This window comes from Agrobacterium sp. GW821-FHT02D03, from assembly GCF_059421725.1.
This window is the reverse complement of sequence record NZ_JBWKVN010000003.1, coordinates 115,343-170,603: the sequence shown is the minus strand read 5'-3', so window position 1 is coordinate 170,603 and position 55,261 is coordinate 115,343. Positions and strand designations below refer to the sequence as shown.

Genomic DNA, 55,261 nt, shown 5'->3' with positions numbered 1-55,261 from the left:
GTCGGCCAGCAGCACGTCATCACTGTCCGGCACGGATCGGCAAGATCGCACCAGAAACTACGCGAGCAACTCGAGCAGGCGCCGCAGCTCCTCTCGCACGGTCCGGACTATGTTCTCCACGGCATTCTGGATTTCATAGTAGACGGCTATCTTCCACTGGTCGAAACGATCGAAGATCGTGTCTTGGAGATCGAAAAGCACGTTCTGATTTCTTTCCTCGAGCCTGAGCAGATCCGCAGGATCTTCCGGATGCGCAGGCAGGTCATCAAGTTTCAGAGGGTCATTGGTCCAATGGCGGAAGTTGCCAGCAAACTTGCCCATCTTGAACTGCCGTGCGTCGACAACAATGCAAGGCCGTTCTTCAGGGACGTCCATGATCATGTGCGCCGGGTGGAAAACATGGTGATCGGGCTGCGCGATATCGTGACGTCCGTCTTCGAAGCCGCAAATCTTCTCGAGCAACAGCGACAAGGCGCGATCACCCGGCAGCTTGCCGCATGGGCGGCAATCCTAGCGGTGCCAACTGCAATCGCCGGTATCTACGGTATGAACTTCGAAAACATGCCTGAACTCAAGACCGAGTATGGATACTACGTCGTACTCGCGACCATTTTGGTTTTATGCGCCATTCTTTACTACCGTTTCAAAAAAGCAGGCTGGGTGTAGACAGCTCTTGATGAGAGTCGAACTGGCGACCTGCAATTTTTGAGGCTTAGGCGGCCCAGGGATTTATAACTCTCAATCCGGCTGCTTCAAATGGGTTTGTATCTCGCGTCGCAACCGCGAGATGGTTTTCTGCAGCCGTAGCAGCAATGTATCCATCAGCCTTCCCGATCGCCTTTCCAGATGTTCGACTGCTGGCCATCAGGTCCGCGTAGAATCGGGAGGTAACTACATTAAAGGGCAGAATGCGCCCGTCGAAAATTGGTAGAACTTCACCTTCAAGACGATCGTGGAGAATTGTCTGACGCTTCCCCGATGGCATTGAGGCAATCCCGAAACGAAGTTCCGCAATCGAAATAGCAGAAATGAATAGCGTTTCGATGGCCTGTGCATCCAACCAAGTCAGCACAGCAATATCAGGAGCTGGCTTCCAAGGCTCAGATATTACATTAGTGTCCAGCAAGATCATTCGAAAGTCATCGGTACCGCCGGAGTCCTGTCGCGCTGTTGTTGCAGGGCTTCGACATCATTGTTTGACATTTCGGCGTCACGGCCAATGGCAGCGAGAAGCGAGCCGAGTTTCACGCGTCCAGAAGGACGAACGGCGGCTTCGAGAATGTCACGAATTTCGGCCTCGGTACTACGACCGTGGTAAGCTGCTCTTGCGCGTAGTGCCCGATGAGTTTCATCAGAAAGGTTTCGTATGGTCACCGCCGGCATTCGTCCGATCCTATTTATATTTCGTCGTGATATCACTAACACAGAAATGATAGCATTTTCAAGTTGTACGACGAGAAGGAACTCGTAATCGTGCGCGTCTTTCGCCTTGATTGGAATCAAACCGCAAACCATTGGCTCAATGAGGCTTTCGCGGGGCAGAATTTGAATGGCGATCGCGCCAGGCGTTGATGCTCCCCACCAGACCGAAAAGTTCGAAGTTCCAGCATGTGATCATCGCTCAGTAATCCTCGAGACCAAAGTCCGGTTCTTGATACATCACCCCGAAAGGAGCACGTAATCCGTCGCACGACAGCGCGTGTGTGAGCCCGGACAACTCTGCCCGAATTTTAAAAGTTGATTAACTTCATCCCATTAGCACGCCGACCCCGGGCTTGGGGCCATTGTTTGCTAAGGGTGACCTGAATGAGCATAGATACATCTGCAACTGCCTTCCGGCGAAAGATCTCCAGCTTTTGTGAAGTGAAGTTGACATCGCTTTTGAGTACAGCTGAGCTTCGCGCGTTCTCTGCGTATATGTTGCGTCTGATTGACGATCGCACGCCCCCGCCAATGATGGGTAGACATGTGGATTGGATAGAGGTCACGCGTGAGTGCGGCCTGAGCCAAACCTCTGCAAAACTTCGACGCGTCGCTCAATACGGGTTCGATGCCATCTCGCGATGGCTGGATGAGAGCACAGCAGACCGTTCGACTGATCGAGCCACGCCCAGAGCAAAACCTGTCAGGCAGCGTAGCAATAGTACAACGGCCAGAAAGGAATCCGAAATATCTGACAGTACCAGAGCAAAGCCTGGCCCTAAGCCGAAACCAATTGAGGAGTTTCCAAAACCACTCTTCGACGTCTACGACGATCCCGTTTCCTTTCAGGCAGCGCTTCAATTTCATATCGATCGCTTTGGTGAAACGTACTACCATCTGCATCGAGCAATATTTCGCGAAGGTGATGCTATTGAAGCAGCGGATCTTGCAAGCTGGTTGAAGGGCACGAAAGTGCCACGCAGCGTGGCGAATCTGGAAATACTTGGCCGCATTGAACGACGATACCGGTTGCCGCAAGGCTATTTCAAGGAAAAGCTCCCGCACCAGGCTCGCGCTGGCGTCGGGTTCGACGTTGGCGATGAAATCTCTCTAGCCGAGCGTCGCCGTCTTGCCTGGCACCTACCCGACGATTTCAATTCGCTCCCCAAAGAGAAGCGTGCGGAAATCCTGGAATGGGTACGGCGTGTCATCATAACGGGTGCCACTGACTATCGACGATTCCAGTCGCAGGCAACGAAGCAGCGCTACGCCATCCGCTTTCCCGGTGTCACATATGGTGGATTGACCAATCAAGTTGGGTCAAACAGGAAGGCAAGGTTTGAACAGCAAAACCGAGAGACAGAAGACCCCGATATCCTGTCGGGCGTGATCGATGCCCCTCCTCAACTGTCGAGCGAAATGTCGAACTTGATGGCATTCAAGACCGCCACGTTGACGGCGGTGGGCTTCAAGAGAAACGGCGTGTGGGGCGAAGAGACGGCATCGCAGAAGCTCGAGCATCTTGGATTGATGTTCGGCGCGCTGGCAGCTTCACCTGAGAGCGAGGTCTCGGGCAGAGGTGTGCCACTGCGCGCCTTGACGTTCGGCCTCCTCGTTTTCCCGAGCGTGTGGGACTGGTATCTCCAGTGGCGGGAACGGCGGCGTGGCTTCTATACAGCTTGGGAAGCCGATATGCTCAGTATTGCCTTGTCCCTGACACGGGAAGAGACCGGATGGATCAGGCAGCATCCGGAACTCACCAAACGTGTCGTTCCAATTGATGGTCTGGTCACAGAAGAGGAGATCGCGTTCGCCAGGCGCGACTGGCATGCCTGCTGCGATGCGTTTCATGCACATGCCAGGAACCGTATCAGAGAAATTCAGCGCGTGATGCGCGTCCATCGCGATCCATTCGAGCCGATCATGTGCGTGCTGGAGGCGCCAAGGCCGCTTGCGGAATATCGAAAGATCACCGACGAAATCCTGCTGAGAATGCCGGACAAAGATCGATATCCGAGGGCGGCTGCAGAGTCAGTCCGCTCATTCCTCATGCTGCGATTGGGTCTCCATCTAGGACTACGACAAAAGAACCTGCGGCAACTCATGTTCTGCCCACGCGGTCACTTCCCCACCTCAGAAAGACGATTGGAGGAGATGCGCCGCGGTGAAATTCGATGGAATGATAGAGAGAATGGCTGGGAAGTGTTGATTCCGTCTATCGCGTTTAAGAACGCCAACTCGTCCTTCTTCGGATCAAAGCCCTTCCGGCTCATTTTGCCTGATCTGCTCGATCTCTACCACTACATCAACGCCTACATCGAGCGGCACCGCAAGGTTCTTCTCGGTCCGGCTGCTGATCCAGGAACCTTCTTCATCAAAACCGTCAAACTATCGAGTTCGGACGCGTCCTATAATCAGACGACGTTTTACGAAGCCTGGCGCCTGATCATTCAACGCTATGGCATCTACAACCCCTATACCGGTCGCGGCGCTATAAGAGGGCTACTGCCGCATGGACCCCACAATGTCCGGGACGTGCTGGCAACCCATATCCTCAAGCTGACAGGCTCTTACGAACAGGCGAGTTACGCGATCCAGGATACGCCGGAGATGGTGCAACAGCATTATGGCCGCTTCCTTCCGCAAGACAAAGCAGCATTAGCGGCCAAGATACTGAACCAAGTTTGGGAAGCGGCCTGATCCCAAGGCGATAGAGCAAACTCCGTGGGTTCCATACCTCGAGCTAGTCGTCGCTGCTCGCCCAGTCTTCGTGGCCGTGGCGGATGCGGATCACAAAGACTACATCGTCCTCGCCTACCATGTAGACAATGAGATGTGCCTTGAACGGGTGGATACGCACGGGCGGTTGGATTTCGTGGCGCTCTCGCGCCATCCCGGGGTGGCGGGCAATTAGATCGAGCGTCTCGAACAGCTCATCGTGGTAACGCCGCGCATGAGGTGTACCGAAGTTGCGCACCCCATACTCAGCGATTCCGATGATGTCTTCTTCCGCCTCAGCAGAAAGAACATAGCGCATGAGGTTTAGTCGCTGACTTCAGCGCGGGCAGCCGCGACCTTGAATAACTCATCACTGGTCCGGTTGCCAGTTCCACTCGCGATGCCTTCGTCTACGTGGCGCTGCATAGCCGCCACCTTTTCCGCGCGCATTTGATCCCTACGAATAAGATCGCGAACATAGTCGCTGGCGTTCGAATAGCGCCCGGTCTTAGCCTGAGTTTCAACCCACTCCTTCATAGGATTGGGGAGAGAGACGTTCATAGTTGCCATAGGGACCTCCAAGAGGTTCAATATGTAAGATTATGGCAAACTTTGTCAATGCGCCCTTCAACTACTTGTTTCGGCCCAACGCTATCAGAAACTCACGGAAAAGATCCTGTAGCGTTTTGAGCTCTTGATGAGAATCGAACCGTCACTCGACAAGTTGTGGGAGCACTGACTCACTAAGTATTTGATTTGTCGCCCGTTGCTATTCCCCCATCAACCCACCGCGGCGGTGCGCCAATATGGGCCTTGAGTGCTTCCGTAAACGCCCTGACCTTGGCGGACGGCACCTGGAGAGCACGAAGGAGATAGATGCCTGAGGATCGCTCGTTCCATCGCTCGCCGCGGAGCTTCAGCCGGATGAGATCACCTGCCTGCGTGGAGGGTCCCGAAACCCAGCTTGGCAAAAAGGCCACTCCCATTCCGGAGATCGCAGCGCTGTTTAACGCTTCGAAATCATCGGACCGGAAAGCCACCTGTTTGCAGGCTTCGCCGGCGGGGCTTCCGAAAATATCAGACCATCCGAGCAGATCATTGCCATGAAGCTTGTCGAGAAGGCGATGATGGCGGAGCGCAGTCTCGTCTTCCGGCTCGCCATGCTGTTCGACATAGCCACGGCTGGCCACGAGGATGCGGTCAAGCGGAGCAAGCTTCGTGGCAATCAGGGAGCTGTCCGCAAGCTCCCCCATCCTCACAACGAGGTCGAGCCGTTCGGCGACGGGATCAGCCAGCCGCTCGGTAAGATCCAGCTCGACATGTAGGCCCGGGTGTTGCTGCGCTAGCGATGCGAGAACAGGAATGACATAGCGTTTCCCGAAGGTTGGGAAACAAGCGATGCGGAGCGTGCCGCTGACCGCACTGTCGAAGGCGGCAACCTCGGCATGGGTATCGGCCAGGTCATCGAGCAGGCGCTGGGCGCGTTCAAAGAGGTGACGGCCCGCGTCCGTCAATGACAACGCTCGTGTCGAGCGAACAAGGAGACTGACGCCCAGGTCCTGCTCGAGCGCATCGATCTGACGAACGACAGCCGAGGGCGTGACAGCCCTACGCCGAGACGCAGCGGAAAAGCTTCCAGTCCGGACAACGTCGACGTAAACAGCGAGATGTTCAGCGAACCGTGGATCTCTCATCTTCGCCTACAGCGCAAAACCGTTTCGACCATACAGTTCGTTATCATCTGCGGGCATCCGGAGCATCTTCCTTCTCGTCAACGGGCGGTCGCCCAACAAACAGAAGGAACACTCCAATGGTCAAGGTCCTAGATACAATTCTCTCCCAGTCCGCCTATTCCGCAGAGATCGACGTTCCGTTCGAAAAGGTCGACATTGCCGACTGGCTGTTCACCCTGCCGGAAGCCGAATATCTGCGCTGCTGCCCGCCTGATCACATTGCAGCCGGCGTTACATGGACCGACGACGGTCGTCGCATGTCGATCAATGTTGAGCAGATCGGCTCGGGCCTCGTCGTGCAGCACTATGTGGCCGAGGTCGCCGAGCCTGCCTACTGCCGCATGAACTCGATCTCCGATGTCTTCACAGCCAACGGCCGAACCCAGGTGAATGTCGTCTGGGAACTGATTGCCGAGAAGATCGACGATAGCAGGACCCGCTATACCAACAAGGTTACCGCCCATCCGACGGATGTGTTCATGGCTTTCCTCAGCGAGCACAGCATCAAGTTCGAAGATGCTGCGGCAGCCCGGCAGGCCGCAGGCGGCGACCACAACAGTCGTGAAACACCACTCTTTGCTGCAAGCATCGCCCGCCGGGCCCTTTCCAAGTAAGGAGATATCCAAATGAAGGCGATCATCTTCGATGACTTCGGAGGCGCGGATGTTCTGCGCCTCGCCGATGCACCCATGCCCGAATTGCGCCCAGACGATCTTCTGATCAAGGTCATGGCGGCAGGTGTCAACCGCGCCGACCTTCTTCAACGCGAAGGTGTCTATGGCGCTCAGACTTACGGGGACAGTGACATACTCGGCCTCGAGGTCGCTGGTGAAGTGACAGCCGTCGGAAACGACGTAACCGGCTTTGCCGCCGGCGACCGTGTCATGGGGATTGTCGGCGGCGGGGCCTATGCCCAGTATGCGCGGCTCGACAGCGGGATGGCGGCTGCCATTCCGGCCGGCTTGTCCTTCATCGAGGCTGCCGCAGTCATGGAAAGCTTCGTCACGGGTTGGGAGGCGCTTGCCCATCTCGGACACGTCGCAAAAGGCGAGACCGTTCTCGTTCATGCTGCAGCAGGCGGCATCGGATCGGCGGCCGTCCAGCTTGCGAAAGCGGCAGGAGCAACCGTGCTGGCCACCGCTTCGGCAGGCAACATCGAAAACGTGCTTTCGCTGGGCGCCGATGCTGTTTTCGATTACAGGCGAATGGATTTCGAGGCGCAGGTTGTTGATGCGACGGCGTCTCGCGGGGTCGATCTGATCATCGATTTTGTCGGCGGGTCCTACCTCGCCCGCAACATTCGCAGCCTTGCTCCCGGCGGGCGGCTCGTCCAAGTGGGCTTGCTAGGGCGCGATGACAACGCCATCATTCCACTCGGCGTCGTGCTTCACAACCATCTGCGGCTGATCGGAACGGTCATGAAGTCACGGTCGAGGGCGGAAAAGAGAGCAATGGTCCAGCGCTTCACGGAACAGGTTCTGCCGATGATGGGACAAGTGCTTAAGCCGGTCATCGGAGCGGGATATCCGCTCGCGGCTACATCGGAGGCCCATCGCCGAATGGAGGCTGGCGGGATGTTTGGGAAGATCGTTCTGACAGATTTTCATGGGTGATGCCGGATAGGCGGTGAGCTCTTGGACTAAGTGAAACTCGCGAACTGCACCGCGATAGGCCAAAAGATTGACCGCCGGTTGGATTTGCCAAGCAGACTCTTGCAGGAGGAAGATGCCGGCCTGGCGGACAGGGCCGCGGTGAACGACCCTACCTTTGGAGCGCTGAATTTATAGCGTCCAGCCCCCGTCGATTGTCAGGCTCGATCCGGTCATGAAGGACGTGTCGGGCCCCGTAAGATAGGACACCATTCCCGCAATTTCCTTGGGGTCGGCAACGCGCTTCACGGGGCTGCGGGCAGACAACATCTCAATGGCGCCGGCGTTCATGTCAGTGTCCGTTGGACCAGGTTGGATGTTGTTGACGGTGATGTGCCGCGGAGCCAGATCAAGGGCCAAGCCTTTCACCATCGCTGCGACCGCGGCCTTGGAGAACTGGTAGACGCTTGCTCCCGCCATTCCAGTTGGGGCGCAGGTACAATATATGCCGGCGTTGATGGGGGGGAGCCCGAGCTTGCTGACTATGACGGAGCCCGGCCGCCGAAACTCCGTTTCTGGTCTGAGATTCCGAATTTCGAACCGACCCGACGATGGGGGATTGACTTTGACCCTAATCGTAGATAAATTATCTCCACGATTAGGAGATGCACTATGAAACTGAGCGAAGGCGTAGAGCAGGCGATTCACTGCACCGCATTCCTGGCGGGATTGTCCGAAGACGGCGTCCTTTCGGCGGCAGCAATGGCCGAACTCCACGGCGTTTCGACGAGCTACCTCTTGAAGCATCTGCAGGCGCTGTCTGGCGCCGGGATCGTCGCGACGACGCCGGGACCGAAGGGCGGCTACCGGCTGGCCAAGGCGCCGAAGGACATCAGCCTTCTCGACATCGTCCTTGCGGTCGAAGGACCGGCACCCGCCTTCCGCTGTGCTGAGATCCGCCAGCGGGGGCCGAACCCTCTGCCGCAGCGCTACTTCACCAAGCCCTGCCAGATCAACGCCGCGATGCTGAAGGCCGAGAAGGCTTATCGCGCAGAACTCGCCAAGGTGTCCGTCGCGGACCTTCTGGCGAATCTAGGCGCAGACGACGACGGCGGTATCGCCGCACGAGGATGCGCCTTCCTCGAACTCCACGAACGCAAGACGGGCAATCGCGCCTCGTCATAGGAGAAAGCACCATGACCAAGATCAAGAAGGTCGTCGTCATCGGCGGCACGGGCCTGATCGGCTCGAAAGCAGTGAAGCTGCTGCACGATGCCGGCCACGAGGCCGTCGTCGCAAGCTCCCGCAACGGGATCAATGCCTATACGGGCGAAGGACTGGCCGAAGCCCTTGCGGGCGCCGACGCCGTCATCGACGTGTCGAACATGATGTCCTTCGACAGGGACGTGATCACCGATTTTTTCGCCACATCGAGCCGCAACCTGATGGGCGCCGAACGGGCCCCGGGCGTGCGCCATCACGTCGTCCTGTCGATCGTCAATGCCGATCAGCTCGCGGCCAATCCTTACATGGCAGGTAAGCTGGCGCAGGAGGAGGCCGTCGCTACCTCGGGCCAGGCCTTCACGATCGTTCGGGCGACACAATTCCATGAATTCACGGAGACGCTGGTGGACGCCTACTCGGCCGACGGCGCGGTGACAGTGCCGGATATCGACTTCCAACCGATTGCGGCCGACGACGTCGCCGCTGCTTTGGTGGAAGCCGCGCTCAGCGAGCCGAAGAACGGCACCGTCGACCTCGCCGGACCTGAACGGGCACCCTTCAGATCCTTCGTCAGCACGTATCTCGATGCCAAAGGCGATAACCGCCCCGTGAACGCCGACGCCGCCGTCGACTACTTCGGCGCGCCGGTCATGGCAGGCTCGCTGGTTCCCGGCGGAGACTCCATCAAGGGCCGGATCACGATCGCCGAGTGGCTCAGAGTTTAAGCAAGAGAGAAAGACCATGAAAATCATCCTCTATGCGGCTACGGCACTCGCGGCCTCCCTGGCCACCGCTTCCGCTCATGACGTCGCAAAATCGGGGCTCGTGTACGATACGAGGGACTCCAAGGTGACGCTTGTCTATGAGCATCCGCTTCCCAGCGTTCCCGGCAAGAGCGTGAAGGGCGTCCTCGTCGAGTACGGCCCCGGCGGCTACAGCTCTGCCCATACGCATGCAAAATCCGCCTTGATCTACGCGACGGTTCTCGAAGGCGCGATCCCAAGCGCCGTGAACGGTGGCGAGACGAAGATCTTCATCGCCGGTCAGAACTTCACCGAGCTGCCGGGCGACCGCCACGACGTCAGCGCCAACGCCAGCAAGACCGAGCCGGCGAAGCTGCTCGCCGTCTTCGTCGTCGACACCGATGACACCGCCCTGACTACGCCGCGCAAGCCGTAGCGCTACCTACCAGACCTACCCCCTCACCTACTGCACAGGCAACGACGGTTTCTCCGGCGAACGGAGAACCGTGTCCACGAGAAAGGAAACAATATGTCCCGCATGAACTGGTCCGAAGTCGCCCCCGACGGTGCAAAGGCGCTCTTCGGCGTCCATCACTACGTCACTAAGAAAACAAACCTGCCTGAAGAGCTGGTTCATCTCGTCTTCCTGCGCGTGTCACAGATCAACGGCTGTGCCCACTGCATCGACATGCACAGCCGCGATTTGCGCAAGACGATGTCAGTGGACAAGATCGCCCTCCTGCCGGTCTGGGACGAGGTGCCTCACCTGTTCAGCGAGCAGGAACGGGCCGCTCTCGCCTGGGCCGAGGAGGTGACCAACGTCAGCCAGACCCACGCGTCTGACGAGGCTTATGCCGCAGCCGCCGGCGCATTCGAACCAAAGGACCTTGTCGACCTGACGATTACGATCGCCGCGATGAACGCCTTCAACCGTCTCGGAGCGCCGTTCCGTCTTCCGGTGGCGGCCAAGGCCTGATCAGCGTCAGGTCATCGCGCGAGTAACACCCTGCCGGTCCGTTCAGGTCGACAGGGTGTTCCGAATGACAATGGCAATCGCAGCATCCGTATCGCCATATCCCAGAGATGGAAGGCATTATCCGCATCGATCACGTCAGTAGGTTTCTGAAGGTGAGCCGCTGTTTTACCATTGCCTGATACCGACTGACCAAAGGCCTCGCGTGGCGACATCGCAAAGCGCTAGTCTGCCGATATGCCTCAGCCTCGACGATCACCTACTGACAAGCCGGTTAAATGCTCAGAAAGCAGCCAGAGCCGTTCAGCAGCCTGTGGATCCATGGCCCACGGGGCCACACCTCTGGTCCCATCCGTCTCTGTCTGCGGCAGGGCGACTTCGCAATCTTCGCAGTAGACGCCGCCAATGCCGTCGAGTTCGGGCCGCGTTGCTGCCCAGACGCTCGTTGCCGCTCCTTGTTCCGGCGTCTTGAGATCGCGCGATGGATCGACCCGGCGATTGCCATTCTCGTCATAGACATCGAAAGAATTGATCTCGGCTTCGTTGAGATGGCGGGCGAGATCGGTCAGGATAACGCCCGGATGCAATGAAAATGCCCGTACGCCAAGCGCTGCTCCACGTCGATCAAGCGCTAGGGCGAACAGCGCGTTTGCGGTCTTGGCCTGGCCATAGGCCTGCCACTTGTCATAGGGGCGCGTCCTGAAATCAATGTCGTCGAAATCGACCGGACCGATTTGATGGCCGCGCGACGACACAGAGACCACCCGCGCGTTGCCAGCCTTGACCAGCGCCGGCCACAGGCCTGCAACCAACCGGAAATGGCCGAGATGATTGGTGGCGAATTGGCTCTCGTGCCCAGCCTGATCCCGGGCAAGCGGCGTCGCCATGATGCCAGCGCTGTTGACCAGGATTGAGATCGGCATGCCCGCCGCAACGATCTTGCCAGCGAAGGCGGCAACCGATGCGGGATCCGCAAGATCCATCGCTTCGATAACAACATTGTCGATACCGGCAAGTGTGCGCTCGGCCTTTTCGCGATTTCGGGCCGGTACGATGACAGTAGCGCCGGCACCAACGAGCGCCCGCGTCGTCTCGACGCCGAGACCGGAATAGCCGCCGGTGACAATCGCCGTCTTGCCGGAAAGGTCGATACCCTCGGTGACCTCGCGCGCCGTGCTGGATGCGCTGAAACGAGATCCAATGGGTTTCTGTTCGGACATGTCGTTACTCCTTCATTTATGGCTCTGGTGTGCGTCCCATATATCGGATAGACTTTCGGAGCCCCCAGCCTGCAGGATCCAGATTTCTGTCGTGATCGTACAAAATATCCAGGATCCCCTGTCCGACGTACTCAACGCGATGGATGCGCGGGCACTGTTCTCTGTGCGATTTGCCGCCGGAGGCTCGTGGTCTGTTGCTTTTCCACCACCGGGCTATCTGAAATTCAATGCGGTCCGCGAAGGCGGTGCCTGGCTGATCTCGGAGGGAGAGGCGCCGTTGCGCATTGAAGCCGGCGATTGTCTGGTGGTCAGCGGCAAGGCGTTTACGCTTTGCAGCGATACCAACGTGAAGCCGACAGCGGCAGCAGAGGTGTTCGCCGGGGGCAATCTCGATGTCTCGGTGGGCAATGGCCGGGATTTCGTGCTCCTCGGCGGGAGCGTCAACCTCGACACCATCGACGGATCACTCCTCACCGACGCCCTGCCGCCTTTCGTAGTGATCGACCGAGAAGAGGCCGGACCGATTGGCTGGCTGCTCGAACAGTTGGACCTGGAGTGGAACAGCGCAGCACCTGGCGCTCGCATCGCTTGCAACGACCTGCTGCGGCTGGTGTTTATCCATGTCCTGCGCGCCTATATGGCGCGCCAGACATCACAGCATCCCGGCTGGCTCGCCGGCCTTGCGGATGCCCGTCTGGCGCCGGCAATGCGGGCAATCCACGCCGATCCGTCGCGCCGCTGGACGGTAGAGGCACTGGCGTCTCTTGCCGGCCAGTCCCGCTCCGGATTTGCCGAGAAATTTCGCGCCACCGTCGGAGCATCGCCGATCGACTATCTCGCGAACTGGAGGATGCGGCTTGCAGCCGCCAGGCTGCGGCGTGGCAACGAGCCACTGCCACGGATTGCTCAGTCGCTCGGCTACGCTTCTGACAGCGCTTTTGCTGCCAGCTTCCGCCGCGCCCTCGGCCAATCACCCGCGCGTTACCGTAGTCTGTATCGCGACGCAATGCACGGTGGGGCGATCAACTCTTGACTGCCGCCTTGCCACTTGGCTCAACGAGTGCGCCGGAAGATGCTGAATTTCAGCAAGTCATCTTTGTTTGCGACCGCTTTCAATTTGGATACACTCCGCATCATACGCCTTGATAAGAATCGAACCGCTGGACCTCGAACTAATCCAGCTAAGCCCCTAGTTTAAGTCAAACTATCCGACATAAGCATCTAGTGATGGCATCCAGTCTGCAACGGTTTCCCCACCAGACGCGGCAGGCATACTAAAACATCTGAACGCTTGGCTCATCGAAGGCTGCTGCCGGGTGAGGCTCCCCGCAACCATTTCGGTAGTTGCCGGAAGCCAGTGGCGTTTCACTTCGTGATCTTGCGATCAAGGAAGCTTCGAATGAGCGGCGCCATCTCATCCAGCTTGTCTTCGAGTGCAAAATGTCCCGTGTCGATGAGATGGAATTCTGCCTCGGGAAGATCGCGCAGATAGGGATGTGCGCCTTCTTCCGGGAAGATCTGGTCGTTTTTGCCCCAGACGACCAGCGTCGGCGGCTTGCGGTCGCGGAAGAAGGCCTGGATCTGCGGGTAAAGAGACAGGTTGGTACGGTAGTCGTAGAACAGGTCGAGCTGGATATCCTTGTTGCCAGGCCGATCGAGCAAAGCCTGATCATGAACCCAGTTATCGGGGCTGATGCGGGACAGGTCATTGACGCCATCGGTATACTGGAACTTAGTGGTCTCCGGCGCGACGAGAACGGAGAGCGCTTCCCTGTCCTCCTTCGCGCCCGACGTCCAGTAGGCGCGGATCGGATTCCAGAAATCGCGGATGCCTTCGTCATAGGCGTTGCCATTCTGGACGATCAGGCCGCTGACGCGGTCCGGGTGCTTGAGCGCCAGCCGGTAGCCGACAGGTGCGCCATAATCCATGACATACATCGAATATTTGGCAGCGCCGAGCTTGCTCAGCAGTATATCGACGACATCGGCATAGTGGCCGAAGGAATATTCGAATTTTGTGTGCTCGGGCGCATCGCTCTGGCCGAAGCCCGGATAGTCGGGAGCGATGACGCGGTAGCGGTCTGCGAGCAGCGGGATCAAGTTGCGAAACATGTGCGACGATGTTGGAAAGCCGTGGAGCAGCACGACGACGGGGCCATCGACCGGGCCGGCTTCGCGATAGAAAACGTTGACGCCGTCTATCTTCATGGAGCGATAATGGGTCGTTGCAGGCGTTTGCTGCGTGATCGCAGCTATTTCGGCGAAGGCTATCGTGGCTGAAGCGGAAGCAAAGATGCTGGCGGATGCGAGAAGCAGTGCGGCGAGAGTCCGAGACATTGTGGTTCTCCTCAGTAGTGATTGCGGGCAGCTTGTTGCCTGCAACCACTATCGCTCTTTCCGCCTGGAGGGAGAATGCTCGTACTCGACAAGGGATTATTTCATCAGATGATATGAATGCGACAGAATGAGCATGCCAAAAGCAAACTGATCGCCGACTATTTCACCCTGGAAAGCCAAACATCAATTCAAAAGCCGGTTCTCGCGCAGTCTGGATGCAGCCATATCGACGAAGGCACGGACCTTTGCTGGGGCATGCCGTCCTTCAGGATGGAGTATATGAATTGGTAAAGCGGGTTCCTCGAACTCGCTGAGAACGATCTGCAAGTCGCCAGCGATGAGGGCTGGGCCGATCTGGTAATTGAGAACCCTGGTCAGGCCCCATCCCTCACGAGCGGACTGTATCGCTGCTTCGTTGGTGTTGCATTGCAGGGCCGCATCCACGGATACGCGCAGATCGTTGCCGAATTTCCACTCAGGTGAGGCCCATGCCGCTGTCGATGCAGCGATGCGGTGGTCTTTGAGATCGTCTGGTGATTTCGGAACGCCGTAGCGCTCGAAATACTTTGCCGAACCGCACATCACGCGACGGACCGTACCGACTTTCACAGCAGAGAGATTTGAATCCGGGAGATGGCCAATACGCACAGCGACATCGATCCCTTCCTCCACGATGTTTACCGGTCGATCGATGAAGAGGGTCTTGGCTTTCATGGTCGCGTATGTGTCGAGATAGCTCGTCACGATCGGGAGGACGTACATTTGGCCGAACAGCGCTGACGCGGTTATCGACAGAGTTCCCGTCGGCGTAGCATAGGAGCCGCCGGCGGCCGCCTCCGCTTCAGCGATATCGGCCAAAATCCGGCGGCAGTCTTCGAAATAGCGAACGCCCGCTTCGGTCATCTTAACCGAGCGGGTTGTTCGCACAAGGAGTCGCGCGCCAATCAGGTCTTCGAGCGAAGCAACCGCTCTCGTGACGGCCGGGGCGCTCATGAACATCTGGCGAGCGGTGTCTGCGAAGCTCTCGGTTTCAGCGACCTTTACAAAGATCCTCATTGCTTGCCACCGGTCCATCCGCGTCCCCAATCACCTTTGTTTCCAGCATCTTAAGTGCTCGAAACCGAAGCCTCAAGAAGCAACTCATGTTCAGGCGGCCTGCGCACGAAGAGAAAGTGCGAGGCGTTCTATTTCCTCGCAGGTTTTCTCGGAAAAGCCGGCGTCTCGTGCGCGCTGGCGCGTTTCGCGACAGGCATCCAGAGCAAGGGACACAGCTATCGATGTATTGAATTCGAAGCTTGAACCCCGCCTTGCCACATCCATCTCGGCGCCGGTCATCCCGAGGGCACGACCGGCTTCTTCCTGTTTTGCGAGTAGAGGCTTGCTCGCGTTCGTTCCTGTGAGGGCCAGTTCTATTGAAAATCTTGCCCGTGGATCAATTGACGAGCCGGCCATTGTTCATCTCCTCGGGTTAAGGCCTTAAAAGCCGAAGTCGCTGAGGCCGGGATGGTCGTCGGGCCGACGGCCCAGCGGCCAACGAAACTTCCGGTCCGCTTCGGCAATCGGGAGTTCGTTGATGCTGGCCTGGCGTTCCCGCATCAGACCGTCCTCGGCGAATTCCCAGTTCTCGTTGCCGTAGGCGCGGAACCACCGGCCGCTGTCGTCACGATATTCATAGGCGTACCGGACGGCGATACGATTGCCGGTGAAGGCCCAGAGTTCCTTGATGAGGCGATAGTCGAGTTCCTTGTTCCACTTGCGGGTCAGGAAGGCTTCCGCCTCAGCGCGGTTCTTTGCGAACTCGGCGCGGTTGCGCCAGCGCGTATCGAGCGTGTAGGCAAGGGCCACCTTGGCGGGATCGCGACTATTCCAGCCATCTTCGGCAAGGCGGACCTTTTCGATGGCACTCTCTCTGGTGAACGGGGGAAGCGGGGGACGAGACATGGGAAAGTTCCTCGGAGGTTACTGGTGGGGGCAGGAGGCGGTACGTCTTGCACCGCCTCCAGGCGAGGCATCAGGCAGCCGCACGATCAATGCGGGGGAAGTCAATCTCGGTGTCGAGGGCCTCATTCACGTAGTTCGTGAAGGTATTGAGGGCGACATGGGCGATGATCTCGACGATCTCGGCATCGCTGTAGCCGGCATCACGGACCTTGGCGATTTCCGCTGGCGCGACGGAACCACGGGCCACCGTCAGTGCCCGGGTAAATTCGACGGCAGCAGCCGCCTTGGGGTCGTTCGACGTGCCGTTGCGGTTGGCGGCGATTTCGCTCTCGTCGAGCTTGGCGAACTTGGTGCCAGTAAAGATGTGGGCCGAGAGGCAGTAATCACAGCCGTTGGCTTCAGCCATGGCGAGCGCGATGCGCTCGCGAGTGGCCGGCGGCAGCTTGCCTTTGCCGAGTGCGCCCTGGAGCGAGGTCAGGCCCGTCAATGCGGCGGGGCTGTTGGACACCAAGCGGAAGATGTTCGGAACGGATCCGATCTGCTTCTGGATGGTCTCGAGGATGGGGCGTGAAGCTTCAGGCGCATCGTTGATAGTTGCAGGCGTCGGAATGCGTGACATTGTAATCTCCTTTTTCAGTTGAGAGAGACGTTGCTCTCTTGAGATTGAATATGATCCGGTGGGGCAACTTGCTGAAGATCGAAAGCAAACAAGGGACTGTTCCGCTGGACGCAGCAATCGCCCCTTACACAGCAAGCTGCAGGCCGCCTTCCTGTTCGGCTGGAACGGCGCAGCAGAGCAGCACTTCGTCGGCGTCGATCTTCACGGTGGGCTGCTTGACATAAGCAACGGCACCCTTGACGAGCTTCGTCCGGCACGTCCCGCAATTGCCCTCGCGGCAACTGAATTCGGGCTCGAGGCCACGTGCTTCGGCGAGTTCCAGGAGAGTGCCGGAGCCAGGTGTCCACCGTGCTTCTTTCAGGGAACTCGTGAACACGACCGGCACGGGTTTTTCGGACGGCTGCGTGGTGAAAGACACGGCTGCTGGTGTGGGTTGCCCGGTGCGGATCAGCGAGGACGGACCGAAGGCTTCAGCTTGGATGCGATCGTCAGCGATGTTGAAGGACCGCAGCCCGTCATAGAGGCCTTGCGTGAACTGGGCAGGTCCGCAGAGATAGAAATCATAGTCGTTGAAAGGGAGAAACCGCGTTAGCATCGCCATATCGATCCGCCCGGCCGCGTCGTAGTCGCTGCCCTCTTCAGCATCCGTGGTGTCGCTGAGAACCTTGACCATGCGCACGGCGCCCTTTGTCGCACCGATAAGGTCGGCGATCTCCTTGTCGAACGGTCGATCGCCCTTGGAGCGAGCCGCGTAGAACAAGGTGACCGGACGGAGACGCTGCTTGCGGAGCCCTTCGTAAACGACATGACGGAGCATCGCGAGCAGCGGCGTGATGCCGACACCTGCTGCAAGAAGAACCGCTGGACGTGTCGCGCGGGCGTCAATGCTGAAGTCGCCGGCTGGCGCGCGCGCCTCGATGACATCGCCGACGGCAATACGATCATGGAGAAACTGAGAAACCTGACCATCGCGCTTGACGCTGATGCGGTAGATCCCATCGGAGGGCGCGACAGAAAGCGTGTAGGTGCGAATGATCGACTTTTCTTCGACGGGCAGCTTTATGCGTATGGGCAAATGTTGACCGGCCCTATGGGGGAGCAGCCCTGCGCCATCGCCGGGCTGCAGATGGAAAGACTTAATCGTCGCGCTCTCATCAACGATCGCGGTGACGGTCATTGGCCTCCAGCTTGTGGCAAGCTTTGTCGCGCGGAGACGGTCGGCGGCTTGGCTCCAGCTCCCTGTCATCAGGGAGCTTGGCGACCATCCGTCTTTCTGGAAAGCCCATCTCAATGCCAGTGCATTACGGCGACGTGCGATACGTGTCGGCCTGAATGTCCAGAACCGCTCCGCGCCCTGGAAAGCGGCGATCTCAGGAGAGTCGAAAATGAGTTCGGCTTTGCCCGTCATCTGCAGTATGTCACCTGTGTTGAAGTCCACGAACATAAGCCCAGCTTTTCCGTTTAAGAGGATGTTGCCGAGCGTTGCGAAGAAGAGGTTCCCATCGAAGTCAGGGATCGTCAGGACGCCGTCGTCGCCGATGCGGACGAATCCGGCGTTTCCACCGCGATGGGATACGTCGACCTGGCGCCGGTCCTCGCGATCGACGTAAGACGCAACAAAAAACGCATCGGCTTCCTGAATGATCGTGCGTGCCTGATCATCGAGCACAGACAGTTCTTCCACCTTACCCTGGAACGGTCTTCCCGGCTGACGCTCGAACGCGAAGTCTCGCAGCTGAATGTAACGCGGGCAGTTTCCAAAACTCTGGTCGACATCGACGCGAAAACCGCCCTCTATCGTCGAGACAAAACCGTTCATACGGTTGCGGCGACGGGTGTGCATCTCGATACCGAGAAGACCAATCGGCAAGCCGTCCGCCAACCCTTCAGTTGCCGGATCGCTCGGATCGCGGGCTGCGGCGATGTCCAGCACAACAGGCGAAGGCGACGACATGAAGCCCGGATGGCCTTCGATAAACGTCGCCCAGGTATCACCGGCTTGGTCGACGCTTCCAAGGACGATGAACGGCAGTTGCGCATAAAAGTCGCGATGCTGGTCCGGCATGTAATCGCGAATTACACGCTGGCCGACTGAGGCCATGCGCTCCTTTACGCCAAGCTTTTCCTGGATAAGGGTCTCGCCTTCATGCCACGTCGGCAGTTTTGTGAGGGTCACGGACATCTGCGTTCTCCAGGGGAAAGAGGCCAAGGGCGCGCGACGTATCGCACGCCCTATCTGAGCTCAGGCGGCAAGGCCGACCGGCGTCTTGACGAAGTCGACGAAGCCTGGAAGTTGTTCGACCCGGCGTAGCAGAGCATTCACGGATGGATAGGCGCTCAGATCGACATTGCCTTCCGGCGCGCGCGCGACGTAGCTGTAGATCGCGACATCGGCGATCGTCGGGCGGTTGCCCACCAGCCATTCCCGCCCTTGCAGCTGGCTCTCGATCCGGCCGAGAATGGTATGCGCGCGTCCAATGACCTCTTCCGGATTGAACTTGGCGCCGAAGACCGTCACCAGACGGGCAGCGGCCGGTCCGTAAGCGATCTCGCCTGCCGCAACCGAAAGCCAGCGCTGGACCTCAGCCGCGCCTTTTGCGTCTTCCGGCAGCCATTCCGTCTGACCAGCCTTCTTGGCGAGGTAAACCAGGATCGCGTTGGAATCGGAAATGAAGACATCGCCATCCGCCAGCACCGGGACTTGCCCGAACGGGTTCATTTTGAGGAAATCTGGCTGCTTATGAGCGCCAGCCTTCAGATCGACCTCGACCAGCTCGTGCGGAAGCCCGATCAGCGAAAGGAAGAGCCGGGCACGGTGTGCGTGGCCTGACAGCGGATGGTGATAAAGTTTCATGTGATCGCTCCTGATTGAAGGTCGGGTCCGTTCCCGATCCGATGCGCAAAGGATGCAACGGGCGATCAGCGTGCTGAATACTCATCTTTGACAGTGCACCGTTACGCTGTGTGCAACAGTGCTTGGAACCGATCCGCGTGGTGGGATCGATGGATGGGCTGCTAAAACCTACTGGTTACCGCAGAGTTGGCGAGAGATTCCTCAGTCCTGAGACGGGCTCTCAACGGGGCTGCCGTGTCGAACCTCCCTGATGAGGTCGACGAACCGCCGCAATTTGGCGGGGATATTTCGTCGTCCGGGATAATAAAGGCAGAGCCCCGGATAGGGCGGGGTCCAGTCGGCAAGAACCTGCTCCAGCCTTCCAGCCGCGACGTCCTCTGATACCTGCCATTCATTCAGATAGGAAAGTCCGGCTCCGTCCCGGGCCGCCCGGAGCATCAGGTCGCTGTCGTCGAGCGTGAGCTTGCCAGGAACGTCGAGCGTGAAGCTCTCTCCTCGCTTTTCGAACTCCCAGCGATAGAGTGTTCCGCTCGCCATACGAGCACGGATGCACTCGTGGTTCTGAAGATCTGCCGGGACCTGCGGCTTTCCATGCTGGCGGAAATATTCGACCGAACCGACGATGGCCGGACGGACGCTGTCGCCGATCGGAACGATGACCATGTCGGGGGGAACCGCTTCCCGAATCCTGATCCCCCCGTCAAAACCCTTGGCATTGACATCGACCAGCGCGCCTTCCGTGACAATCTCCACCGCCATCTGCGGGTTTCTACGCATGTATTCAAGGATCAGCGGCGTCAGGATCATCCGGGTCGCACCCACCGACGTGTTGATGCGCAGGGTACCGGTGGCCTCGGCGCGATGCTCGTCGACATGCTCGACGGCGTTGCGAATGGCCTCCAGCGCCGGACCGACGCTCGCCACGAACTGTTCGCCCGCGGCAGAAAGGACGACACTTCGCGTGGAGCGATTGAACAATCTGACTCCCATGCGTGCCTCCAGCGCGGCGATCTGCTGGCTGAGCGACGACGACGAGACCCCAAGCTCGCGGGCCGCGGCCCGAAACCCGCCTCTGGAAGACACCGCAAGGACTGCCTCGAGTTCGGCGATCGAGCCACGCATCATTGTCCGTAATCCTTTATCAGGTTGAGCGCTTTTCGCGACCTTATCAGGACAATAAAGAAATGCCAGATAAGCCTGACAGTCGAAAAGGAGTTTCAAATGCGCAACATCGACAAGATCTATATCGAGGGTCAGTTCGTTACGCCGAAGGGCGCCGAGATGGCCGATCTCCATAATCCGTCCACGGAAGAGAAGATCGGCACGGTCCGGCTTGCCGGCGTAGAAGACGCACAAGAAGCCATCGCCGCGGCAAAACGCGCCTTCCCAGCATTCTCACGCACGTCGAAGGCCGAGCGCATCGACATGCTTCAGCGATTGAACGCCGCAGTCGCCGCGCGCGTCTCAGATCTTACCGAAGCGATGGCGCTCGAATACGGCGCTCCGCAGACCTTCACACGGTTCGCCATCCCCCACGCTGCTTCGAGCTTTCTTACCATGGCGTCCGTTCTGGAGGACTACGAATTTGAGCGCCAAATGGGCCAGGCCCGCGTCGTCATGCAGCCGTCTGGTGTCGCCGCGGCAATCACCCCCTGGAACAGCAATATCGGCTTCATCACCTCGAAGCTCGCAACCGCCATCGCCGCTGGTTCGACCATCGTCATAAAGCCAAGCGAGATGAGCGCGATCCAGACGCAGATCCTGACCGAGTGCCTACATGACGCCGGCCTGCCAAAGGGCGTGTTCAACATCATCAATGGCTATGGCAATGTCGTCGGCGCGGAACTCAGCCGGCATCCCGATATCGCAAAAGTGACCTTCACGGGCTCAACCGCAGTCGGCCGGGAAATCCTGCGCAACGCGGCGGATACCTTCAAACGTGTTACGCTGGAGCTTGGCGGCAAGGGTCCGAACATCATTCTCGATGACGCCGATCTAGATGTTGTCATCCCCGGCGTCTTGCGGATGGGCTTCATCAATAGTGGCCAGGCCTGCATTGCCGGTACCCGCATTCTGGTTCCGAACCATCGGCTCGACGACGTCCTGGTCAGGCTGAAGAAGGAGATCGAAACATTCAAGGTGGGAGCGCCTAGCGATCCGGACGCGATGATCGGACCAATGGTGAGCCGCAAGCAGTACGACCGAGTCCAGTCCTACATCGAGCTGGGAACGCAGGAAGGCGCTCGTCTCCTGACGGGTGGACCAGGCCGCCCCGCTGGTCTGGATCGCGGCTGGTTTACGAAGCCGACGATCTTTTTCGGCGTGGACAACCAGATGAGGATCGCGCGCGAGGAGATCTTCGGTCCGGTCCTGTCGGTCATCGCCTATGGCGACGAGGACGAAGCCTTGTCCATCGCAAACGACACCCCATACGGCCTCCAGGCCTATCTGCATGGCACCGACGCCGCGCGCATGCAGCGGCTTGCGGATCGACTGGACAGCGGTCGCGTTGTCATAAACGGGGCGCCCCACGAGCCCCTCGCGCCCTTTGGCGGCTTCAAGCAGTCAGGAATCGGTCGTGAATACGGCGTGTTCGGCCTCGACGCGTTTATGGAACCAAAGGCTATCATCGCGTGATCATAGGCGTGACGCGGGGAGCGTGAACTTCGCGCGTCACGCGCTTCACAAGCGGACCAGAATCTTGCCGACAGCCTTGCCGCTCTCCTGGAACTCGTGTGCATCGGCCACTGCATCAAGGGCATATGTTTTCGCGATCTGCGGAACGTATGCCCCCGACGCGGCGCAGGCCGAAATCTCCTCGGTTGCCCGACGCATCGCAGCCTCCGGCATGGTGTACACGTAGACGAAACGGAAAGAGAAGCCTCCCAGCAGTGCCGGGAAAAACGGTATTGTAAGCTTAGCCTCCGGTGTTTCCGTCGAATAGGCCGAGACGATGCCGTCGCGGGCGAGACACAAGATTGCCACTTCGATATTGGCGGAGATATCGACATCCACGATACGATCGACGCCGTGGCCGCCCGTCGCCGATCGTATGGCATGCGGGACGTCCTCCTCGTGCCGGTTGAGCACAAGATCGGCCCCAGCCGCTCGCGCCACCTCTGCCTGCACCTCGCGGCTCACCGTCGCCGCCACCCACGCCCCCGCCCATTTCGCAAGCAGGATCGCCGCGTTGCCGACCGCGCCGGCGCCACCCTGCACCAGAACGCGTTTGCCGCGGAGGTCACCGTCGGCAAACAGGCCGCGATGCGCCGTCATCGCGGGAACGCCGAGCGATGCTCCGATCTCAAGGGACACGTTGTCGGCCAGCCTGACGGCCTGCGCCGACGGCACGACGACGTATTCTGCCGCAGTCCCAAACGCACGGCCCCATTGCGCCATGTAGATCCAGACCCTCTCGCCGATCCGCGTATCAGCAACGCCGGGGCCGACGGCGTCGATCACGCCCGCGCCGTCCTGATGTGGCACGATCCGTCCGAATGGCATGGCCTTGCCGCCGAAGCCGATTCTTGTCTTGATGTCGGAAGGATTGATACCCGAGGCAGCTACCCTCACCCTGACCTCGCCGGCGCGGGGCTGTAGATCGGGCAAGTCGGCGACAACAAGTACCTCTCTCGCAGCTTCTTGTTTCTTGTAAAACGCAGCGCGCATGACACACCTCAAGTCAACTCGCTCCAACTAGGCTGGGCACAGGCGATCTTGCAAGTAGGCAACAGTTCTGCCTATAGGGATACAAAGTACACCATTGGAGACCAGGATGAGCCTTGGCCAGAAGTGTCCCGTCGAGACCACCGTCGATGTCACCGGCGGCAAGTGGAAGCCCATGATCATTTACCGGCTGCTGGACGGGCCACGCCGGTTTGGCGAGCTGCGCCGCCTAGTCGGCGATCCAAGCCAGCGATCGTTGACGATGCAGCTCCGGGAGCTTGAAGCTGACGGAATTGTCGACCGCGAAGTTTTCGCTGAAGTCCCGCCGCGCGTGGAGTATTCGCTCACACCGTTCGGCCAGACACTCGCGCCTGTGTTAATCGCCATGCGAGACTGGGGTGTCGCGTTTCAGGAGCGGAGGAGCGAGGCGCAGCGCTAGGTCGCGTCTCGTCTGGCGCTCGCCGAGAAGCGCTCTACAAAGAAATCGATCAGCACTCTGACCTTACGCGAGACGTGTGATCCCGGCGGTCGCACGATGTATACGCCGATCTCCGGCAGGCTGTATTCCGCCATGATCGGCACCAACGTGCCCGCAGTCACGTAGCTTTGCGCGATTACCACTGGCAACGCAGCAACCCCGAGCCCGGCTGCTGTCCCTTCGGCGATACCCACGGCGCTATCCGCCTTGAACCTTCCCTGCCCGTTCACGACGACCGTCCGGCTACCATCCGATACCTTCCAGCTTTCGGTCCCTTGAAGGATGGCCTGGTGTTCAAGCAGGTCCGAGGGCTTCTTCGGCACGCCGTGGGCACGCAGGTAGTCTGGATTAGCGAACAACCCCGCCGCAAATGCGCCGATCTTACGCGCCGTCAGGTTCGAGTCCTGCAGGTAGCCGACCCGTATCCCGCAATCGAACCCTTCCGCCACCAGATCAACGTACCGGTCGCTGTAGTGCGCGTGAAGCTGCAGAAGCGGGTGGAGGCGGGCAAGCTTGGCCAGCGCCGGCGCGAAGTGTCCGGGACCGAAGGATGAAGGAACCGCTACGCGCAATCGGCCACGCAGCTCTCCGGTCGGCAGCATCTCTTCACGGGCGACGTCCATCTCCAGGCACATACGGGCGGCGTGTTCGCGGAAGGAGACACCAGCTTCGGTGAGGGATGCACCTCTAGTCGTGCGTGCTAGAAGCTGAACGTTGAGCTCGCTTTCGAGTCGGACGAGCCGCCGGCTAACGATCGACTTTGGCAGTCCGAGACGCCGCGCAGCGACCGTGATCCCACCGCCGTCTGCAACCTCAACGAAGGTTTGCATGTCCTCGAAGCTGATCATTCTTGCGTTCCATTTTACGTTCTACAGAGTGGCAAAGCATAGAGCTACCGTGCCAACAATCGCAACGCTAAATTCCAGTCATCGAGCGGATCGAAACGAACTTCATCAACCCGCCGCCGACAAGGAAAAGGAACACGACAATGCACAGCCAAGTATTCACCCCCGAAAATTCCGCCATGCTGCTGATCGACCATCAGATCGGCACGATGGCCTGGACCCACTCGCACGATATCAACCTGGTCAAGCAGAACGCGCTGAAGCTCGCCCGCATCGCTAAGGCCGCCAACATCCCGACCATCCTAACATCCAGCATGGAAGACCAGATTCAGGGACCGCTGCTTCCGGAACTCAAGGAAATCCTGCCCGAAGCCTTTGACGCCCGTATCAAGCGCCCCGGCATCGTCAACGCAATGCACCACGACGGCTTCAACCAGGCGGTCAAGGCGACCGGCCGCAAGAAGCTGTTCGTCGCCGGCGTGACAACGGAAATCTGCGTCACCTTCCCGGTCCTGCAGATGCTCGACGAAGGCTACGAGGTTCAGGTCTCGGCTGATGCTTCCGCCTCCTACACCAAGTACGGCGACGACCTTGCTCTCCGTCGCATGGAAAAGGCCGGAGCCATCATCACCACCGTCGATCAGATCATCTCCGAACTTGCCGTCGACTGGACGAGCCCGCTTGGTCAGAAGCTTGTCGGCATCCTGAACTATCACTGATGTCGGAACGATATTGTGTTCATCGGCGCGGGCGACAATCGTCCGCGCCCGAAACGGAAGGAAAAACTCCAATGACGATCACCAAAATCCCCGCCGGCCGCATGCGCGGTAACTTCGTCCAAGGTTTCGGCGTCGAAATCCTGTATCCGGGCCTCTCCCTAACGGCCGATGATAGCGGGATCGGTCCCATCGGCAGGATCGATCGCGCCCAAGTGCAACCCGGTCACCTCATCGGCATGCACCCCCACAAGGACGACGAGATCCTGACCTATATACGCGGCGGCGAGATGCTTCACCGCGATACGGTCGGAAACGGGAAGACACTCGACAAGACGCACTTCATGATGATGAATGCCGGCCACACCTTCCAGCACGAAGAGCTGATGCTTGGCAACAGTTCGGTTCGAGCGCTGCAGATCTTCCTGCGGCCGAACGCTCGCGATCTTGAGCCGATGGTGCAGTTTCATGATTTCATTGATGCGAGCAGTGAAAACGAGTGGCGATTGATTGCCGGGCCAAAGCAGGCGCCGCTGACCGTGCGGTCTGACATCCAGGTGTTTGATGCGCGCGTTTCGGAGGGCACCCAGCTGAGCCTGCCCGCCGCGGCCGATCCCCGGACGGCTTTTTTGCTCTATGTCTTCGACGGGGCGATAGATTTCGGCGATGTCACGATCACAACTGGCGAAAGCGCGTTTACGCGCTCGTTGGATCATCAGCTCACTGCCAGAGCGGGTTCAGATGTCGTCCTGTTCGCGTTCGACCCTAAAGCCGAGGTATTTCATGGCGGCATGTTCAGTGGGAACCAAAAACGCGTCGGTTGAACGGGACATGCAGCAGTCGTGGATGGCGGCCTGGAGAGACGATCGTTCTGTTACTCCTCGCCTTGATGGGAATCGAACCTTTGCACTCGATCTCTGAAACTTGAGAGAGCCACGAGTTAAAGCGATAATTTCCTTACGTTTTTATTGCCATTTCGTTCTCCCGGCGGGACCAGCGTGCCGAGACTGGGTGTTCTTGCAGCGACATTGTACCTGAGCATCCATGTTATCATTCGTCCAAGGAGCCAAATGGCGCCATTAGAACGCACGATGTGGTGAAACCGCTCTGACCCAACAACCTTCAACACAAGGCACAGATCACAGGAGCTGATACTCAAGCCTGTTCTCGAGGGCCGATCTACGCGCTCATGGATATGTTTTCAAACGCCTGGCTGCAATGTCGGCCAGGATCGAAAGTCCGAGGGTAGCTGCGTCTCGAGCTGGCCCGAATATGCCAATAGGCGCAGTAATGCGATCAATCTCACTGGCAATGTATCCAGATCTTGAAAGGCCCTCGATGCGTCGGCGATGTGTATTCAGGCTGCCCAAGGTGCCGATGTAAAACGCTGAAGATTGAAGGGCGATATCTGAAACTTTCCTCTCTTGATCGAGGTCGTGATGGAGGAGAATCACTGCGGTGTATGCATCTATCTGCTCATTCAACTCAGTCGAGCATTCACTTTGCTCAGGTGGAATTACATCATAGCCAGAAGCGACCGCGAGTTTCCGAACGCTTTCCGTCTCGTTCTCTTGCCCAGAAATAATGACGCGGGTGACTGGTCGATAGACAAGATAGACGTTCCCATCTTTCACTCCTGCACGTTCAGGCGGTTCAATGGAGGTCAGTGTCTGTCGTTCGGGCTCGTATTTCAATCCCGCAGATTTGCGCTGCGCCAGGCTTTGAAGCACATGCTCGATAATATCGACCGATCGCAACACATGAATGGCGACCGTGATGCCACCACCGCACGGCAGCACGATATCGAGGAACGGGGAACCGTCGCCGAAGGACACCATGCGGTCAGATTGCGTCTCCATGGCTAAAAGTGCTTCGGCGGCAACTGCCGCTTCGACACAGCCGCCTGACACATAACCGGAGAAACGACCATCTGCCGTCACCACCACTTGCGATCCAAGCGTGCGAGCTGCTCCCCCTCGAATGTCAACGAGTGTGACAAGCGCAACGGGACCTTCCCGGTACGCTTTGACGGCGAACTGAAGAATGTCGCGAGGATCGTCACTCGACATGGCCCTCACGGGGGTTGGAAGCAATTTCCTGAAAACATCGATCACCGAAAATATCCTCTTCAGGGAAGACGGCAGGCCCTCGAGACCTGCCGTAAGATGCGTTACGCGACATCCGGAAGGCCATCGAGCAGCTTGTCGAGCGTGATCGGATAATGGCGAACCCTGACGCCACTTGCATTATAGATGGCGTTTGCAATCGCTGCCGAGACGCCACACAGGCCGAGTTCGCCGATACCCTTCGCCTTCATCGGCGAGGACATCGGATCGGTCTCGTCCATGAAGATCACCTCCTGGTGAGGTACGTCGGCGTGAACAGCGACTTCGTAACCGGCAAGATCATGGTTGACGAAGAAGCCGCAGCGCGTATCAACTGCAAGCTCTTCCGACAGCGCTCCGCCCACGCCCATGGTCATCGCACCGATGACCTGGCTGCGGGCAGTGACCGGATTGAGGATTCGCCCGGCAGCACAGACCGCCAGCATACGGCGGATCCTGGTCTCGCCCGTTGCGACATCCACGCCTACTTCGACAAAATGCGCGCCAAATGTCGATTGCTGATGCGTCTCGGTAAGATTGCCCCACTGCATCGTATCCTCTGCCACAAGGCCCTCGGAACCAGCAGCCTCGGCAAGCGACACTGACCGGCTGGCTGACCAAACCTGACCATTTTCGAAGACCACGTCTTTAGCGTTCAAACCGAGTTTCTGCACAATGGCGTCGCGCAGCTTCACGCATGCGGCGTAGACACCGGACGTCGAAGAGTTGGCACCAAACTGTCCACCAGAACCAGCCGACACGGGAAAGCGGGAGTCACCCAGTTGCACACCGACCTTGTCGATGGTGACGCCCATCATCTCGGCTGCGGTCTGTGCAATGATGGTGTAACTGCCCGTTCCAATATCGGTCATATCGGTTTCGACCGTCACAATACCCCTGTTGTCCAGCCGGACTCTTGCACCAGACGGCAGTACCATATTGTTGCGAAAGGCAGCGGCAACACCCATACCAATCAGCCAGTTGCCTTCACGCCTCGATCCGGATGCGCGCCGTCTATCCCAGCCAAACCGCTCGGCACCAAGCTTGAGACAGCCGACAAGATCGCGATGGGAAAAAGGCCGCTCGGGATTTTCCGGATCGACCTGCGTGTCATTGATGATCCTGAACTCGATCGGATCGATACCGAGCTTTTCCGCCATTTCATCCATCGCAACCTCAAGAGCCATAAGACCTGGCGCTTCACCTGGTGCTCGCATGGCATTGCCCTCCGGCAGATCGAGGGTTGCCAACCGCATCGCGGTCATTCGGTTTTCGCCGGCATAAAGCAGCCGTGTCTGCAGCACGGCCGCCTCTAGCTGCCCGCCAGCCTGATCACCAGACCAGCTCTCATGCCCGATGGCTGTTATTCGTCCATCGCTCTGTGCACCGATGCGGACGCGCTGGATGGTAGCCGGACGATGGGTCGTATTGTTGATGACGAACGGGCGCGGCAATGCAACCTTGACCGGCCGTCTGGCAGCCTTTGCACCAAAGGCTGCGAGTACCGCATCTGCGCGCAGGAACAGCTTGCCGCCAAAACCGCCGCCAATGAATGGCGACATCAGGTGGATCCTCTCCTTATCGATATTGAGCGTCGTCGCAAGGTCGGAGCGCCACCAGTCGATCATCTGGCTCGACGTCCAAAGCGACAGATCTTCACCATCCCAGGCAGCGATGGACGCATGTGGCTCCATCATGGCGTGGGACTGATCAGGCGTGGTGTAGGTCTCTTCGCAGGTCACAGCCGCCGCCATGAAAGCAACGTCGAAGTCGCCGGCAGTGGAATCGGGATCCCCTGTTTCTGGTTTGATCGCCGAGTCCATGACCTTGCCCAGCTCGAAGCTTCCTTGTTCCTCGCTGTAATCGACCTTAACGAGAGCCGCTGCCGCACGAGCCTGCTCGAACGTTTCGGCTACGACGATCGCGATCGCCTGATGAAAATGCTGTATCTGACGACCGCCAAAGAGCCTCACCGTGTTGAACTTACCCTTCGTTCGCTCACCGACATCAAGGGCAGTGACCACTGCGATGACGCCCAGCGCCTTTTGAGCAATGGTCGTATCGATGGACTTGATCGAACCCTTGGCTATCGCCGAACCGACAGGATAGCCGTATGCGTAGCGCGTTTCCGGATCGTGCCATTCATATGCGTATATGGCCTTACCGGTCGTTTTCAGTTGCCCATCGATACGAAGAATTGGCTTGCCGACAACCTTCAACTGGTCAATCGGATTGGTGCCTGCTGGTTTATCGAACTGCATGGTTAGCTCCTTGCTTGGGCAATGACCGCACTCAAAGCGCGTTCGACCAGTTTAACCTTGAAGCGATTATGTTCGGTCGGTTTTGCATCCGCAAAAAGCACGGACGATGTTGGCGAAGCTCCCTTCGGCAGCTCGGCATCTGCCTCGTCGATGCGCCATGGCTTGTGGGCAACGCCCCCAATTGCAACACGCCCTGTACCGTCTGGCTGGATTACGGCGCCAACCGAAATGATGGCAAAAGCGTATGATGCTCGGTCGCGGACCTTGCGGTAGATATGTTGTCCACCAAGCGGCTTGGGAAGGATGACGGCGGTGATGAATTCGCCCCGCTCCAGACTGGTCTCTATATGCGGCGTTTCGTCAGGTAGTCGGTGGAGTTCAGCGATGGGTATGACATTTTGACTGCCATCCGGCTTGACGGTTTCCACGACCGCGTCGAGAACCCGCATGGCGATTGCCATGTCGCTTGGATGGGTCGCGATGCAGGTATCACTGGTGCCAACGATGGCATGGAGGCGACTAAAACCGCCCATGGCTGAACAACCGCTGCCCGGCTGGCGCTTGTTGCATGGCTGGTTGGTATCGTAAAAATATGGACAGCGGGTGCGTTGTAGCAGATTGCCGGCAGTGGTTGCCTTGTTGCGTAGTTGTCCTGATGCCCCGGCCAGAAGAGCCCGCGACAGAACCCCGTAATCGCGACGGACCGTTTCGTGCGCAGCAAGCTCGGTGTTGCGTACCAGCGCACCGATGCGCAGGCCGCCTTCAGGCGTGGCTTCGATCTTGTCGAGGCCGAGACCGTTGACGTCGATTAGATGCGTTGGTGCCTCGATCTCAAGCTTCATCAGATCGAGCAGGTTCGTACCACCTGCGATGAACTTGGCGTCTGGATTTGAGACCGCGGCCTTGACGGCGATGTCGATGGATGTTGCGCGCTCGTATGTAAAGGCTCTCATACTTTTATCCCCGCAGCTTCGGCAATCGCGTCGATGATGTTGGAATAGGCGCCGCACCTACAGATGTTACCGCTCATTCGCTCGCGGATTTCTTCAGGTGTGATGCTCGCCTGGGCGGTCAGATTACTCGTGACGTGGCTTGGAATATTGGCCTTAAACTCTTCGAGCAGGGCTACGGAGGAACAGATCTGCCCAGGGGTGCAATACCCGCACTGGAAACCGTCATGCTTGATGAATGCTGCCTGCATGGGATGCAGCTCATCGGGTTTTCCGAGCCCCTCGATCGTGACGACGTTGTCACCCTCATGCATGACAGTCAGCGTCAGGCACGCGTTGATACGGCGGCCGTCTACCATGACGGTGCAAGCACCGCATTGCCCATGGTCGCACCCCTTCTTCGTTCCTGTGAGATGAAGGTGCTCGCGCAGCGCGTCGAGCAGCGTCGTCCGGTTGTCGACGTCGAGTGTCCTGCTCTCACCATTGACGGTCAGGGAAACCTTAGATGCCAGTTTTCCTTCCTCATGTGGCGACTGTGCAATCGCGTCCCCGGCCACACCTGTCACTGCAACTGTTGCGGCTGAGGATATGAGCAGGTTTCGACGTGAAATTTCAAGTTGAATAGGGCTTTGCATCGTCGGCTCCGCTTCGCTTTATGTTGTGTCGGGCGCGGAGAAACCACGCCAGAGTACAAAGTAATGGCGCATCGGAAAATGATTAGGTGACTTTATCCACTTGGACTTATCGGCTCTGGACATAAATGTCCGACCTGATCGGTGCACCATTGATGTTGGAAATCCATAAGTGCATGCCGCGTTCTCGGACTAATCCTGGATGATCGGCTGACATATAGTGCGATACGGTTCGACAAGCCTGAAAATTAATCCTGTCCTATCCCAGCTTGTCGCCCGCCTCGGTTTGAGACAGGAATGGCCCACTGGAAGAAAATGATTGAAAAAGCCGCATTAGACCTATCCAAAACGACCGCAGATGCGCTGCGAAAGGCCGAACGTGCGGGCTTCAGGATCGCCGTGTTAGGCCGCACCGTGGCCGTTATGGCGCTCGCGATCAGTTTCTTGCTCAGCTACTATTACCCCATCAATCTGGGAATCTTCGGCATAACCACGCTCTTTGCCCTCGCAGGCCTGACGTCGCTTGCGGCGATCCGCACGCGCTACGAGAAGCCTGCCAGATTTGCGCTCTTCGCCTTCGATGCATCGTCCGTGACTGTCTTGCTCGCATTCGTACCCTTGAGCAGCGGCGGCGAAATACCACAGAACCTCGTGTTCCTGACAAGCTCGGTGCAGCACTACTATCTCGTCGTTGCCGCCGCCGTTCTTACGCTTTCACCTCCGCTCGTTCTGTGGACGGGAGCGTGGGCAGCAGGCGGACTTCTCTTCGCAACATGGTGGATCATGTCCGGAATGGCGCAAGTTATCACCTATGCCAGCCTTCCCATTTCCCCAACGCGGGATGTTTATCTAAACACCGTGCTCAACCCAGATTTTCTTGGCCTAGCGTCAAGGGTTCAGGAAATGCTGATTGTCCTTCTGGTCACCGCCATTGCGGCGCTGGCGGTTCACAGAGCAAGACGGGTTGTAAGCGATCACGCCGAGGCCAGAGCGAGTGAGCGGCGCGTTCAAAAGATCTTTGGCCGGTACGTTCCAGCGTCCGTCCTTCGCGAGCTCCTCGATGAAGGACATTTGGTTCCCCAGACCAGGCTGGCAACGCTTCTTTTCGTCGACATCAAGGGATTTACCAGCCTTTCCGAGGGGTTGCCGCCTCTGAGACTCGTCAGTTGTCTGAACGCTTTCTTCAGCGCCGTCACTGATATCACCGACCAAAATGGTGGGGTCGTGGTGAATTACATCGGGGATGCGGTGCTAATATCCTTTAATGCGCCGCTTCCCGTTTCAGATCACGCCGAGCGCGCACTCGCCGCATCCCGGAACATTTTGAAAGCTACGCGAGATCAGCAGTTCGACGGGCTTGAGATCAGCATTCGGATCGGAATTGCCACAGGGCTGGTAGCTGCCGGAACAATAGGCGCTGACGATCGTCAGACGTACACGGTATACGGAGATGCGGTAAATCTGGCACAGAGGCTTCAAGAGTTGAACAAAACGACAAAAACCGATTGTCTGATTTGTGAAGCGACGGCACGTCAGGCAGGCCGTCACCTCGCCCTGACGAGCCTTGGGGTCCATCCGATTCGCAATCTGCTTTCACCTGTCGAAGTCTTTACATTCACAGACGGCAACTCGAGGTAAACGGCACGGCATTTTGGGCTCGACAATTCGGGGTGATTGAAAATTCAAGCCCTCAAAGCATCAACGACAACCTTGAATGCAGGTGAGTTCTGCCGCCTGCTTGGATAGAATAGGTAGTATCCTGTAAACATCGGAGACCAGTCATCAAGGATTTGTATCAATTGTCCCGATGCCCGCTCTTTTTCAACGAGACTTTCTGGCACATAGGCGATGCCATATCCGGCAACTGCTGCATCAATCATCGCGTATGACGAATTGAACGTCAGTTGCCCCTCAACACGGACCCGGACTTCTCTGCCGTCCTTTTCGAACTCCCATGCATAAAGCCCACCCGCTCGCGATTGCCGGTGATTGATGCAATCGTGACCCACCAGTTCTTGCGGCGTCGAGGGCGTTGTCCGGGTCTCCAGATACCGGGGAGACGCGACTGCAACCAACCGCCAGTCTGGGCCGATGCGAACAGCGATCATGTCCTTGTCCAAGCTTTCACCCAAGCGGACGCCTGCATCGAACTTCTCTTCAACGATATTCCGAAACCCATTATCACTGTTCAGCTCGACCTTGATGTCGGGAAACTCGTGCAGCACGGATCGCAGTTTAGGCCACACGACGCTCTCAAGTGCATGATCGGAGAGTGTTATCCTGACCGAACCAGATGGTTTGTCCCGGATCTCCATCAGAGCATCGATCTCGGTTTCGATTTCCTCGATGCGCGGTGCCAGTGATCTAATCAATCTCTCACCGGCTTCCGTCGGAGCGACATTGCGCGTTGTCCGCGTCAGAAGGCGAAGACCCATCCGAGCTTCAAGTTTTTTGATTGTGTGGCTGATCGTTGATTGCGAGGTACCAAGTTTCGCCGCCGCTTTGGTAAAGCTTCGCTCCTCTGCGACTGCCAGAAACCACAGCATGTCATTAAGATCTTCCCGCTTCATGGTGGCCTCTGCCGTCATTGATTGATGTCATAAGTCGATAAGTCCAAGCGAATTGCAATGGCTAATCTTAATATTGCGCCCGGCATATAGTGGCGCCATGACACATCAAGCTTTAACATCATCCGACTTCGACAACGGTGACAATGGCGCTGCAACCCCGGTGGCACAGACGTCGCATGAACTCAAAGCAGCCTGGGGAGCCGTCTTTTCAATGGCCTTGTGCGTGGCCGTTTTGATTGCCTCTGAGTTCATGCCAGTGAGCCTCCTCTCACCGATTGCAAACGAACTGGGCGTGACGGAAGGTCGTGCCGGCCAGGCCATCTCGATCTCCGGGGTGTTTGCCGTCTTAACCAGCATTTTCGTCGCGGGACTGGTGCGCAGGTTCGACAGGCGGATAGTTCTCGCCGCGTTTTCGTTGATGCTGGTGCTCTCGGGAGCGATCGTGACGGTCGCTCCTAACTATACCGTCCTGATGGTTGGGCGCGCTATGCTCGGTGTCGCCATCGGCGGGTTCTGGTCGATGTCGACCTCGATCGTCATGCGGCTGGTACCGGAGGATTCCGTCCCCAAGGGCCTTGCCATGCTAAACGCAGGCAATGCGATTGCAGCAACGATATCCGCGCCGCTGGGAAGTTTGCTCGGGAGCTATATCGGCTGGCGCGGCGCATTCTTTACCGTCGTCCCTCTGGCACTTGTGGCACTGGTTTGGCAGTGGATTAGCCTGCCGTCGCTTCCGCCCCGCCGCCACGAGGGTTCGTCGAATGTTTTCAGGCTGCTCACCCGGCCTCAGGTTGCCATCGGTATGATCGCGATCCTGTTGCTGTTCATGGGTCAATTCGCCCTGTTTACATATCTGCGCCCATTTCTCGAAACCGTCACCGCGGTCTCGATATCGACGCTCTCGCTCCTGCTTCTTTTGATGGGTGCGGCAGGCGTCGCCGGAACCACGATCGTCAGCCAACTGCTGCACAAACACCTCTTCCTCATTCTGGGCACGATCCCTCTCATCATGGCGATCTTTGCCGTGGGACTGATCACGTTCGGATCGTCTCCCGTCCTGACGGCCATTCTTCTCATCGGCTGGGGCCTGTTCAGCACGGCCGCTCCCGTCGGCTGGGGCACCTGGCTCAGCCGCACCATGCCTGACGATGCGGAGGCAGGCGGTGGGCTGCAAGTCGCAACCATCCAGCTTGCCATTACGCTGGGCGCTTCGATCGGCGGCGTGCTGTTTGATGGCTACGGCTGGTCGACCGCTTTCCTCTTCGCAGCAGGGCTGCTTGTTGGTTCGTTCCTGCTCTCCATCGCTGCATCGCGTTTCTCGACACGCCCCTAAACCGTCACGGCGGTTATTCCAAGCAATGCACCCAAGTGAAATCCAGCTCATCACCATTCAAGGACACAAGCAAATGATCAATCAAGATCAAGACGACACGAGAACGCAGAAAACCGCCATCGACCGCCGCGGCCTACTCAAGATGACAAGCGCTGGCGTCGCTGCCCTCGGGGCGATGTCCATTTTCGACGCAACAATTGCAAAGGCTCAAGACATGTCCAACGGTGCCTCCAATTTCTACACCAGTGATAAGGTGACCCTGCAGAAGGTCACATTCAAAACCCAGTATCAGACAAATGTCGCCGGCAATCTTTTCCTACCCAAGAACCTCGACCAGGCGTCGAAGAACCCGGCGATCATCGTGGGCCACCCAATGGGTGCGGTCAAGGAACAGAGCGCGAATCTTTATGCCACCAAGATGGCCGAACAGGGTTTTGTCGCGATGTCCATCGATCTGCCTTTCTGGGGCGAAAGCGAAGGACAATCGCGCAATCTGGTTTCTCCGGAAGCCTATGCCGAAGCCTTCAGCGCCAGCGTCGATTTCCTTGGCTCGCATGCCTTCGTTGATCGCACCAATATCGGCGCCATCGGTGTCTGCGGCAGTGGAAGCTTCGTTATCAGTGCGGCCAAGATCGATCCTCGCATCAAGGCGGTCGCGACCGTCAGCATGTACGACATGGGCGCTGCTTTTCGAGATGCATTGAACAAATCGCAAACAGTCGAGCAGCGTAAGCAGTTCATCGCTACTGCCGCAGAACAGCGCTGGGCCGAGGCAGATGGCTCCAATATCCAGTACATCGGTGGCACCACACTGGAACTGGCGGCTGATACGGATCCAATCCAGCGTGAGTTCTATGACTTTTACCGGACGCCTCGCGGTGAATTCACGCCTGAAGGCGTGGCAAGGGAGACGACGACCAAGCCGACCCTGAGCAGCAGCGTCAAATTCATGAATTTCTATCCGTTCAACGACATCGAGACGATCTCGCGCCCGATGCTGTTCATTTCCGGAGACCAAGCCCATTCGAAGGAATTCAGCAAGGATGCTTACAACCGGGCGTCCGAGCCAAAGGAACTGGTCTGGGTCAAGGGAGCCGGCCACGTCGATCTATATGACCGTGTCGACCTCATCCCGTTCGACAAGCTGAAAGGCTTTTTCGATCAGCATCTGGCGTAGGCAAATCCATCGCAGGAAGTGGCTATTTGTAGCGGGGTTGCCGCTGCCACTGCCCCGTATCTGCCTCTCGAAAGGAGACCTGGAATGACTGACAACATCGCCGCCAAAACCATAGTCATCACCGGAGCATCAAGCGGGATGGGAGCGGCAGCCGCCCGTCTCCTTGCCGCCAAGGGCGCAAATGTTGTCCTCGGTGCGCGTCGTGCCGACCGCATCGATACACTTGCCGCCGAAATCATCGATGCTGGTGGCAAGGCGACTTCTGTCACTACCGATGTGACGAGGCAAGATGACCTGCGGACGCTGGTGGACACTGGCGTGGAAATCTACGGACGGATCGACGTGCTCATCAATAATGCGGGCATCATGCCACTCTCTCCGCTGGAGAGGTTGAGGGTTGATGAGTGGGACCAGATGATCGACGTCAATCTCAAAGGTGTTCTCTACGGCATTGCCGCAGCACTACCGCACATGACAGCCCAGAAATCCGGCCACATCATAAACGTGTCCTCCGTTGCAGGCCACAAGCTTTTCGGCGGCTCGGCTGTGTATTCAGCGACCAAGTTCGCCGTGCGGGCGGTGTCCGAGGGACTAAGGCAGGAAATGGCTCCGTACAACATCCGCACCACGATCATATCTCCGGGCGCTGTCAAAACGGAACTCCTCGAACATATCAATGAGAAAGATGTGCAGAAAGCGAACCAGGACTATGTTGGCCAAGTCGGCGTGCCAGCCGAAACCTTCGCCCGGATGGTCGCCTTCGCGATCAACGAGCCCGAGGATGTTGCGATCAATGAGATCCTTTTCCGTCCCACAGCTCAGGAACTTTAAACCTTGAGCCGCAAACCGTCCTAAGGGCCGCAGTCACGACGGCCCCGAAGTTCATGACAGTAATTGAAGGATACCCAGATGAAGAACATTGCCGCAAGCATTGCCATCTCGGCTCTCGCCGCAACAGGAGTGGAAGCCCAGGAAGAGCGAAGAAGGGTTGCTCCTCCAGCCGTCTACACGGTCGCACCGGGGCTTGGCCATTTCACGGATGACGTACTGTTCGGTGAGGTTTGGGAGCGAACCGAACTTGCGCCTCGCGACCGCAGCCTGGTTACCCTTTCGGCGATTGTGTCTACCGGTAAAACCGAGCAGATCGCTGCTCATGTGAGCCGTGCTTTAGATAACGACGTGAAGCCCGGCGAGATCGGTGAGCTCATCACGCATCTAGCGTTCTACTCGGGCTGGCCGAATGCAATCTCTGCCGTCACAGAAACAAAGAAGGTCTTCGATGAGCGCCAGATTGCACCTTTGAGCAACAGCGAAGCGACACGCATTGAATTGGAAGTCGCAGCCGAGGCCACTCGAAAAGCGACGGTCGATGCCGCCGTTGCGCCGACAGCGGCGGCGCTGGCCGACCTTACCAACCGTGTGCTGTTCGGAGACTTGTGGCAGCGACCAGATCTTTCAGCGCGAGACCGGAGCCTTGTCACGATGGCCGCCCTTGTCGCGGTTGGTCAGCCGGAGCAATTACCGTTCCACGCCAACCGCGCGATGGATAACGGATTGACGCCGCCGGAAGCTTCCGAAGTACTGACACATGTTGCATTCTACTCTGGCTGGCCGAGAGCCATGTCCGCCGTGCCCGTTCTCGCCCAAGTCTTGGAAAAAAGAAGAGGAACTAAGGTGAACACTCCTCAGGCAAACATCACGATCACTCGCGCACGCGCCGGTACCGCGCCAGCTCCTGTTGATTACTTCACGGGCAGTGTCCATATCTCGACCCGTTATCAAGCCGACGCCCCTGCGCGCATTGGCGGGGCCACGGTTTCCTTCTCGGCCGGTGCCCGGACGGCATGGCACACACATCCTCTCGGACAAACCCTGTTCATCGTGAGCGGGCGTGGCTGGGTACAGAAGGAAGGTGAGCCAGTTCAGCAGGTCGGCCCTGGAGACGTTGTCTGGATACCACCGCTGATCCGGCATTGGCATGGCGCCTCAGCTAGTGAACCGATGAGCCATTTCGCGGTTGCCGAGGCGCTCGACGGAAGCGCTGTCACCTGGATGGAGAAGGTCTCGGACGAGGACTACGCCAAGGGCGCCGCAGAGTAGAACCAAAACTATCGCCTGCGGGGTGGATGCCCACTCCGCGCTAAATGCAAAATCGAAACGGAGACGAACACGTGCCTAAGACAATATTGGCCTCTGCTGTCGTCGCACTGGGATTGACGGGACCTGTCATGGCTCAAGAAAGCATCCGGATTTCCTCAGCATGGGGCGAAGTCACCGCCACTCTCGCCGACAACGAAGCCGCCACATCGCTGGCGCGGATGCTGCCATTGACGATCGAGATGTCCGACCATCTCCGCCAAGAAAAGACCGGAAACCTGCCCTCTGCCCTGCCTGAGCTAACACGACAGCGAGACTTCTCGGTCGGAACGCTCGGCCTGTGGAGTGCCGATCATTTCGTGATCTATTATCGCAGCGGCCGCGTTCCCGCTCCGGGCATTATCATCCTCGGGCAGACCACCGGCGATGTTTCGATATTCGACCGCCCAGGGCCCATCACTGTAAACCTGGAAAAGACTGATTAGGATATCTCAAGCATCGGACCCGTTTGAAGCAGCTTACCTCAAGCAGCAGGCAAAACGACAGCTGTTGTAGTGTCAATTTCATTTGCGCAAAATGACTGAAGCCATCGTTGCCTAGCTCTTGAACGGATTCGAACTCTCGGCATTTCTTTGTTTTTGAAATCTCGAGGTTATTCAACTCCTTGGCTCTCTAAACCGAGATGATGGACTACTGTGTGAGCTAAAACCGCAGACATTTGCCGGTAGGTGACGAGTGTTGCGTGAAGGCAAATATGCCGTCGATGTAACAGGGAACGGGCTCCGAATTCACCTTTGTCTTCAGTCGTATTCTCGGGTGCCCCGCGTCACGCGTTCTCGCCTTCCTACGCACTAGCTAGATATATCTCTTCAATGTTTTGAGAGAGATTTCGGTCGAATTCAGCGTCTCGCATGGAAACGCGTAAATTCTCAACCAGAGCCCGCGAGAAGCTTCCGATTACGCCGGTGTTCTCTCTGAGTTTTTCGCAAGCGACCTTTAGACTGTAGCCTCCGGACAAGGCAAAAACTCGAGCAACTTTGGGATGCTCGACAAGTGCTGCGTAGAGATCCGGCTGAGTTGGCAGGGTAAGCTTCAATATGACCTGCGTTCCATGCGCAAGCTCCGAAAGATTCTTCAGGATTTCTTTGACCAATATCGCTTCGGCAATCGCCTTATCCGGGCTATCGACGAGAACCTCAGGCTCGAGAATCGGGATCAATCCGTTCTTTAGGATCGTCGAGGCCACCTCAAATTGTTGCCTCACAGCTGCAGAAATCCCTCTTTCGGACGCTGAACGCACGACCGAGCGCATTTTCGTCCCAAGGATTCCTTTTTCAAATGCGCGCTCAAGCAAATTGCCAAGATTTGGCATGGGCTTCATCAACTGAACGCCGTCATGCTCCGCTTCACGACCACTGTCGACCTTCAAAAACGATAGGATCCCTCTATCTTCCCAAAGATATGCCGGGACCGATTTGGCGCCGATGAAGTTCTCCATGGTGTGTTCGAATAAGATGGCGCCAATCACACGCTCGCTCGAAAATCCGGGTGCAGTTATTATCCTCACGCGCATTTCATGGATAAGCTTCAACATTTCCGCGTCGCCCTGATAAGCGGTGTCGGATATACCGTATGAGCGTAAGGCGTCTGGGGTGGACCCTCCGCTTTGATCTAGTGCTGCAATGATTCCCGATGCTGAAGTCAGCCGGGCGGCCATTTCTATGCGGGTTTCCGTATTCATTCGTACTGTCCCTTCTTCAGATCGTACAGAAATTTGAGGAGTAACGCAGCGAGTAGTCACCGTACGTCCTTCCACCAGTGCTCACCCGCCGGGGGCAGATCGCTATCTTACAACTTAAAATTCTTGCGGTGATATGCGTGCCGGAAGCCTACTTTCCTAAGGTTATCAAAGGAAATATTGGGTTCTCCCTCTGCAGGTGCCAATGTCTCAACGGCAAATGTCGACACGCCGTTGCAGAGCCCATGTTCGATACGACTTTTGATGAGCGCCTTTTGAATGCCGCGATTTCGAAACTCCGGAAGTGTGGTGCCGCCGCCTAGCCATGCGTAGGTTCCGGACTGGTACATGGTGGCAGTGCCGACTGGATTGTCACCATCCAAGGCGAAAAAACACGACCAGCCTACCTTTCCGACGATTGCTGACCACAACCTCGTCAGGGTCGATGGAAAGTTGAAGCCTTTGCACACCATCGATCCAAAGAGCACGGCTTCCTCAATATGAACGTGTCGCGTTCGGATCGAGTTGGGCTCCGAAAGGTTCGCTGATGAGCCGTCGTAGACAAGCTTCGCCCAGCCGACACCATATTCAAGCAGACCCTTGGCGAGGATCCAGTCTTTAGTTCGGGCTGGAGCGCGGTCCATATTTACCTGAAGAAACCGGTTTCCGCTCTTCCCCTTCATCCACCCATAGGCTTCCTCAAGATCATTCACGGAGTTTATCCCGAGTACACGGTTCAGACCCATGGCTGGCGCGCTTGGCAGCGATATTGCGCATCCACCGTTGATGGGCAGGCATTCAAAATGCTCTTCGGATTTGAGCGTTGCCGGTGAGACATTGTACAGATCGACGAAGGCTTTGACCTCGATAGCCTCTTCTTCTGTCGGAGACGAACGTTGTGAAAAGTGCGAATTCAAAATGACCATGTGGCTGTCTTCGACTGATGGAAATGGAAATGAGGTCGATCAGAAACCAAGCTCGCTGAGCCCCGGGTGATCATCGGGCCGACGACCGAGGGGCCAGTGAAAGCGACGGTCTTCCACGCGGATTGGCAGGTCGTTGATGCAGGCGTATCGCTTGCGCATCAGGCCACTATCATTGAACTCCCAGTTCTCGTTGCCGAAAGATCGGAACCAATTGCCGCTGTCGTCATGCCACTCATATGCAAACCTGACGGCAATCCTGTCGCCGCCGAACGTCCACAGCTCCTTGATCAGACGGTAGTCGAGCTCCCGGCGCCACTTTCCTGCAAGGAAAGCGATGATAGCCTCCCGGCCACTAACGAACTCGGCGCGGTTACGCCACTGACTATCAGCCGTGTACGCCAACGCAACCTTGCCCGGGTCCCTGCTATTCCAGCCATCTTCGGCAAGCCGCACCTTGTCGGCAGCAGTCTGCGATGTAAACGGCGGTAGAGGCGGTCTTTGAGCGTTGGTCATTCGGATTTACCTTCTAATCTTGCCCGCAACGCTGCATTTTCAGCTTCGAGCTGTTGCAGCTTCTGACGTAGTGGTGCGACTGCTTGCTCAACTTGCTGTTCGGTGTAGCGGGGGATGATGTGCTGGGGGCAGTTCCAGTCGTATGCTTCGAGCCGAAGCTTGAATATCCGCTCTGCACGGCCCCTATACGTCGGATCGGATACGAGGTCCGTTAGCGATGGATCGGCGTCGAGCGTCAGCCGCTCGACGTGGGCATAGACTTTGAGCCGGGTCCGTCGGACATAGTCCATGAGAAACAGACAGGCGCGGTCGTTGGCTGCGAAATTCCCTGCGCTGATGTATTGGCGGTTTCCGCGATAGTCGGCAAATGCCATTGTTTGGGGATCAACGACCTTGAGGAAACCGGTTTTCCCTCCGCGATGTTGAACATATGGCCAACCCGTCTCTGACACAGATGCGATATAGAAGCTGTCGCGCGTGGCGATGAAAGCGATCTCGTTCTCCGTCAAAGTATCCGATGGCCGATCGTTCTCGCCCAGCCATATCTGGTCCACCCCCATATCCGCCTGCGCGGCTCGGACGCTTGGCGTGACGGCGACTTCCAGAAAGTGGTACGGCATACCTCGTCTCCATACTTGAGTAGGCCCGCATCAGCGAACAATGCGGGCCTTGATCTATCTCAGCTACCTAAATCCCCGGCTACAGCATCAGTCTTGCAAAGCCCAGTCGGCGACTTCCCAGCGCATCTGACCACGATCTGAGACCACACGACCAAGACCTGGGAACGGCATGTGTGTCGCAGCAATCAGGGCGCCTTCCGAGGCAGCTTGTGGGAAGAAGCGATCGCGCATCGCTTTCGCAGCAGCCTGATCCTGTTCGAACAGGAAGAAGACGTCCGTTGCAGCAGGATGGACGACCGGGAAAATCATGTCGGATACCATGATCAGGCTCTTGCCGCCGTCCTCGATTCGGACCCCGATATGGCCAGGCGTATGGCCGGTTAGGTCGATAATCGAGACGCCAGGAACGATTTCACGCTCTCCGTCGATGGCTTGTAGCTTCGGATAAAGACGCACCACCTCTTCCGCCATCTTGAAGCTAGGCTGCAGGAAATCAGGCGCGGCATTGCTCTTGGCCCGGTCAGTCCAGTGCTTGACGTCGCGACGGTCTACATAGACCTCGGCATTCGGATAATTGTTCTTACCGCCGAGAACCAGACCGCCCATATGGTCCTGGTGCATATGCGTCACGATAACCGCATCGATATCGCTCGGCTTCAGACCGAGCGTGGCCAGCGCCTGCGGGAGATGTCCGGTTTCCCCGATAGAACCTGCAGCGCCGGCATCGATCAGGATGCGTTGCTTACCGTCTTCAACGAGGTATTGATTAAACAGAAAACGAACCCCGCCGGATCTGCCCGTAAACTGGGCGTTTGCGGCCTTTTCCACTTCGGGGGCCGAGCGTCCCGGGAAGTAGTTGTAGGGCATATCGGCATATCCATCCGTCAGGGCAGTTACCGTGAAACGGCCGATATGTATCTGTGCAAACGGTGTTGTTACGACCGGTGTCCCGGTAGCTTTGGATGTAGCAGCCTGGGCGGTCAAGTCGCCGAGCAGGCTTCCGCCGAAAAGAGTTCCTCCAACGAGACCAAGAGGCAGAGCGCTCGCGAAAGCGCGGCGTGACAGCTGAGGCATGCCATTCTCCTCGGGTTTAGTCAGTGTTTGCGATGTCTGTGAGCGTTTCGGCATAAGAAAGTTGCGCATAGTATTCCCTCAGTCGGTGATTGATGTTGGACAGCAGCTGTCGCTCAGCATCAGTTAGGCTATTTTTGCTTAGCTGCGGTTCTGATGAGCGCTGCGACTTTGTCAGGCTGGGACAGCATTACTGCATGGCTGCTGCTGACCTCTACAACCGTGGCCCCGGCGCGCTCGGCCATCGCTGCCTGCGCTTGAGCGGGTATCATTCGATCTTGAGTTGCGAGCAGGTAAAAAGATGGCTTGGATTTCCATGCCGCAGAGGTGATCTTGCCCTGGACGGCTTCAAGGCCCCACGGCCTTTGGGCGTCAGCCATAAACTTCGCTTCGGCGGGATCTATGTCTGCCGAAAATGCGTCAGCAAACTTCCGTGGATCAATTTTGATGAAGCCATCTTTCGGCGGAAGGAGTGGGGGTTTCTCCGCACCAGGAACCTCTTGCGAGGCCAGGTCGAACACGGATTCCCCAGTATCCGGAACGAAAGCTGCCAGATAAACGAGACCCCGAACCTTTTCGTCGGTCCCGGCTTCCGTGATCACAGCACCACCGTACGAATGCCCGACGAGCACAACAGGGTGAGCAGCTTCTGCGATAATGCCTTTTGTGCGCTCTACATCTTTGCCAAACGTGACTGCAGAATTTTGCACGACAAGAACTTCATATCCGTCTAGCGACAGGATCTCGTAAACCTTCCGCCATCCGGAAGCGTCGACAAATGCCCCGTGGACGAGCACAACTGAGATTGGTTCGGATGAAAGGTTGTTAGGCTTCATAGTCATTACGCGAGCTCCAAGGTGGCACCATTTGGCTGCACTGCCCGTGATAAATTCAACAGCGTCAAACTCTGTGGCGGACATAGCATTGCCATCGGTGAAAGTGATGTTGCAGTGCCAAGGCAGCGATAGCCCGACTCGATTAATTGGTTGACTGATCGATAGGTGTAGGCCTGACAAGATCAACTCTCAATTGAGACATTGGTCAGCTCCTACTAGACCAAGGGACTGCGGAAATAGACCTTGGTCTATAAATCTCAGCTAACGTAAACGCGCCGACCGGCGTATTCTCAAACCCGTGCTAACGTTTCGAGCGTCCGGGGATTAAATTGGAACACCAAATAAATACTGACGAGATCATTGACATGATCCCGGCGATGGCTTGGTCCACGACAGCTGACGGAATGTTGGACTTCGCCAATCAGCATTTTTTGGACTATGTCGGCCTGCCGCTTTCAGACATCGCCGGCGAAAACTTTTACCGTCTTTTCCACCCCGAAGACCTCGAACGACTGGGCACTGAGTGGCGGAACATTATGACCTCGAGAACGGCCAAGGAAGTCGAGGGACGGCTCAGACGCGCGGACGGGGAATTTAGATGGTGTAGTCTTCGGCAAAAGCCACGGCACGACTCGGAAGGAAAGGTCGTCCGATGGTACGGAGTGGTTCTCGATATCGAGGACCGCAAAAAAGCCGAAGATGCGCTCAAGGAGACCAAAGCCGCGCTCGCAGCAAGCGAGCATAATCTCCGACTTATCATCGACTCGCTTCCGGTCCTCGTCTGGTCAGCGCGACCTGATGGCAGTGCGGACTTCGTCAACAAAAGCTGGTTGGATTATGCCGGGCTGCCGCCTGAGCGGATCCTGGATTGGGGCTTCCTGGATCTGTACCACCCCGATGACATCCCCGAAATGGTCGAGATATGGAAGAGAGACCTTGAGAATTCGGACCATACGCAGTTGAAGGGACGCATTCGTGGGGGAGATGGCAAGTACCGTTGGTTTTACTTTTCCGGCCGCAAGCTCACAGACGCAAACGGTGTAGTCCGCTGGTTTGGTGTCAACATCGATATCGACAATTTGCAATGTGCAGAGAACGCCCTACGCAAAAGCGAAGCCGCCCTCAGGGAAAGCGAGCACAAGCTCAGCCTCATCATAAATACCATCCCTGCCATGGCCTGGTCTTGCACGCCCGATGGACAGCTGGAGTACTGGAACAAGAACCTTATCGATTTTGTGGGCCTTCCATTTGAGGAAATCGTCGGATTGGGCTTCTATCGCATGTTTCATCCAGATGATGTCGAACGCATGCGTCTCAGTTGGGACGAGGTTGTTGCGACAAAGCAGCCTAAACCGGTCGACGCGCGCATCAGAAGGTTTGACGGCGAGTACCGGTGGTTTAATCTTCGGCAAAATCCACTGCTTGATGCGCAGGGCGAGGTCGTTCGGTGGTACGGTGTCGTGGTCGATATCGAGGACCGCAAACGAGCAGAGGAGTCCCTTCGTCAAAGCCAAAGCGACCTTGCTCACGTGACGCGTCTGACGACGATTGGGGAGTTGGCAGTCTCGATCGCACATGAAGTCAATCAACCGCTTATGGCCATCGTTACCAATGCTGGAACTTGCGTTCGCTGGCTTCAGCCTGGTCAGACAGATCTGGAACAGGCCCGGTTCGCTGCGGAGCGGGTTGTGCGTGATGGGCACCGTGCAGGCGACATCGTTTCCAGCATCCGCGCCATGGCTCAGAGGTCTCAAGTACGTATGGAAAGAACAGACATCAACCAAGCACTTCGTGATGTGCTGTTTCTTTTGCAGGGCGAGCTGCAGTCCAGGGGCCTCCAAACCGTCACGGATCTCCCACCTGATCCGCACTACTTCATTGGTGACCCCACCCAAGTGCAACAGGTCCTTCTAAATCTTATAATGAATAGCGCCGAGGCTACCTCTAGCGATGGAGAGGGAATTATTTACGTCGGGTGTTCGCAGAACGCGAATAGTGAAATCGAGATCACTGTGTCTGACACGGGAAAGGGTATCCCTCCCGAACTGGTCGACCGGGTATTTGATGCGTTCTATACGACGATATCAGACGGGATCGGCATGGGACTCACGATTTGCTGCTCCATCGTTGAAGCGCACGGCGGACGTATCTGGGCCGCTACCAATCAGCCGCGGGGTACGTCGTTCAGCTTCACTCTACCACTTCAAGGAAACAACCGTTGATCGATGAGAAAAGGAACAGGCGTCCCACCGTTATCGTCATCGACGATGACGAGAGCGTACGCGAGGCCCTCAGGGGTCTTTTCGAATCTGTAGGACTTATCGCTGAAACACATGGATCCGTTAAGGAATTCGTAGCCGCCGACGATCCCGAAAAGGCTGGCTGTATTGTGTTAGATATTCGTCTTCCAGGCCAAAGCGGGCTGGAGTTTCAGGAAGCGTTGGCTCAAAGCGACCTGCCCAGGTCTGTCGTGTTGATAAGCGCCCACGTTGATGTGGCAATGGCTGTGCGTGCAATGAAAGCTGGTGCTATCGACGTGCTGACAAAACCTGTTCGTGAACAGGATTTGCTTGAAGCCGTAAATCGCGCGATCGCAAATGATGCACTTCGCAGGCTGGAAAGAACGACAAAGGCTACCGTCCAAAGCAGCTACAAGTCGCTAACCGAACGCGAGCGCCAAATAATGGCATTGGTTATAGCTGGAAAGCTTAATAAGCAAATCGCGGCAGAGCTACAGCTTGCCGAGCCCACCGTGAAGCTCCATCGAGGCCATATGATGCAAAAGATGAAGGCTACCTCTGTCGCCCAACTGGTCAAAATGGCTGAAGGGCTGTCTTAGTCTCAGCTAACAGTGAACATGAGGGAAGCTGTTTGTCTTATAAGCTCTTGAACCACTATGAACCGACGACCCAGCGATTTATGTGCTCGGTGACTAATCTAAGCCAGATAAGGCCGTCCGTTAGCGGGCCGCGCCAGTCATTAATGTGTCCTCGCTTACCGCGTCGGCAAGAAAATCCAGAACCGTGCGGACCCGCATTGGAAGATTTCGACGCGAAGCATAGACTGCGGTGATCGGCAGTCGTGCCGGCGGCAGACAGGGCAGAACGTTGATGAGCCTCCCCGATGCGATGTCATCGGCAACCAGGATATGAGAGAGGATGGCCAGCCCTCCTCCTGCGATGGTCGCTCTATAGACAGCAGTCGCATTGTTGAACACCATGCGCGGGCTAATCGCTGCCCGCACCTGATCGGCACCGTCGGCAAATATCCATGCACGCGTTTCACCGCCGCGGCTGTAGCAAATGCAGTCGTGCTCTGCGATCTCGCTTAGACCACGAGGTTGGCCTCGCTCTTCGACATAGCCGGGCGATGCAACAAGAAAGGCCGTGGTCCAGCCAAGCCGGCGACAGATCAGGCTGCTGTCGGAAACGTCACCGAGACGAACTTCAATGTCTATCCCCTCGCCGACAAGATCCGACGGGTCCTCGCGAAACACGGTTTCGACCGTCAGGCGCGGATGGAGTTTCAAAAGGCCAGGCAGACGCTCGCTGACATGCAATCCGAGTGGAGCCGGCAGGCTGATCCTTACCCGGCCGGAGGTCGTCACGTTTTCGGTCGCCGTTGCATCACCCAGCGCCTCCATGGCGTCGATAACTTTGCGGGCCATAGGGATCATGTGCTCGCCTTCCACTGTCAGTGACAAGCCACTGGTGCTCCGATGCAGCAACCGGGTGCTGTAATGCGCCTCCAGCGATGAAATTTGCCGAGACACCGCAGGCTGCGTCAAACTGAGGTCCAGCGCTGCGCTTGAAAACGACCCAGTCTCAGCAACCCTCAGGAAGGTTCGCAAGGCAGCAACCACATCCATCCGTCATCCCCCTCATACTTCCTCGCATAAAGCTTATGCGGGCAGGTTAGAGCGGTTTTGGTTGCATGTCCATCTATTACGGATATTTATTATCCATAAGGATATTGAAAGTCCTTAATAGATGGAGAGAGACATGACACAGCGCCTGAATTACGCAGCCCAGTCCCCAGAGTTTTTCAAGAAGTTGTCGGACCTCAGCCTGTCGCTGAAGGACAGCGTCATCGAGCAGTCAATCCGCGATCTTGTGAATATCCGGGCCTCCCAGCTCAACGGTTGCGGCTTCTGCCTCGACATGCATGTCAAGGAAGCCAAGATTCACGGCGAGAGCGAGCTTCGCCTTTACCATGTCGCCATCTGGCGGGAATCGAACCTGTTCGCTCCGCGCGAGCGCGCTGCCCTCGCCTGGACCGAAGCGGTCACCAGACTGGCTGAAGGCGGCATTCCGGACGAGCTTTACGAGCGCGTTCGCGGTCAGCTGTCGGAGAAGGAAGTTTCCGATTTGACTTTCTCGATCATGACCATCAACGCCTGGAACCGTGTCAGTATCGCCTTCAAGGCCGTGCCCGGTTCGGCGGACAAGCTCTACGGCCTGGAGAAAGCCGGCCTCAACTGAGGCCTTGTTCCACAACAGCAGCCATTTCCAAGTGCCATTCGGCACTCATCACCTCAAGGGAAACAGACATGAAAATCGTCATCATCGGCGGAACCGGCCTCATCGGTTCGAAGACGACCGAGCGGCTTCGCGCCAGAGGCCATGAGGTGATTGCCGCCTCTCCGAACACCGGCGTCAACACCATCACCGGCGAAGGCCTTGCAAAAGCACTTCAAGGCACCGAGGTCGTACTCGACCTTGCGAACTCGCCATCCTTTGAGGACAAGGCGGTAATGGAGTTTTTCGAGACCTCCGGCCGCAATCTGCTAACGGCGGAAAAGGCAGCAGGGGTCAAACACCATGTCGCGCTTTCCGTCGTCGGGACGGAGCGCTTGCAGGAGAGCGGGTATTTCCGGGCAAAGCTCGTACAGGAAAAGCTGATCAGAGAAGGCGGCATTCCCTACACGATCGTCCATTCCACGCAGTTCATGGAATTCGTCGGCGGTATCGCTCAATCGAATATGGTCGGAGGCAAGGTGCACCTTTCACCCGCCTTTGTTCAGCCTATCGCCTCCGATGATGTCGCTGATGCGATGGCGGATGTGGCGCTTGGTGCACCGGCCGCCGGAATTGTCGAAATCGCTGGTCCGGATCGCTTCCACCTCAACGAGTTCGTCGCACGTTATCTGGAATTGACCGGAGACAGCCGGCAGGTCATTGCCGATCCCGAGGCGGCTTATTTCGGGGCGCGTCTCGATGACGGATCCCTTGTCACCGACAACAATCCCCGGCTTGGCAAAATTGGCTTCGATCAATGGTTTGCAACGGCGCCGCGAAAGTAGCCCGCCCAAAGCTCCGCTCATTTGAACAGGAACAACACTATGATCAGACCCTGCCTTGCGGCCTTCGCCGCATTCTTTCTCATAACAAGTACGGCCGGTGCTCACGACACCTCAGGCGGCTCCGCCTCAAAGGTGACACTCGTCTATCAACACGAACTGCCGAACGTACCCGGTAAGAGCATGAAGGGCGTACTCGTCGAATATGGTCCGGGTGGCTTCTCCGATGCCCATACCCATCCGGATTCGGCTTTCATCTATGCGACCGTGCTGGAAGGCTCCGTCCTTAGCCAGGTCAATGATGGGCCTGTAGAAGAATACAAAGCCGGCGAGAGCTTTTCGGAGTATCCAGGCGACCGGCACGGCGTCAGCAAGAACGGGAGCGACACTAAGCCCGCTAAACTTCTTGCCGTCTTCGTGGTTGATACCACCCAGACGGAACTGACCTATCCGATAAAGAAATGAAACCAGTCAGGGACCGGGTGCTAGAGCAGCCCCGGTCCTTCTTCTTTTCAAGGCAAGGGACCCGCAATGGCTTATAATTCGCTGATGCCGGCCTTTCTGGCCGTCGATCTCCTCGGCGTGCTCGGAATTCTTGTATGGCATTTCCAGGGACAGCATAGGCCGACGGCCCGCCTGATCGTCCAGATCCTGTTCTTCGCCTGCATGACGACAGCGTTCGTTGTGAGCGGCATACCGCCACACCGCGTAATCACCGGAGAGACCGATGGGTTCGCGCTCTATATGGGCACTGCGGCCCGCGTCCTGTGGTGGATTCATCTTGCCTGGGCGACAATTGGCTTCATCCGCCTTTACATCGTCCTTGATCGCCGCCCGCAGGAAGCGCGGCTGCTCCAGGATCTCATCGTTACCGCGGTCTATCTCGGCGTTACGCTGTCGATTGTCGGTTTTGTATTCGGTGCCCCGATCGGCACTCTGGTTGCCACATCCGGTGTCGTAGCGATTATTTTGGGCCTGGCGTTGCAGAATACGCTCGGTGATCTGTTTTCGGGGATCGCACTGACGCTCGGCAGGCCTTTTTCGATCGGAGACTGGATTCAGCTGGCCGATGGCACCGAAGGACATGTCGTTCAGAACAATTGGCGATCGACGCAGGTTCTGACACCAGCAAACAATCTCGTCGTGCTTCCCAACAGCACGCTCGCTAAAGTCGGCCTGACCAACCTTACAAAACCAGACGAGAGCCACCTTGTTATCCTGCCGATCCGTGTCTCCTCCGACAGTCGACCAGCCGAGGTCGAGGCAATCCTGAAGTCTGCGTTGCAGACGTGTCAGTGCATCGTCCAGTCACCGGCTCCGGTTGTCGCACTCAAGGGCATCGACGCGATCGCAATCGATGTGGAGCTCCAGTTTCGGGTCACGGCCCCGGCAGCCCGGACGCCGGCGCGCAACGAGGTTATCGATACGGTCCATCAGCGCTGTGCAACTCACGGCCTGTCACTGGCGATGCCCGCACAAAGTTATCTTGGGATCGTAGAGAATTCGCCGCTGAATAAGGCATCGGGTCGAGCTTAGCCGGCGCGCTTCAGAACCCACTCAAAGGTCCCGGACCAGATTTCTGGGGTGATTTCCTGTTGCAGGATCGTGCCAAGATCCGCGAACGTCACCTTTCGAAGGGCGGAACGCCACGCTTCGTCGGCTTCCCACATGATGCGGGCAATCGCGCAGGGTCCGCTCTCGCAATGGCCTTTCGGACGGCAAGGATTATTGGCCCGGATGTTTTGGCAAACAAAGGTTCGACCGCTACCCTCGACAGCTTCAACCACATCAAGGAAGGTCAGCTCATTCGCGGCCTTGGCAAGGCGGTATCCGCCGGATGGGCCAAGCGTGGTGTGAACAAGGCCAGCTTGTGACAAGCTCTGCAGCGCTTTTGACAAGTATTCCTTCGGGAGCCCATGCAGTTCAGCAAGCGCTTTGGTTGAAAGATATCGGCCTTCGGGAAGGCCCGAGAGAATGGCGCAACAATGTAACGCCCATTCGACTTGGCTCTTAAGGATCATGCGAGTGCTCGGCAACGAATTAAGGATAAATCATATCCCTATTCAATGCCGCTGTAAATGCGAACACTTGCTTTGTTTACCAGCGCCTTGAATGGAATCGAACCGCCGACCTGTACCCTTACGCTTTAAGCCATTTAAAATGTTTATGATGTCATGAGTAATCCCAGCTCTTCGCCCGCAGAGCTAGCAAGTCGATCAGATCTCGTGTTCTCTGCGGTACCTGCTTGCGGTCCAATTGTACTGCGTAGACAGGCGTCTCCGGTAAACGCCAATCTTTCAAAACCTCAACTGCGCGACCCGAACTGATGTCCTTAGAGCCACACCAAGCCGGCAACCAGCTCACCCCAAGCCCTCTTAGCGTCATAGCCCAGGCGACGGTCATGTCCTCAACCACAAACCGGTTTCGCGGAACCATCCTTGTCACAGCGCCTGTTCCGGAATTGTCGCAAAACAGCCACGGTGACAGTTGCCCGTTTGACGCATCGCGATATCCGATCTGATGGTGACTTTCGAGATCGGCAGGTGATTTAGGCCTGCCCATGAACTCGAGATATTTTGGTGTTGCAGCAATAATATATGGAAACGCCCCCAAGCGCTTTGCGATCAGCCCCGGCTGTCCAGAGAGGTCTCCAAAGCGGATGGCAACATCAATCCCCTCTGCGGCAAGGTCTAGACCAGTATCATCAACCTTGATCTCAAGTTCAAGGTTCGGGTTCGCCTTCAATATAGCTGGAAGCATGGGTGCGATGCAGGCTCTTAAAAATGGTCCGGGAGCGGCAAGCCGGACCCGTCCTGCAGAGCTGCCTGCTGCGGTTTCTCCGATGTATGCCTCAAGTCGTTCGGCCTGCCTTAACAGGTTGCGCGCACCATCGAGTAGCTTTTCGCCGTCGTGCGTCAGCGAGATGGAATGGGTTGTTCGATGCAGCAGCTTTACGCCGTGAAGCGCCTCAAACCTGCTTACGGCTTTCGACATTGCGGACGTAGACGTCCCGGCACGCCTTGCCGCCTCCGCGAATGATCCCGCATCTACAATCCGGACGAACTGTAAAAGGTTCAGAAGGCTGCTTTGTGCGCTTGGTGTTGCCATGGTGGCATTATAGCAATGACATTTCCATTACTACAATGCCTTGCAATATCGCGATATCTCGAAGGCCACCGGGCAAAAGGATTATGTCTCAAAAAGGAGTTATCGTCATGACTGCGACCGACAATCTGCTAGCAATACTTGACAGGGCAGAAAGCCAACTTCCCGCAGCCGAGCCAATCTTTATGCTCAATCTGCTGCGCTACAGGAACGAAGCGATTTATGAAAGCGACGAGACATATGCACCGTGTACCGGCCGGGAAGCTTATTTCACACGCTACATACCTGCCTTCGCCAATGCCACGGAGGGATATGGAATTGAGCCATTCTGGATCGGAAAGGTCGGCAGCCTGCTTGTCGCGCCGGCCGACGAGCTTTGGGACGATATTGCACTCATTCGATACCCGGACTTCGCGACATTCAGACACATGGTGGACAGCAAAGAATATCATCGTGACGCTGAGCCTCATCGGCTCGCGGCATTGGCGGACTGGCGACTGGTTGCATTGACGCGGATGCCCAACCCGCACTGATCGGCGATTCTTACCGCCGCCCCAATGAAGTGGAGATTAGCCAATGCAAGACCCTAAAAGCTTCCGGACGAGCTCTCATATAACCGCGCGACATCGCACAGCCTGGATCGAATCGGGTCCGGTCGATGGCCCATTGATCTTTTTCCTCCACGGCTGGCCGGAACTCGGAGTAATCTGGCATCGGCAGCTCGAACATTTTGCGCGCCTTGGCTGGCGCACGGTCGCGCCCGACATGCGTGGCTATGGCCGCTCGTCCGTGCCGACAGATATCTGCAGCTACACGATACGAGAGATCGTCATCGACATGGTCGAGCTTCATGATAATCTCGGTGGAGCGCCAGCCATATGGGTAGGACACGATTGGGGCGCGCCGATTGCATGGAGCATGGCGAGCCATCACGAGTACCGCTGCCGCGGCGTCGTCGGTCTCTCTGTCCCATACATGGCACGAGGTCATGCATTTGCCAATCTTGTCAGTCTCGTCGACCGTGACATTTATCCGCGGGCTCGTTATCCGGTCGGGCAATGGGACTACTGGCTGTTCTACCGTGAGCAGTTTGGCAAAGCAGCTGCGCAAATGGACGCAGACGTCGCCCGGACCCTTTCGGCGCTGTATAAACCATCACGGAAGGAGGCTTTCGGAAAGCCCGCGATCACTGCCGACGTCCGCTCCAGGGGCGGCTGGTTCTCAGAGCCGCTTCCGCCTCCCGATCCGTCGTCGTCGATCCTGACAGATTACGAATTTTCGGCTTTTGTTTCCGCGTTCACTGCCACCGGATTTTCCGGTGCGAATGCCTGGTATATGAATGACACGGCAAATATGATTTTCGCCGACGAGGCACCACACTTCGGACGAATTTCGCTGCCCGCGCTGTTCCTTCACGGTGAGTGGGACGCTGTCTGTCAGACCGTAAGCGGCCATTTTGCTGATCCGATGAGAAGCGACTGCGCTGATCTGACTGAGGAAATCATCAAGGCGGGACACATGCTAATGGTTGAGCAGCCAGAAGCCGTGAGTGGCGCCATCGAACGTTGGTTATCAGCGAACCGTCTCTTTCACCAATAATCTCATACCTGCGTGCCATCCTACAGTCGCATGGCAAGAGATTAGGCATTGTTTCTGGTATTCCGGGTGACAATGGACAGGTTACCATATAAATTTTGTTGTCGTCCCGATCTCCGAAGACAATGGAACATCGCCGATGCCCGACTGACATCTTCGTAGACTTGAAGGTAACATTACTTGCGAGCGTCAACGGCGGTTTTTGAAAAAGAGTAACGGGATGTACTCACGGCGTAGCGACGTATGTTGCGACCATTGGGGCCGTGCAAATGGCCTGGAGTTGAACGGAGTCAGACATCTAATTGACTTCAACGTCCCATCGAATGGTGCAAATTTATTCCCCTTTTGCAAAAATCTGTATTTGCTCCTCGCTGACGAGGTATAGATGAAATACCTCCAACTGCCTGCCGGGTTCCCTGTGGATCAAATTCTCGCCATACGTACTTTCGTCAGGGTCGCAGAAGCTGGCTCCTTCGCCAAGGCTGCTGATATGATGAACTTGCCCCGGTCCTCCGTCAGCAAGCTAGTAAAGGATCTTGAGGCGCATCTGGGGACAAAGCTGGTGGAGCGCACCACGCGGTCTGTCACAATTACCACCGAGGGCGTCTCCTATCATGAGCGAGCGCTGAAGCTCCTTGCCGACCTCGGAGACATGGACGGCACTGTTAGCGGCTCACGGAGCGCGCCCAAGGGAAAGCTGCGCGTGGACATCGGCTCCGTACTGGCAAATCAGATCCTCATTCCTGCGCTCTCAGACTTCCAGCACCAATACCCGGACATCGAGCTCATGCTCGGCATCAGCGATCGCGCTGCCGATCTCATCAGTGAGGGAATCGATTGCGTCATCCGCGGTGGAGCGCTGATTGACTCTTCTATGAAGGCGCGCAAGCTGTGCGAACTGGATTACGTCATATGTGCATCGCCTGCCTATCTGGAGGGACTGCGATTACCGGAACAGCCGGAAGATATACGGGCTCATCGGATCGTCAGCTACTTCTCCGCGTCATCTGGAAAGAGGTTTCCTCTGCAATCCCACCGCGGCGATGAGCGGAGCGGTTATCTTCCGATCTCCATCGGCATTTCGGTCAACGAGAGCACCGCACACCTAAACGCGCTGCTATCGGGACTGGGGATCGGCCAGAGCTTCGGCTTCCTCGCAAGACCTCATTTCGAGAGCGGCGCACTACGTTATCCGAAAATCGTAAGACGAGTTGCCGCGATATCGGCCAGAATGGACAGCGAAAGTGAGATAGAATCACGCGTGGGACCAAAGATGCCGATGGGTGCTTTGATTCTTTGAATGTCCCCCGGTCCGAAACCTCGCCCCGTCAGATAATCGACCCGCCTTTTATGC

General features: G+C 57.3%; 59 protein-coding genes (2 of these 59 cut by a window edge). 28 read left to right on the top strand and 31 right to left on the bottom strand.

The features are described from left to right. Positions 1–666, top strand: partial view of a magnesium and cobalt transport protein CorA gene (locus tag AC07U5_RS22475; RefSeq protein WP_113260185.1) — the 3' portion only. Its footprint begins 300 nt before the window's first position; 666 of the gene's 966 nt are visible here — the last part of the coding sequence; its start codon lies off the left edge, out of view; it ends in the stop codon at positions 664–666. Positions 667–712: 46 nt separating this feature from the next. Here the strand turns inward: AC07U5_RS22475 and AC07U5_RS22470 are convergent, their stop codons facing one another. After that, on the bottom strand, positions 713–1,132 hold the full coding sequence (locus AC07U5_RS22470; RefSeq protein WP_113260186.1) for a type II toxin-antitoxin system VapC family toxin: 420 nt from the start codon (positions 1,130–1,132) through the stop codon (positions 713–715). Further along, the gene (locus AC07U5_RS22465) at positions 1,129–1,383 is read right to left on the bottom strand and encodes a FitA-like ribbon-helix-helix domain-containing protein (RefSeq protein WP_062597799.1); all 255 of its coding nucleotides are present in this window, start codon (positions 1,381–1,383) and stop codon (positions 1,129–1,131) included. The genes AC07U5_RS22470 and AC07U5_RS22465 overlap by 4 nt, the downstream gene beginning before the upstream one ends. A gap of 423 nt (positions 1,384–1,806) precedes the next feature. Here AC07U5_RS22465 and AC07U5_RS22460 point away from each other — a divergent pair, with 423 nt between their 5' ends. Next, entirely contained in the window at positions 1,807–4,122 is a 2,316-nt protein-coding gene (locus AC07U5_RS22460) for a hypothetical protein (RefSeq protein WP_113260187.1), read from the top strand. A 43-nt stretch (positions 4,123–4,165) separates the two neighbouring features. On the opposite strand, the gene AC07U5_RS22455 is transcribed toward AC07U5_RS22460, so the two are convergent. The 3 genes from AC07U5_RS22455 to AC07U5_RS22445 all read right to left on the bottom strand — a co-directional run bounded on the left by AC07U5_RS22455 (position 4,166) and on the right by AC07U5_RS22445 (position 5,834). Further along, complete coding sequence (locus AC07U5_RS22455) at positions 4,166–4,459, bottom strand: type II toxin-antitoxin system RelE/ParE family toxin (protein ID WP_113260188.1); 294 nt, start codon at positions 4,457–4,459, stop codon at positions 4,166–4,168. Positions 4,460–4,464: 5 nt separating this feature from the next. After that, positions 4,465–4,710: a type II toxin-antitoxin system ParD family antitoxin gene (locus AC07U5_RS22450; RefSeq protein ID WP_062597800.1), complete on the bottom strand. Its 246-nt coding sequence runs from the start codon at positions 4,708–4,710 to the stop codon at positions 4,465–4,467. Between the two features lie 173 nt (positions 4,711–4,883). After that, a complete protein-coding gene (locus AC07U5_RS22445; RefSeq protein ID WP_312930948.1) occupies positions 4,884–5,834 on the bottom strand; it encodes a LysR family transcriptional regulator in 951 nt (316 codons plus the stop codon). A 116-nt stretch (positions 5,835–5,950) separates the two neighbouring features. On the opposite strand from AC07U5_RS22445, the gene AC07U5_RS22440 reads away from it, so the two are divergent. After that, positions 5,951–6,487, top strand: coding sequence for a hypothetical protein (locus tag AC07U5_RS22440; RefSeq protein WP_312930947.1), 537 nt, complete (start codon positions 5,951–5,953; stop codon positions 6,485–6,487). A 12-nt stretch (positions 6,488–6,499) separates the two neighbouring features. Then, a complete protein-coding gene (locus tag AC07U5_RS22435; protein WP_313558638.1) occupies positions 6,500–7,486 on the top strand; it encodes an NAD(P)H-quinone oxidoreductase in 987 nt (328 codons plus the stop codon). 168 nt (positions 7,487–7,654) lie between these two features. Here the strand turns inward: AC07U5_RS22435 and AC07U5_RS22430 are convergent, their stop codons facing one another. After that, a complete protein-coding gene (locus AC07U5_RS22430) occupies positions 7,655–7,894 on the bottom strand; it encodes an SDR family NAD(P)-dependent oxidoreductase (protein ID WP_376782033.1) in 240 nt (79 codons plus the stop codon). A gap of 240 nt (positions 7,895–8,134) precedes the next feature. Here AC07U5_RS22430 and AC07U5_RS22425 point away from each other — a divergent pair, with 240 nt between their 5' ends. From AC07U5_RS22425 to AC07U5_RS22410, 4 genes are all read left to right on the top strand, one after another. Then, positions 8,135–8,647 (top strand): RrF2 family transcriptional regulator, encoded by a 513-nt coding sequence (locus tag AC07U5_RS22425; protein ID WP_113335439.1) that lies wholly within the window; start codon positions 8,135–8,137, stop codon positions 8,645–8,647. Between the two features lie 11 nt (positions 8,648–8,658). Then, positions 8,659–9,411 (top strand): SDR family oxidoreductase, encoded by a 753-nt coding sequence (locus AC07U5_RS22420; protein WP_312930944.1) that lies wholly within the window; start codon positions 8,659–8,661, stop codon positions 9,409–9,411. A gap of 16 nt (positions 9,412–9,427) precedes the next feature. Further along, a complete protein-coding gene (locus AC07U5_RS22415) occupies positions 9,428–9,865 on the top strand; it encodes a cupin domain-containing protein (protein WP_312930943.1) in 438 nt (145 codons plus the stop codon). A 93-nt stretch (positions 9,866–9,958) separates the two neighbouring features. Continuing rightward, a complete protein-coding gene (locus tag AC07U5_RS22410; protein WP_312930942.1) occupies positions 9,959–10,405 on the top strand; it encodes a carboxymuconolactone decarboxylase family protein in 447 nt (148 codons plus the stop codon). A gap of 239 nt (positions 10,406–10,644) precedes the next feature. Here the strand turns inward: AC07U5_RS22410 and AC07U5_RS22405 are convergent, their stop codons facing one another. Continuing rightward, positions 10,645–11,622 carry an oxidoreductase gene (locus AC07U5_RS22405; RefSeq protein WP_312930941.1) on the bottom strand — a complete coding sequence of 326 codons (978 nt, stop codon included), beginning with the start codon at positions 11,620–11,622 and terminating at the stop codon, positions 10,645–10,647. Between the two features lie 91 nt (positions 11,623–11,713). Here AC07U5_RS22405 and AC07U5_RS22400 point away from each other — a divergent pair, with 91 nt between their 5' ends. Continuing rightward, positions 11,714–12,655, top strand: coding sequence for an AraC family transcriptional regulator (locus tag AC07U5_RS22400; protein ID WP_312930940.1), 942 nt, complete (start codon positions 11,714–11,716; stop codon positions 12,653–12,655). A 332-nt stretch (positions 12,656–12,987) separates the two neighbouring features. Here the strand turns inward: AC07U5_RS22400 and AC07U5_RS22395 are convergent, their stop codons facing one another. From AC07U5_RS22395 to AC07U5_RS22365, 7 genes are all read right to left on the bottom strand, one after another. After that, positions 12,988–13,959 (bottom strand): alpha/beta fold hydrolase, encoded by a 972-nt coding sequence (locus AC07U5_RS22395; protein WP_312930939.1) that lies wholly within the window; start codon positions 13,957–13,959, stop codon positions 12,988–12,990. Between the two features lie 183 nt (positions 13,960–14,142). Continuing rightward, complete coding sequence (locus AC07U5_RS22390; RefSeq protein ID WP_062594233.1) at positions 14,143–15,033, bottom strand: LysR family transcriptional regulator; 891 nt, start codon at positions 15,031–15,033, stop codon at positions 14,143–14,145. 402 nt (positions 15,034–15,435) lie between these two features. Then, complete coding sequence (locus AC07U5_RS22385) at positions 15,436–15,900, bottom strand: nuclear transport factor 2 family protein (RefSeq protein ID WP_062594231.1); 465 nt, start codon at positions 15,898–15,900, stop codon at positions 15,436–15,438. 70 nt (positions 15,901–15,970) lie between these two features. Next, positions 15,971–16,519, bottom strand: coding sequence for a carboxymuconolactone decarboxylase family protein (locus AC07U5_RS22380; RefSeq protein WP_062594229.1), 549 nt, complete (start codon positions 16,517–16,519; stop codon positions 15,971–15,973). Positions 16,520–16,643: 124 nt separating this feature from the next. Further along, complete coding sequence (locus tag AC07U5_RS22375) at positions 16,644–18,701, bottom strand: 2Fe-2S iron-sulfur cluster-binding protein (RefSeq protein ID WP_062594227.1); 2,058 nt, start codon at positions 18,699–18,701, stop codon at positions 16,644–16,646. Positions 18,702–18,761: 60 nt separating this feature from the next. Then, positions 18,762–19,373 carry a glutathione S-transferase family protein gene (locus tag AC07U5_RS22370; protein ID WP_062594224.1) on the bottom strand — a complete coding sequence of 204 codons (612 nt, stop codon included), beginning with the start codon at positions 19,371–19,373 and terminating at the stop codon, positions 18,762–18,764. Positions 19,374–19,574: 201 nt separating this feature from the next. Continuing rightward, a complete protein-coding gene (locus AC07U5_RS22365; RefSeq protein ID WP_200943862.1) occupies positions 19,575–20,495 on the bottom strand; it encodes a LysR family transcriptional regulator in 921 nt (306 codons plus the stop codon). 99 nt (positions 20,496–20,594) lie between these two features. On the opposite strand from AC07U5_RS22365, the gene AC07U5_RS22360 reads away from it, so the two are divergent. Further along, a complete protein-coding gene (locus AC07U5_RS22360; RefSeq protein ID WP_312930936.1) occupies positions 20,595–22,010 on the top strand; it encodes an aldehyde dehydrogenase family protein in 1,416 nt (471 codons plus the stop codon). A 45-nt stretch (positions 22,011–22,055) separates the two neighbouring features. Here the strand turns inward: AC07U5_RS22360 and AC07U5_RS22355 are convergent, their stop codons facing one another. Next, a complete protein-coding gene (locus AC07U5_RS22355; RefSeq protein ID WP_313558542.1) occupies positions 22,056–23,042 on the bottom strand; it encodes an NADPH:quinone reductase in 987 nt (328 codons plus the stop codon). Positions 23,043–23,148: 106 nt separating this feature from the next. Between AC07U5_RS22355 and AC07U5_RS22350 the strand changes: the two genes are divergently transcribed. After that, positions 23,149–23,478: a winged helix-turn-helix transcriptional regulator gene (locus AC07U5_RS22350; protein WP_312930934.1), complete on the top strand. Its 330-nt coding sequence runs from the start codon at positions 23,149–23,151 to the stop codon at positions 23,476–23,478. Here the strand turns inward: AC07U5_RS22350 and AC07U5_RS22345 are convergent. Beyond that, positions 23,475–24,365, bottom strand: a complete 891-nt coding sequence (locus AC07U5_RS22345) for a LysR family transcriptional regulator (RefSeq protein WP_312930933.1) — start codon at positions 24,363–24,365, stop codon at positions 23,475–23,477. The two genes, AC07U5_RS22350 and AC07U5_RS22345, sit on opposite strands and share 4 nt — an antisense overlap. A 140-nt stretch (positions 24,366–24,505) precedes the next feature. Between AC07U5_RS22345 and AC07U5_RS22340 the strand changes: the two genes are divergently transcribed. Both AC07U5_RS22340 and AC07U5_RS22335 read left to right on the top strand, forming a co-directional pair. Beyond that, complete coding sequence (locus AC07U5_RS22340) at positions 24,506–25,081, top strand: isochorismatase family protein (protein WP_062594212.1); 576 nt, start codon at positions 24,506–24,508, stop codon at positions 25,079–25,081. Positions 25,082–25,152: 71 nt separating this feature from the next. Beyond that, entirely contained in the window at positions 25,153–25,902 is a 750-nt protein-coding gene (locus AC07U5_RS22335; RefSeq protein ID WP_312930932.1) for a pirin family protein, read from the top strand. Between the two features lie 363 nt (positions 25,903–26,265). On the opposite strand, the gene AC07U5_RS22330 is transcribed toward AC07U5_RS22335, so the two are convergent. The 4 genes from AC07U5_RS22330 to paoA all read right to left on the bottom strand — a co-directional run bounded on the left by AC07U5_RS22330 (position 26,266) and on the right by paoA (position 31,029). After that, positions 26,266–27,147: an XdhC family protein gene (locus AC07U5_RS22330; protein ID WP_313557576.1), complete on the bottom strand. Its 882-nt coding sequence runs from the start codon at positions 27,145–27,147 to the stop codon at positions 26,266–26,268. A gap of 101 nt (positions 27,148–27,248) precedes the next feature. Next, positions 27,249–29,444 carry an aldehyde oxidoreductase molybdenum-binding subunit PaoC gene (gene paoC / locus AC07U5_RS22325; RefSeq protein ID WP_312930905.1) on the bottom strand — a complete coding sequence of 732 codons (2,196 nt, stop codon included), beginning with the start codon at positions 29,442–29,444 and terminating at the stop codon, positions 27,249–27,251. Positions 29,445–29,446: 2 nt separating this feature from the next. Beyond that, positions 29,447–30,397, bottom strand: coding sequence for an FAD binding domain-containing protein (locus tag AC07U5_RS22320; RefSeq protein ID WP_042615730.1), 951 nt, complete (start codon positions 30,395–30,397; stop codon positions 29,447–29,449). Next, positions 30,394–31,029: an aldehyde dehydrogenase iron-sulfur subunit PaoA gene (paoA, locus tag AC07U5_RS22315; protein ID WP_062597803.1), complete on the bottom strand. Its 636-nt coding sequence runs from the start codon at positions 31,027–31,029 to the stop codon at positions 30,394–30,396. The genes AC07U5_RS22320 and paoA overlap by 4 nt, the downstream gene beginning before the upstream one ends. Before the next feature lie 312 nt (positions 31,030–31,341). Between paoA and AC07U5_RS22310 the strand changes: the two genes are divergently transcribed. Then, positions 31,342–32,664, top strand: coding sequence for an adenylate/guanylate cyclase domain-containing protein (locus AC07U5_RS22310; RefSeq protein WP_062597804.1), 1,323 nt, complete (start codon positions 31,342–31,344; stop codon positions 32,662–32,664). 44 nt (positions 32,665–32,708) lie between these two features. Here AC07U5_RS22310 and AC07U5_RS22305 read toward each other — a convergent pair whose 3' ends face one another. Then, positions 32,709–33,596 (bottom strand): LysR family transcriptional regulator, encoded by an 888-nt coding sequence (locus tag AC07U5_RS22305; RefSeq protein WP_062597768.1) that lies wholly within the window; start codon positions 33,594–33,596, stop codon positions 32,709–32,711. A gap of 211 nt (positions 33,597–33,807) precedes the next feature. On the opposite strand from AC07U5_RS22305, the gene AC07U5_RS22300 reads away from it, so the two are divergent. The 5 genes from AC07U5_RS22300 (at position 33,808) to AC07U5_RS22280 (ending at position 38,688) form a co-directional block, all read left to right on the top strand. After that, positions 33,808–34,929, top strand: a complete 1,122-nt coding sequence (locus AC07U5_RS22300; protein ID WP_376782027.1) for an MFS transporter — start codon at positions 33,808–33,810, stop codon at positions 34,927–34,929. Then, entirely contained in the window at positions 34,829–36,106 is a 1,278-nt protein-coding gene (locus AC07U5_RS22295) for an alpha/beta hydrolase (protein WP_494724339.1), read from the top strand. The genes AC07U5_RS22300 and AC07U5_RS22295 overlap by 101 nt, the downstream gene beginning before the upstream one ends. Before the next feature lie 84 nt (positions 36,107–36,190). Beyond that, entirely contained in the window at positions 36,191–36,937 is a 747-nt protein-coding gene (locus tag AC07U5_RS22290; RefSeq protein WP_313557539.1) for an SDR family oxidoreductase, read from the top strand. Between the two features lie 78 nt (positions 36,938–37,015). After that, entirely contained in the window at positions 37,016–38,206 is a 1,191-nt protein-coding gene (locus tag AC07U5_RS22285) for a (R)-mandelonitrile lyase (RefSeq protein ID WP_062597770.1), read from the top strand. A gap of 71 nt (positions 38,207–38,277) precedes the next feature. Next, positions 38,278–38,688, top strand: a complete 411-nt coding sequence (locus AC07U5_RS22280) for a cyclophilin-like fold protein (RefSeq protein WP_062597771.1) — start codon at positions 38,278–38,280, stop codon at positions 38,686–38,688. A gap of 359 nt (positions 38,689–39,047) precedes the next feature. On the opposite strand, the gene AC07U5_RS22275 is transcribed toward AC07U5_RS22280, so the two are convergent. The 6 genes from AC07U5_RS22275 to AC07U5_RS22250 form a co-directional block, all read right to left on the bottom strand. Beyond that, positions 39,048–39,944: a fructose bisphosphate aldolase gene (locus AC07U5_RS22275; RefSeq protein WP_494724327.1), complete on the bottom strand. Its 897-nt coding sequence runs from the start codon at positions 39,942–39,944 to the stop codon at positions 39,048–39,050. 107 nt (positions 39,945–40,051) lie between these two features. Then, on the bottom strand, positions 40,052–40,867 hold the full coding sequence (locus AC07U5_RS22270; RefSeq protein WP_113260189.1) for a GNAT family N-acetyltransferase: 816 nt from the start codon (positions 40,865–40,867) through the stop codon (positions 40,052–40,054). A gap of 39 nt (positions 40,868–40,906) precedes the next feature. Continuing rightward, positions 40,907–41,380 carry a nuclear transport factor 2 family protein gene (locus AC07U5_RS22265; protein ID WP_013637152.1) on the bottom strand — a complete coding sequence of 158 codons (474 nt, stop codon included), beginning with the start codon at positions 41,378–41,380 and terminating at the stop codon, positions 40,907–40,909. Continuing rightward, entirely contained in the window at positions 41,377–42,000 is a 624-nt protein-coding gene (locus AC07U5_RS22260; RefSeq protein WP_013637151.1) for a pyridoxamine 5'-phosphate oxidase family protein, read from the bottom strand. Before AC07U5_RS22260 ends, AC07U5_RS22265 begins: the two co-directional genes overlap by 4 nt. An 87-nt stretch (positions 42,001–42,087) precedes the next feature. Next, positions 42,088–43,074 carry an MBL fold metallo-hydrolase gene (locus AC07U5_RS22255; protein ID WP_113260190.1) on the bottom strand — a complete coding sequence of 329 codons (987 nt, stop codon included), beginning with the start codon at positions 43,072–43,074 and terminating at the stop codon, positions 42,088–42,090. A gap of 128 nt (positions 43,075–43,202) precedes the next feature. Next, on the bottom strand, positions 43,203–43,913 hold the full coding sequence (locus AC07U5_RS22250) for an alpha/beta hydrolase (protein ID WP_077122533.1): 711 nt from the start codon (positions 43,911–43,913) through the stop codon (positions 43,203–43,205). 359 nt (positions 43,914–44,272) lie between these two features. Here AC07U5_RS22250 and AC07U5_RS22245 point away from each other — a divergent pair, with 359 nt between their 5' ends. Both AC07U5_RS22245 and AC07U5_RS22240 read left to right on the top strand, forming a co-directional pair. After that, positions 44,273–46,129, top strand: a complete 1,857-nt coding sequence (locus AC07U5_RS22245) for a PAS domain-containing sensor histidine kinase (protein ID WP_494724338.1) — start codon at positions 44,273–44,275, stop codon at positions 46,127–46,129. Further along, positions 46,126–46,746 (top strand): response regulator transcription factor, encoded by a 621-nt coding sequence (locus AC07U5_RS22240; RefSeq protein ID WP_077122497.1) that lies wholly within the window; start codon positions 46,126–46,128, stop codon positions 46,744–46,746. Before AC07U5_RS22245 ends, AC07U5_RS22240 begins: the two co-directional genes overlap by 4 nt. Positions 46,747–46,866: 120 nt before the next feature. Here AC07U5_RS22240 and AC07U5_RS22235 read toward each other — a convergent pair whose 3' ends face one another. Then, on the bottom strand, positions 46,867–47,775 hold the full coding sequence (locus AC07U5_RS22235; RefSeq protein ID WP_077122498.1) for a LysR family transcriptional regulator: 909 nt from the start codon (positions 47,773–47,775) through the stop codon (positions 46,867–46,869). A 133-nt stretch (positions 47,776–47,908) separates the two neighbouring features. On the opposite strand from AC07U5_RS22235, the gene AC07U5_RS22230 reads away from it, so the two are divergent. From AC07U5_RS22230 to AC07U5_RS22215, 4 genes are all read left to right on the top strand, one after another. Then, complete coding sequence (locus AC07U5_RS22230; protein WP_077122499.1) at positions 47,909–48,388, top strand: carboxymuconolactone decarboxylase family protein; 480 nt, start codon at positions 47,909–47,911, stop codon at positions 48,386–48,388. A 68-nt stretch (positions 48,389–48,456) separates the two neighbouring features. After that, the gene (locus tag AC07U5_RS22225; RefSeq protein WP_112192465.1) at positions 48,457–49,209 is read left to right on the top strand and encodes an SDR family oxidoreductase; all 753 of its coding nucleotides are present in this window, start codon (positions 48,457–48,459) and stop codon (positions 49,207–49,209) included. 39 nt (positions 49,210–49,248) lie between these two features. Next, complete coding sequence (locus tag AC07U5_RS22220) at positions 49,249–49,671, top strand: cupin domain-containing protein (protein ID WP_077122501.1); 423 nt, start codon at positions 49,249–49,251, stop codon at positions 49,669–49,671. A gap of 66 nt (positions 49,672–49,737) precedes the next feature. Further along, entirely contained in the window at positions 49,738–50,742 is a 1,005-nt protein-coding gene (locus AC07U5_RS22215) for a mechanosensitive ion channel family protein (RefSeq protein ID WP_113260193.1), read from the top strand. On the opposite strand, the gene AC07U5_RS22210 is transcribed toward AC07U5_RS22215, so the two are convergent. Together AC07U5_RS22210 and AC07U5_RS22205 are read right to left on the bottom strand one after the other, a co-directional pair. Beyond that, positions 50,739–51,227 carry an RrF2 family transcriptional regulator gene (locus tag AC07U5_RS22210; RefSeq protein WP_077122503.1) on the bottom strand — a complete coding sequence of 163 codons (489 nt, stop codon included), beginning with the start codon at positions 51,225–51,227 and terminating at the stop codon, positions 50,739–50,741. The genes AC07U5_RS22215 and AC07U5_RS22210 overlap by 4 nt on opposite strands. Before the next feature lie 151 nt (positions 51,228–51,378). Then, entirely contained in the window at positions 51,379–52,314 is a 936-nt protein-coding gene (locus AC07U5_RS22205; protein WP_113170311.1) for a LysR family transcriptional regulator, read from the bottom strand. 107 nt (positions 52,315–52,421) lie between these two features. Here AC07U5_RS22205 and AC07U5_RS22200 point away from each other — a divergent pair, with 107 nt between their 5' ends. The 3 genes from AC07U5_RS22200 (at position 52,422) to AC07U5_RS22190 (ending at position 55,207) form a co-directional block, all read left to right on the top strand. Further along, positions 52,422–52,844, top strand: a complete 423-nt coding sequence (locus AC07U5_RS22200; protein WP_113260194.1) for a DUF1330 domain-containing protein — start codon at positions 52,422–52,424, stop codon at positions 52,842–52,844. Between the two features lie 43 nt (positions 52,845–52,887). Next, a complete protein-coding gene (locus AC07U5_RS22195; protein WP_062590687.1) occupies positions 52,888–53,910 on the top strand; it encodes an alpha/beta fold hydrolase in 1,023 nt (340 codons plus the stop codon). 415 nt (positions 53,911–54,325) lie between these two features. Beyond that, positions 54,326–55,207 carry a LysR family transcriptional regulator gene (locus tag AC07U5_RS22190; RefSeq protein WP_113170310.1) on the top strand — a complete coding sequence of 294 codons (882 nt, stop codon included), beginning with the start codon at positions 54,326–54,328 and terminating at the stop codon, positions 55,205–55,207. Here AC07U5_RS22190 and AC07U5_RS22185 read toward each other — a convergent pair. Continuing rightward, a protein-coding gene (locus AC07U5_RS22185) for an XdhC family protein (protein WP_113260195.1) crosses the window boundary here: on the bottom strand, positions 55,096–55,261 show its 3' end. It continues 764 nt past the right edge of the window; the window shows 166 of its 930 coding nt (coding positions 765–930); its start codon lies off the right edge, out of view; the stop codon is at positions 55,096–55,098. The two genes, AC07U5_RS22190 and AC07U5_RS22185, sit on opposite strands and share 112 nt — an antisense overlap.

Excerpts from the sequence above, each read along its gene's own strand:
- AC07U5_RS22245 (WP_494724338.1), top strand. The coding sequence starts at position 44,273 with ATGATCCCGGCGATGGCTTGGTCCACGACAGCTGACGGAATGTTGGAC.
- AC07U5_RS22340 (WP_062594212.1), top strand. The coding sequence starts at position 24,506 with ATGCACAGCCAAGTATTCACCCCCGAAAATTCCGCCATGCTGCTGATC.
- AC07U5_RS22195 (WP_062590687.1), top strand. The coding sequence starts at position 52,888 with ATGCAAGACCCTAAAAGCTTCCGGACGAGCTCTCATATAACCGCGCGA.
- AC07U5_RS22405 (WP_312930941.1), bottom strand. The coding sequence starts at position 11,622 with ATGTCCGAACAGAAACCCATTGGATCTCGTTTCAGCGCATCCAGCACG.
- AC07U5_RS22395 (WP_312930939.1), bottom strand. The coding sequence starts at position 13,959 with ATGTCTCGGACTCTCGCCGCACTGCTTCTCGCATCCGCCAGCATCTTT.
- AC07U5_RS22450 (WP_062597800.1), bottom strand. The coding sequence starts at position 4,710 with ATGGCAACTATGAACGTCTCTCTCCCCAATCCTATGAAGGAGTGGGTT.
- AC07U5_RS22255 (WP_113260190.1), bottom strand. The coding sequence starts at position 43,074 with ATGCCTCAGCTGTCACGCCGCGCTTTCGCGAGCGCTCTGCCTCTTGGT.
- AC07U5_RS22445 (WP_312930948.1), bottom strand. The coding sequence starts at position 5,834 with ATGAGAGATCCACGGTTCGCTGAACATCTCGCTGTTTACGTCGACGTT.
- AC07U5_RS22390 (WP_062594233.1), bottom strand. The coding sequence starts at position 15,033 with ATGGACCGGTGGCAAGCAATGAGGATCTTTGTAAAGGTCGCTGAAACC.
- AC07U5_RS22215 (WP_113260193.1), top strand. The coding sequence starts at position 49,738 with ATGGCTTATAATTCGCTGATGCCGGCCTTTCTGGCCGTCGATCTCCTC.
- AC07U5_RS22250 (WP_077122533.1), bottom strand. The coding sequence starts at position 43,913 with ATGACTATGAAGCCTAACAACCTTTCATCCGAACCAATCTCAGTTGTG.
- AC07U5_RS22295 (WP_494724339.1), top strand. The coding sequence starts at position 34,829 with ATGGCTACGGCTGGTCGACCGCTTTCCTCTTCGCAGCAGGGCTGCTTG.
- AC07U5_RS22290 (WP_313557539.1), top strand. The coding sequence starts at position 36,191 with ATGACTGACAACATCGCCGCCAAAACCATAGTCATCACCGGAGCATCA.
- AC07U5_RS22370 (WP_062594224.1), bottom strand. The coding sequence starts at position 19,373 with ATGAAACTTTATCACCATCCGCTGTCAGGCCACGCACACCGTGCCCGG.
- AC07U5_RS22435 (WP_313558638.1), top strand. The coding sequence starts at position 6,500 with ATGAAGGCGATCATCTTCGATGACTTCGGAGGCGCGGATGTTCTGCGC.
- AC07U5_RS22465 (WP_062597799.1), bottom strand. The coding sequence starts at position 1,383 with ATGCCGGCGGTGACCATACGAAACCTTTCTGATGAAACTCATCGGGCA.
- AC07U5_RS22360 (WP_312930936.1), top strand. The coding sequence starts at position 20,595 with ATGCGCAACATCGACAAGATCTATATCGAGGGTCAGTTCGTTACGCCG.
- AC07U5_RS22235 (WP_077122498.1), bottom strand. The coding sequence starts at position 47,775 with ATGGATGTGGTTGCTGCCTTGCGAACCTTCCTGAGGGTTGCTGAGACT.
- AC07U5_RS22385 (WP_062594231.1), bottom strand. The coding sequence starts at position 15,900 with ATGTCTCGTCCCCCGCTTCCCCCGTTCACCAGAGAGAGTGCCATCGAA.
- paoA (WP_062597803.1), bottom strand. The coding sequence starts at position 31,029 with ATGCAAAGCCCTATTCAACTTGAAATTTCACGTCGAAACCTGCTCATA.
- AC07U5_RS22470 (WP_113260186.1), bottom strand. The coding sequence starts at position 1,132 with ATGATCTTGCTGGACACTAATGTAATATCTGAGCCTTGGAAGCCAGCT.
- AC07U5_RS22380 (WP_062594229.1), bottom strand. The coding sequence starts at position 16,519 with ATGTCACGCATTCCGACGCCTGCAACTATCAACGATGCGCCTGAAGCT.
- AC07U5_RS22345 (WP_312930933.1), bottom strand. The coding sequence starts at position 24,365 with ATGATCAGCTTCGAGGACATGCAAACCTTCGTTGAGGTTGCAGACGGC.
- AC07U5_RS22375 (WP_062594227.1), bottom strand. The coding sequence starts at position 18,701 with ATGTCCGTGACCCTCACAAAACTGCCGACGTGGCATGAAGGCGAGACC.
- AC07U5_RS22365 (WP_200943862.1), bottom strand. The coding sequence starts at position 20,495 with ATGCGTGGCTCGATCGCCGAACTCGAGGCAGTCCTTGCGGTGTCTTCC.
- AC07U5_RS22210 (WP_077122503.1), bottom strand. The coding sequence starts at position 51,227 with ATGATCCTTAAGAGCCAAGTCGAATGGGCGTTACATTGTTGCGCCATT.
- AC07U5_RS22205 (WP_113170311.1), bottom strand. The coding sequence starts at position 52,314 with ATGGCAACACCAAGCGCACAAAGCAGCCTTCTGAACCTTTTACAGTTC.
- AC07U5_RS22420 (WP_312930944.1), top strand. The coding sequence starts at position 8,659 with ATGACCAAGATCAAGAAGGTCGTCGTCATCGGCGGCACGGGCCTGATC.
- AC07U5_RS22275 (WP_494724327.1), bottom strand. The coding sequence starts at position 39,944 with ATGAATACGGAAACCCGCATAGAAATGGCCGCCCGGCTGACTTCAGCA.
- AC07U5_RS22285 (WP_062597770.1), top strand. The coding sequence starts at position 37,016 with ATGAAGAACATTGCCGCAAGCATTGCCATCTCGGCTCTCGCCGCAACA.
- AC07U5_RS22320 (WP_042615730.1), bottom strand. The coding sequence starts at position 30,397 with ATGAGAGCCTTTACATACGAGCGCGCAACATCCATCGACATCGCCGTC.
- AC07U5_RS22230 (WP_077122499.1), top strand. The coding sequence starts at position 47,909 with ATGACACAGCGCCTGAATTACGCAGCCCAGTCCCCAGAGTTTTTCAAG.
- AC07U5_RS22425 (WP_113335439.1), top strand. The coding sequence starts at position 8,135 with ATGAAACTGAGCGAAGGCGTAGAGCAGGCGATTCACTGCACCGCATTC.
- AC07U5_RS22220 (WP_077122501.1), top strand. The coding sequence starts at position 49,249 with ATGATCAGACCCTGCCTTGCGGCCTTCGCCGCATTCTTTCTCATAACA.
- AC07U5_RS22440 (WP_312930947.1), top strand. The coding sequence starts at position 5,951 with ATGGTCAAGGTCCTAGATACAATTCTCTCCCAGTCCGCCTATTCCGCA.
- AC07U5_RS22355 (WP_313558542.1), bottom strand. The coding sequence starts at position 23,042 with ATGCGCGCTGCGTTTTACAAGAAACAAGAAGCTGCGAGAGAGGTACTT.
- AC07U5_RS22335 (WP_312930932.1), top strand. The coding sequence starts at position 25,153 with ATGACGATCACCAAAATCCCCGCCGGCCGCATGCGCGGTAACTTCGTC.
- AC07U5_RS22415 (WP_312930943.1), top strand. The coding sequence starts at position 9,428 with ATGAAAATCATCCTCTATGCGGCTACGGCACTCGCGGCCTCCCTGGCC.
- AC07U5_RS22300 (WP_376782027.1), top strand. The coding sequence starts at position 33,808 with ATGGCCTTGTGCGTGGCCGTTTTGATTGCCTCTGAGTTCATGCCAGTG.
- AC07U5_RS22305 (WP_062597768.1), bottom strand. The coding sequence starts at position 33,596 with ATGAAGCGGGAAGATCTTAATGACATGCTGTGGTTTCTGGCAGTCGCA.
- AC07U5_RS22225 (WP_112192465.1), top strand. The coding sequence starts at position 48,457 with ATGAAAATCGTCATCATCGGCGGAACCGGCCTCATCGGTTCGAAGACG.
- AC07U5_RS22265 (WP_013637152.1), bottom strand. The coding sequence starts at position 41,380 with ATGACCAACGCTCAAAGACCGCCTCTACCGCCGTTTACATCGCAGACT.
- AC07U5_RS22410 (WP_312930942.1), top strand. The coding sequence starts at position 9,959 with ATGTCCCGCATGAACTGGTCCGAAGTCGCCCCCGACGGTGCAAAGGCG.
- AC07U5_RS22455 (WP_113260188.1), bottom strand. The coding sequence starts at position 4,459 with ATGCGCTATGTTCTTTCTGCTGAGGCGGAAGAAGACATCATCGGAATC.
- AC07U5_RS22260 (WP_013637151.1), bottom strand. The coding sequence starts at position 42,000 with ATGCCGTACCACTTTCTGGAAGTCGCCGTCACGCCAAGCGTCCGAGCC.
- AC07U5_RS22350 (WP_312930934.1), top strand. The coding sequence starts at position 23,149 with ATGAGCCTTGGCCAGAAGTGTCCCGTCGAGACCACCGTCGATGTCACC.
- AC07U5_RS22460 (WP_113260187.1), top strand. The coding sequence starts at position 1,807 with ATGAGCATAGATACATCTGCAACTGCCTTCCGGCGAAAGATCTCCAGC.
- AC07U5_RS22200 (WP_113260194.1), top strand. The coding sequence starts at position 52,422 with ATGACTGCGACCGACAATCTGCTAGCAATACTTGACAGGGCAGAAAGC.
- AC07U5_RS22310 (WP_062597804.1), top strand. The coding sequence starts at position 31,342 with ATGATTGAAAAAGCCGCATTAGACCTATCCAAAACGACCGCAGATGCG.
- AC07U5_RS22330 (WP_313557576.1), bottom strand. The coding sequence starts at position 27,147 with ATGTCGAGTGACGATCCTCGCGACATTCTTCAGTTCGCCGTCAAAGCG.
- AC07U5_RS22270 (WP_113260189.1), bottom strand. The coding sequence starts at position 40,867 with ATGGTCATTTTGAATTCGCACTTTTCACAACGTTCGTCTCCGACAGAA.
- paoC (WP_312930905.1), bottom strand. The coding sequence starts at position 29,444 with ATGCAGTTCGATAAACCAGCAGGCACCAATCCGATTGACCAGTTGAAG.
- AC07U5_RS22430 (WP_376782033.1), bottom strand. The coding sequence starts at position 7,894 with ATGGTGAAAGGCTTGGCCCTTGATCTGGCTCCGCGGCACATCACCGTC.